Source organism: uncultured Reyranella sp., assembly GCF_945957355.1.
In the GTDB taxonomy this organism is placed as follows: Bacteria; Pseudomonadota; Alphaproteobacteria; order Reyranellales; family Reyranellaceae; genus Reyranella.
Genome location: NZ_CAMFKM010000014.1, coordinates 1 through 57,671 on the forward strand (window position 1 = coordinate 1; position 57,671 = coordinate 57,671).

The 57,671-nt window shown below is 65.9% G+C and carries 47 protein-coding genes and 1 riboswitch (1 of these 48 running past the window's edge); of the genes, 26 read left to right on the forward strand and 21 right to left on the reverse strand.

The genetic code is table 11. The annotated features are described in order from the left end of the window. The coding region (locus Q0Q48_RS20930; protein ID WP_295142060.1) for a ferritin-like domain-containing protein at positions 1–541 on the reverse strand (541 nt) is incomplete at its 3' end. A gap of 147 nt (positions 542–688) precedes the next feature. Between Q0Q48_RS20930 and Q0Q48_RS20935 the strand changes: the two genes are divergently transcribed. Next, on the forward strand, positions 689–1,711 hold the full coding sequence (locus Q0Q48_RS20935; RefSeq protein WP_295142064.1) for a ferredoxin--NADP reductase: 1,023 nt from the start codon (positions 689–691) through the stop codon (positions 1,709–1,711). A gap of 35 nt (positions 1,712–1,746) precedes the next feature. Continuing rightward, positions 1,747–2,328, forward strand: a complete 582-nt coding sequence (locus Q0Q48_RS20940) for a YoaK family protein (protein WP_295142468.1) — start codon at positions 1,747–1,749, stop codon at positions 2,326–2,328. A 6-nt stretch (positions 2,329–2,334) separates the two neighbouring features. Here the strand turns inward: Q0Q48_RS20940 and Q0Q48_RS20945 are convergent, their stop codons facing one another. Together Q0Q48_RS20945 and Q0Q48_RS20950 are read right to left on the reverse strand one after the other, a co-directional pair. After that, a complete protein-coding gene (locus tag Q0Q48_RS20945; RefSeq protein WP_295142066.1) occupies positions 2,335–3,402 on the reverse strand; it encodes a ferritin-like domain-containing protein in 1,068 nt (355 codons plus the stop codon). 84 nt (positions 3,403–3,486) lie between these two features. Further along, on the reverse strand, positions 3,487–4,185 hold the full coding sequence (locus Q0Q48_RS20950; protein WP_295142069.1) for a response regulator transcription factor: 699 nt from the start codon (positions 4,183–4,185) through the stop codon (positions 3,487–3,489). 106 nt (positions 4,186–4,291) lie between these two features. Between Q0Q48_RS20950 and ribA the strand changes: the two genes are divergently transcribed. From ribA to Q0Q48_RS21025, 15 genes are all read left to right on the forward strand, one after another. Beyond that, entirely contained in the window at positions 4,292–5,455 is a 1,164-nt protein-coding gene (gene ribA / locus Q0Q48_RS20955; RefSeq protein ID WP_295142073.1) for a GTP cyclohydrolase II, read from the forward strand. A gap of 22 nt (positions 5,456–5,477) precedes the next feature. Next, a complete protein-coding gene (locus tag Q0Q48_RS20960; protein ID WP_295142077.1) occupies positions 5,478–6,710 on the forward strand; it encodes an ABC transporter substrate-binding protein in 1,233 nt (410 codons plus the stop codon). 95 nt (positions 6,711–6,805) lie between these two features. Then, positions 6,806–8,272, forward strand: coding sequence for a GH1 family beta-glucosidase (locus Q0Q48_RS20965; RefSeq protein ID WP_295142079.1), 1,467 nt, complete (start codon positions 6,806–6,808; stop codon positions 8,270–8,272). A gap of 191 nt (positions 8,273–8,463) precedes the next feature. Continuing rightward, positions 8,464–9,306, forward strand: a complete 843-nt coding sequence (locus Q0Q48_RS20970; RefSeq protein ID WP_295142081.1) for a VOC family protein — start codon at positions 8,464–8,466, stop codon at positions 9,304–9,306. Positions 9,307–9,354: 48 nt separating this feature from the next. After that, entirely contained in the window at positions 9,355–10,446 is a 1,092-nt protein-coding gene (locus Q0Q48_RS20975; protein WP_295142084.1) for a M14 family metallopeptidase, read from the forward strand. Continuing rightward, complete coding sequence (locus Q0Q48_RS20980) at positions 10,440–11,939, forward strand: class I adenylate-forming enzyme family protein (RefSeq protein WP_295142087.1); 1,500 nt, start codon at positions 10,440–10,442, stop codon at positions 11,937–11,939. The genes Q0Q48_RS20975 and Q0Q48_RS20980 overlap by 7 nt, the downstream gene beginning before the upstream one ends. Before the next feature lie 2 nt (positions 11,940–11,941). Then, on the forward strand, positions 11,942–12,955 hold the full coding sequence (locus tag Q0Q48_RS20985; protein WP_295142092.1) for a zinc-binding dehydrogenase: 1,014 nt from the start codon (positions 11,942–11,944) through the stop codon (positions 12,953–12,955). After that, a complete protein-coding gene (locus Q0Q48_RS20990) occupies positions 12,952–13,380 on the forward strand; it encodes a PaaI family thioesterase (protein ID WP_295142095.1) in 429 nt (142 codons plus the stop codon). The genes Q0Q48_RS20985 and Q0Q48_RS20990 overlap by 4 nt, the downstream gene beginning before the upstream one ends. A 56-nt stretch (positions 13,381–13,436) precedes the next feature. Continuing rightward, positions 13,437–15,041 carry an ABC transporter substrate-binding protein gene (locus Q0Q48_RS20995; protein WP_295142098.1) on the forward strand — a complete coding sequence of 535 codons (1,605 nt, stop codon included), beginning with the start codon at positions 13,437–13,439 and terminating at the stop codon, positions 15,039–15,041. Next, a complete protein-coding gene (locus Q0Q48_RS21000; RefSeq protein ID WP_295142100.1) occupies positions 15,026–16,042 on the forward strand; it encodes an ABC transporter permease in 1,017 nt (338 codons plus the stop codon). The genes Q0Q48_RS20995 and Q0Q48_RS21000 overlap by 16 nt, the downstream gene beginning before the upstream one ends. After that, the gene (locus Q0Q48_RS21005) at positions 16,042–16,881 is read left to right on the forward strand and encodes an ABC transporter permease (RefSeq protein ID WP_295142103.1); all 840 of its coding nucleotides are present in this window, start codon (positions 16,042–16,044) and stop codon (positions 16,879–16,881) included. The genes Q0Q48_RS21000 and Q0Q48_RS21005 overlap by 1 nt, the downstream gene beginning before the upstream one ends. Beyond that, a complete protein-coding gene (locus Q0Q48_RS21010; protein WP_295142106.1) occupies positions 16,878–17,864 on the forward strand; it encodes an ABC transporter ATP-binding protein in 987 nt (328 codons plus the stop codon). Before Q0Q48_RS21005 ends, Q0Q48_RS21010 begins: the two co-directional genes overlap by 4 nt. 2 nt (positions 17,865–17,866) lie before the next feature. Then, positions 17,867–18,808 (forward strand): oligopeptide/dipeptide ABC transporter ATP-binding protein, encoded by a 942-nt coding sequence (locus tag Q0Q48_RS21015; RefSeq protein WP_295142109.1) that lies wholly within the window; start codon positions 17,867–17,869, stop codon positions 18,806–18,808. A 19-nt stretch (positions 18,809–18,827) separates the two neighbouring features. Then, positions 18,828–19,385, forward strand: a complete 558-nt coding sequence (locus Q0Q48_RS21020) for a hypothetical protein (protein ID WP_295142112.1) — start codon at positions 18,828–18,830, stop codon at positions 19,383–19,385. A gap of 60 nt (positions 19,386–19,445) precedes the next feature. Next, complete coding sequence (locus tag Q0Q48_RS21025) at positions 19,446–20,024, forward strand: hypothetical protein (RefSeq protein WP_295142115.1); 579 nt, start codon at positions 19,446–19,448, stop codon at positions 20,022–20,024. An 18-nt stretch (positions 20,025–20,042) separates the two neighbouring features. Here Q0Q48_RS21025 and Q0Q48_RS21030 read toward each other — a convergent pair whose 3' ends face one another. The 8 genes from Q0Q48_RS21030 to Q0Q48_RS21065 form a co-directional block, all read right to left on the reverse strand. Next, entirely contained in the window at positions 20,043–20,966 is a 924-nt protein-coding gene (locus Q0Q48_RS21030; RefSeq protein WP_295142117.1) for a serine/threonine dehydratase, read from the reverse strand. A 67-nt stretch (positions 20,967–21,033) separates the two neighbouring features. Beyond that, the gene (locus Q0Q48_RS21035) at positions 21,034–22,077 is read right to left on the reverse strand and encodes a G1 family glutamic endopeptidase (protein ID WP_295142119.1); all 1,044 of its coding nucleotides are present in this window, start codon (positions 22,075–22,077) and stop codon (positions 21,034–21,036) included. A gap of 20 nt (positions 22,078–22,097) precedes the next feature. Then, positions 22,098–23,135 carry a phosphatase PAP2 family protein gene (locus Q0Q48_RS21040; RefSeq protein ID WP_295142122.1) on the reverse strand — a complete coding sequence of 346 codons (1,038 nt, stop codon included), beginning with the start codon at positions 23,133–23,135 and terminating at the stop codon, positions 22,098–22,100. Between the two features lie 54 nt (positions 23,136–23,189). Next, positions 23,190–24,953, reverse strand: a complete 1,764-nt coding sequence (locus Q0Q48_RS21045) for an adenylate/guanylate cyclase domain-containing protein (RefSeq protein WP_295142124.1) — start codon at positions 24,951–24,953, stop codon at positions 23,190–23,192. Between the two features lie 224 nt (positions 24,954–25,177). Further along, the gene (locus Q0Q48_RS21050) at positions 25,178–25,726 is read right to left on the reverse strand and encodes an HD domain-containing protein (RefSeq protein ID WP_295142126.1); all 549 of its coding nucleotides are present in this window, start codon (positions 25,724–25,726) and stop codon (positions 25,178–25,180) included. Next, positions 25,723–26,784: an alpha/beta hydrolase gene (locus Q0Q48_RS21055; protein WP_295142129.1), complete on the reverse strand. Its 1,062-nt coding sequence runs from the start codon at positions 26,782–26,784 to the stop codon at positions 25,723–25,725. Before Q0Q48_RS21055 ends, Q0Q48_RS21050 begins: the two co-directional genes overlap by 4 nt. Further along, positions 26,781–29,465 carry a hypothetical protein gene (locus Q0Q48_RS21060; protein ID WP_295142132.1) on the reverse strand — a complete coding sequence of 895 codons (2,685 nt, stop codon included), beginning with the start codon at positions 29,463–29,465 and terminating at the stop codon, positions 26,781–26,783. The genes Q0Q48_RS21055 and Q0Q48_RS21060 overlap by 4 nt, the downstream gene beginning before the upstream one ends. 178 nt (positions 29,466–29,643) lie before the next feature. Next, the gene (locus tag Q0Q48_RS21065) at positions 29,644–30,513 is read right to left on the reverse strand and encodes a protein-L-isoaspartate O-methyltransferase (protein ID WP_295142135.1); all 870 of its coding nucleotides are present in this window, start codon (positions 30,511–30,513) and stop codon (positions 29,644–29,646) included. Positions 30,514–30,673: 160 nt separating this feature from the next. On the opposite strand from Q0Q48_RS21065, the gene Q0Q48_RS21070 reads away from it, so the two are divergent. Next, a complete protein-coding gene (locus tag Q0Q48_RS21070) occupies positions 30,674–31,678 on the forward strand; it encodes a tripartite tricarboxylate transporter substrate binding protein (protein ID WP_366915297.1) in 1,005 nt (334 codons plus the stop codon). A 40-nt stretch (positions 31,679–31,718) separates the two neighbouring features. On the opposite strand, the gene Q0Q48_RS21075 is transcribed toward Q0Q48_RS21070, so the two are convergent. Then, complete coding sequence (locus Q0Q48_RS21075) at positions 31,719–32,141, reverse strand: GNAT family N-acetyltransferase (RefSeq protein WP_295142140.1); 423 nt, start codon at positions 32,139–32,141, stop codon at positions 31,719–31,721. Between the two features lie 112 nt (positions 32,142–32,253). On the opposite strand from Q0Q48_RS21075, the gene Q0Q48_RS21080 reads away from it, so the two are divergent. Both Q0Q48_RS21080 and Q0Q48_RS21085 read left to right on the forward strand, forming a co-directional pair. Further along, on the forward strand, positions 32,254–32,730 hold the full coding sequence (locus Q0Q48_RS21080; RefSeq protein WP_295142144.1) for a carboxymuconolactone decarboxylase family protein: 477 nt from the start codon (positions 32,254–32,256) through the stop codon (positions 32,728–32,730). A gap of 43 nt (positions 32,731–32,773) precedes the next feature. Continuing rightward, positions 32,774–33,370, forward strand: a complete 597-nt coding sequence (locus Q0Q48_RS21085) for a nitroreductase (RefSeq protein ID WP_295142147.1) — start codon at positions 32,774–32,776, stop codon at positions 33,368–33,370. Between the two features lie 13 nt (positions 33,371–33,383). Here Q0Q48_RS21085 and Q0Q48_RS21090 read toward each other — a convergent pair whose 3' ends face one another. From Q0Q48_RS21090 to thiC, 6 genes are all read right to left on the reverse strand, one after another. Then, positions 33,384–34,679, reverse strand: a complete 1,296-nt coding sequence (locus tag Q0Q48_RS21090; protein ID WP_295142150.1) for a PLP-dependent transferase — start codon at positions 34,677–34,679, stop codon at positions 33,384–33,386. 133 nt (positions 34,680–34,812) lie between these two features. After that, positions 34,813–36,363: an efflux transporter outer membrane subunit gene (locus Q0Q48_RS21095; protein WP_295142153.1), complete on the reverse strand. Its 1,551-nt coding sequence runs from the start codon at positions 36,361–36,363 to the stop codon at positions 34,813–34,815. Continuing rightward, on the reverse strand, positions 36,360–39,656 hold the full coding sequence (locus Q0Q48_RS21100) for an efflux RND transporter permease subunit (RefSeq protein WP_295142155.1): 3,297 nt from the start codon (positions 39,654–39,656) through the stop codon (positions 36,360–36,362). The genes Q0Q48_RS21095 and Q0Q48_RS21100 overlap by 4 nt, the downstream gene beginning before the upstream one ends. Continuing rightward, positions 39,653–42,811 carry an MdtB/MuxB family multidrug efflux RND transporter permease subunit gene (locus Q0Q48_RS21105; RefSeq protein ID WP_295142158.1) on the reverse strand — a complete coding sequence of 1,053 codons (3,159 nt, stop codon included), beginning with the start codon at positions 42,809–42,811 and terminating at the stop codon, positions 39,653–39,655. Before Q0Q48_RS21105 ends, Q0Q48_RS21100 begins: the two co-directional genes overlap by 4 nt. Before the next feature lie 12 nt (positions 42,812–42,823). Continuing rightward, positions 42,824–44,119 carry an MdtA/MuxA family multidrug efflux RND transporter periplasmic adaptor subunit gene (locus tag Q0Q48_RS21110; protein ID WP_295142161.1) on the reverse strand — a complete coding sequence of 432 codons (1,296 nt, stop codon included), beginning with the start codon at positions 44,117–44,119 and terminating at the stop codon, positions 42,824–42,826. Positions 44,120–44,278: 159 nt separating this feature from the next. After that, positions 44,279–46,096: a phosphomethylpyrimidine synthase ThiC gene (gene thiC, locus Q0Q48_RS21115; RefSeq protein WP_295142164.1), complete on the reverse strand. Its 1,818-nt coding sequence runs from the start codon at positions 46,094–46,096 to the stop codon at positions 44,279–44,281. Between the two features lie 49 nt (positions 46,097–46,145). Next, a riboswitch (TPP riboswitch) is annotated at positions 46,146–46,275 on the reverse strand. A gap of 124 nt (positions 46,276–46,399) precedes the next feature. Here thiC and Q0Q48_RS21120 point away from each other — a divergent pair. Then, on the forward strand, positions 46,400–47,716 hold the full coding sequence (locus tag Q0Q48_RS21120) for an OprD family outer membrane porin (protein WP_295142167.1): 1,317 nt from the start codon (positions 46,400–46,402) through the stop codon (positions 47,714–47,716). Here the strand turns inward: Q0Q48_RS21120 and Q0Q48_RS21125 are convergent. Further along, positions 47,713–48,906, reverse strand: coding sequence for a CoA transferase (locus Q0Q48_RS21125; protein WP_295142170.1), 1,194 nt, complete (start codon positions 48,904–48,906; stop codon positions 47,713–47,715). The two genes, Q0Q48_RS21120 and Q0Q48_RS21125, sit on opposite strands and share 4 nt — an antisense overlap. Before the next feature lie 7 nt (positions 48,907–48,913). Then, entirely contained in the window at positions 48,914–49,840 is a 927-nt protein-coding gene (locus Q0Q48_RS21130; RefSeq protein ID WP_295142173.1) for a glycine/sarcosine/betaine reductase selenoprotein B family protein, read from the reverse strand. 189 nt (positions 49,841–50,029) lie between these two features. On the opposite strand from Q0Q48_RS21130, the gene Q0Q48_RS21135 reads away from it, so the two are divergent. From Q0Q48_RS21135 to Q0Q48_RS21155, 5 genes are read left to right on the forward strand one after another with little or no spacing between them, the layout of a single operon-like run. Beyond that, positions 50,030–51,883, forward strand: coding sequence for an extracellular solute-binding protein (locus Q0Q48_RS21135; protein ID WP_295142176.1), 1,854 nt, complete (start codon positions 50,030–50,032; stop codon positions 51,881–51,883). Between the two features lie 15 nt (positions 51,884–51,898). Next, positions 51,899–52,996: a microcin C ABC transporter permease YejB gene (yejB, locus tag Q0Q48_RS21140; RefSeq protein WP_295142179.1), complete on the forward strand. Its 1,098-nt coding sequence runs from the start codon at positions 51,899–51,901 to the stop codon at positions 52,994–52,996. Next, positions 52,996–54,015 carry an ABC transporter permease gene (locus Q0Q48_RS21145; protein WP_295142182.1) on the forward strand — a complete coding sequence of 340 codons (1,020 nt, stop codon included), beginning with the start codon at positions 52,996–52,998 and terminating at the stop codon, positions 54,013–54,015. The genes yejB and Q0Q48_RS21145 overlap by 1 nt, the downstream gene beginning before the upstream one ends. Next, on the forward strand, positions 54,012–55,649 hold the full coding sequence (locus Q0Q48_RS21150; protein ID WP_295142185.1) for an ABC transporter ATP-binding protein: 1,638 nt from the start codon (positions 54,012–54,014) through the stop codon (positions 55,647–55,649). Before Q0Q48_RS21145 ends, Q0Q48_RS21150 begins: the two co-directional genes overlap by 4 nt. A 58-nt stretch (positions 55,650–55,707) precedes the next feature. Next, entirely contained in the window at positions 55,708–56,643 is a 936-nt protein-coding gene (locus tag Q0Q48_RS21155; protein ID WP_295142188.1) for a glyoxylate/hydroxypyruvate reductase A, read from the forward strand. Positions 56,644–56,751: 108 nt separating this feature from the next. On the opposite strand, the gene Q0Q48_RS21160 is transcribed toward Q0Q48_RS21155, so the two are convergent. Then, on the reverse strand, positions 56,752–57,671 hold the 3' portion of the coding sequence (locus Q0Q48_RS21160) for a leucyl aminopeptidase family protein (protein ID WP_366915298.1). It continues 466 nt past the right edge of the window; the window shows 920 of its 1,386 coding nt (coding positions 467–1,386); its start codon lies beyond the right edge, outside the window; its stop codon occupies positions 56,752–56,754.

The following is a 57,671-nucleotide window of genomic DNA, read 5'->3' on the forward strand; positions in this document are numbered from 1 at the left end:
AGGTCATGTCCCAGCGGCGGTCGGTCAGCGTCTGCTCGAGCAGGTTCTTGAGCGAATCCGTGATCGGATAGGCTGCCTTGAACTTCTCGTGGATCAGACGCTTGTAGCTCTCGACGTGACGGGCCTCGTCCATCACCTGCGTCGCAGCATAGAACTTCGCGTTCATGTCCGGCACGGTGTTGACGATCTTGGCGGTGGCGATCAGGGCGCCCTGCTCACCGTGCATGAACTGGCAGATGGAATGGCACTGCAGGTTGAAACGCAGCCAGTCCTTCTCCTTGTCGGTCATCTTGTCCCAGAAGGGCGAGCCGTAGATCGGGATCGTCTCGTCGGCCATGCCCATCGGGTTGCCTTCGAACAGCTCCTGGGACCAGTCGATACGGGTGCTGGTGTCCCACTGCTGCTGCTTGCCCTTCTCGTAAAGGTTCAGCAGGTCGGCGGACCCATCCTCGTATTCCCAGTTGAAGGCGATCTCGGTCGCGCCATCGAACTTCCAGTTCGTGATCTCGACCGGCAGCTGATAAATTTTTTGCGTCGTCATCGGCTCTTGCCTCCTGGCGCTGAACCTTGTCCCATCCCTATGGAGCGCCTGAACAATGACGCTCCGCTCATTTTTCTCGGCGGACGCTAGCACAGTCTGCTAGGAGAGTCCGCCCGGAAATCGGGTATCTGAAGACGAGTTTTTTTGATGTCCTACAATCAACTGCGCATCGCCAAGATCATCCAGGAGACGCCGGACGCGCGCTCCTTCGTCCTCGATATCCCGCCCCAACTGGCCGAAAAGTACCGCTACCGCGCCGGCCAGTTCCTGACCTTCCGCGTCCCCCACGCCGACGGCGCCTTCAACCGCTGCTACTCCCTGTCCAGCGCCCCCGAGACCGATGCGTTGCCGAAGGTGACGATCAAGCGGGTCGCCGGCGGCAAGGGCTCCAACTGGTTCCACGACGGGGTGACGGAAGGCGGCACGCTGGACGTCCTGCCGCCGGCCGGCCGCTTCGTGCTGGGCGAGGGCGATGCCCCGCTCCTGCTGTTCGGCGGCGGCAGCGGCATCACGCCCATGATGTCGCTGATCAAGAGCGCCCTGAAGAAGGGCAAGCGGCAGATCAGGCTGTTCTATGCCAACCGAGACAGGCAATCCGTGATCTTCGACGCCGAGTTCGCGGCGCTGCTCGCGGCCCATCCCGGCCGGCTGGAGGTGATCCATCACCTCGATGCGACGCAGGGCATCATCAAGCCCGAGGAGATCGTGGCGGCGATGAAGGGCTTCGAGGCAGGCGACGTCTATCTCTGCGGCCCCGGCCCGTTCATGAAGCTGGTCGAGGAGACGCTGTTCGAGCACGGCATGCCGCACGACAAGGTGCGCATCGAGCGGTTCGAGGCCTCGGGCAACGACGCGGTGCCGGTCGAGCCCAGCGAGGAAGGCGACGTGATCCCGAGCGAGATCACGATCCATTTCGAGGGCAAGGTGCACAAGGTGCCCTACGCGAAGGGCCAGACGATCCTGGAGGCGGCGCGCGCCGGCGGCCTCAACCCGCTCTCTTCCTGCGAAGAAGGATTCTGTGCCTCCTGCGCGGCCAAGCGCATCAAGGGCAAGGTCATCCTGGCCAAGAACGACATCTATACGACCGAGGATCTCGCCAACGACTGGATCCTGACCTGCCAGGGCCACTGTTTCGGGGCCGAGGTCGAGATCACCTACGACGTGGTGTAGCGATCAGCGCCCGGCCCCTCGCCCAGGCGACCATCCTGACCCTGGTCGCCGGCATCGCCGACGCGGTGGGCTACGTCACCATGGGCGGCGTGTTCGCCGCCAACATGACCGGCAACACGGTGCTGGCCGGCATCGACATCGCCAAGGGCAATCATCTCGGCGCGTGGAACCATCTCACGCCGCTGGTCGCCTTCTTCCCCGGCGCCATGCTGGCCCGCGCGATGGTGCGCCTGTTCAAGGGACCCGTGGCCGGCATCCTGCTCGAAGCGGCGCTGCTCGCGGCCGTCGGCTTCCTTCCCGTCGGCAAAGAAAATGCGGTGATGATCGTCGCCTTCGCGATGGGACTGCAGGCCTCGACGATCACCAGCTTCGCCGGCCATTCGGTCAGCACCGTCGTCGTGACGAGCACCCTGGCCCGGACCGCCGACGCCGCCGTCGACCGGCTATGGCGCGGTGCGGCGATATCCCCGCCCTCGGCCCTCAATACCGGTCTTCTGGCCCTGACCTGGACGGGCTATCTGGTGGGCGCGGTGATCGGCGGGCTGCTGCTGCCCGCTCTCGCCTGGCCGCTGCTCGTGCCCGCTGCGCTGCTGGTCCTGATGCTGCCGCTGCTCTGAGCGCGTCTAAGCCGTCGCGATCGCCTTCTCGACGAACATCTTCCTGTCGAACTCCTCGGCCACCTTGCCGTCGTTGGCGAGAACCTCGGCGACATCGATCTTGGCGTAGTCCATCACACCCATATCGGCGAAGGCCTTCTGCACCCTGGGGCCCCACAGGCCGATGTCCTTCACCGTCGGCACGATGCGGCTGAACAGGCGGCCGCGGAAGGACTGCATCTGCTTGGAATTGTAGTGGATGTCGTCGAGCACCTTGGCCGGCAGGCCGAGCCGTTCCCAGACCTCGGACTGGTTGAAGCGGTCGCGCATGAAATAGAGCGCGTCGACCACGAACTCCTCGCGCTCGTCGCGCTCCGCATCCGACAGATGCGGATAGTGTTCACGCAGCGCCAGCCGGCCGAAGGAGACGTGGCGCGCCTCGTCCTGCATCACATAGGCATTCACGGCGCCAGCCAGCGTATTGCCGGCCTTGTCGCGGATCGACTGGAAGGCGGCGAGCGCCAGACCCTCGATCAGCACCTGCATGCCGAGATAGGTCATGTCCCAGCGGCGGTCGGTCAGCGTCTGCTCGAGCAGCGTCTGCAGCGCCTTGTTGATCGGATAGGCGACCTTGAACTTGTCGTGCAGCAGCCGCTTGTAGGCCTCGACGTGACGCGCCTCGTCCATCACCTGCGTGGCGCCGTAGAACTTGGCGTTCATGTCGGGAACGGTGCCGACGATCTTGGCGCTGGCGATCAGGGCGCCCTGCTCGCCATGCATGAACTGCGAGATCGAGTTGGCCTGGAGATGGAGCCTGAGCCAGCTCCGCTCCTTCTCCGTCATCTTGTTCCAGTGATCGGTGCCGTAGATCGAGATCGCCTCGTCCTTCAGCTCCATCGGATTGTCGGGATTGAGCTCCAGCGACCAGTCCAGCCGCGTGCTGGCATCCCACTGCTGCTGCTTGCCCTTCTCGTAGAGCTCGAGCAACGGCGCCGAGCCGTCGTCGTATTCCCAGTTGAACAGGAGGTCGGTCGCGCCATCGAACGTCCATTGCGTCACGTCGACGGGCAGGGCGTAGATCCGTTGCGTGGTCATGGCATCACCCTCCCAGGGTGGTTCTGGCTTTTGCTTGCGTGAAAGATGACGCCCCGTTCATCTATTGGCAAGTCCCCACACGACCTATGGCTGAAGGCGGTAGCCCCCCCGGTCGGTCACCAGGATCGAGGCGCTGGCCGGGTCCTTCTCGATCTTCTGGCGCAGCCGGTAGATATGGGTCTCCAGGGTGTGGGTCGTGACACCCGCGTTGTAGCCCCATACCTCGTTCAGCAGGACGTCCCGGCCCACCGGCCGGTCGCCGGCGCGAAACAGGTACTTCAGGATCGAGGCTTCCTTGTCGGTCAGGCGGACTTTCTTCTTTCCGCCCTTCTCCATCAGCAGCTTGCCCGCGGGATGGAATTCGTAGGGGCCGATCGACATGACGGCATCCTCGCTGCGCTCGTGCTGGCGCAGATGGGCGCGCAGGCGCGCGAGCAGGACGTTGATGCGAAACGGCTTGGTCACATAGTCGTTGGCGCCGGATTCCAGGCCAAGGATCGTGTCGGCGTCGCTGTCGGCGGCGGTCAGCATGATGATCGGGGCGCGCACCCCCTCGCGGCGCATCAGCTTGCACAGCTCGCGCCCGTCCATGTCGGGCAGGCCGATGTCGAGCAGGATGGCGTCGTAATGGGCGAGCTTGGCCTTCTCCAGCCCTTCGGCCGCGGTGCCGACCTGGATGGTGGTAAAACCATCGTAGAGATCGAGCTGCTCTGCGAGCACCGTGCGCAACGCCTGGTCGTCATCGACCAACAGGATTTTCTTGCCACGATTGTTCACGGACATGCGTTCGCTACCTGTCAGCCATCTCAAAATCTATTCTATCCGGTACGATCTGGGCACAAAAGTGGTTCACTTCGGCGAAATCCCGTGGCGTGATACCTTAAGAGTCATGAATTCCAATCCAGCCCACTCCCGCAGCGCGTCTGCAGTTGCCGCCGTCGAACGCGCCATGGCGGAGCTCCGTCGTGGAGGCATCGTCGTGCTGCGCGACGCGGAGGGCGCCGGCGGCCTCGTCATCGCCGCCGAATCCTGCGGTCCGCGTGCGCTGCAGCGTTTGCAGGGCCTCGCCCAGAGCGCCCCGGTGCTGGTCACCACGCGGCGCCGCGCCGAGGCGATCGGCATGGACATCCCCCCGCACATCGCGGGCGGCATGGGCGAGACCAACATGCCGATCACCATCGACCTGCCGGAGGGCGTCCCGGTCGACGTCATCCTGCGGCCACACGAGAGCGACAAGACCGGCCGTCACGTGGCCCTTCGCCATCTGTCCCGGCCGGTGGCCAGCCATGCCCCTGGCATCGCGCAGGCGTCGATCGAACTCGCCAAGCTCTCGCGCCTCCTGCCGGCGGTCGTCCTGGGACCGCTGACCCGCGATCCGGGCAACAAGCGGCGCGACTGGGCCCGCGAACAGGATCTCGTCTATGTCGACGCGGCCGACGTGTCGGCCTACGAGGAGACAGCTTCGCGGACGCTGCAACAGGTCGCGCAGGCGCATGTGCCGCTCGAGGGCGCCGAGAACGCCCGCATCCTGGCCTGGCGCCCCAGCGACGGCGGCAAGGAGCATCTCGCCATCGTCGTCGGCGAGATCGATCCGACCGAGCCCGTCCTGATCCGCCTCCATTCGGAATGCTTCACCGGCGACCTGCTGGGCTCGCTGCGCTGCGATTGCGGCGTGCAGCTGCGCAGCGCCATTGCGGAGATCGCGAGGCAGGGATCGGGGGTGCTGCTCTATCTCGCGCAGGAAGGCCGCGGCATCGGCCTCGTCAACAAGCTGCGCGCCTATGAGCTGCAGGACGACGGGTTCGACACGATCGACGCCAACGAGCAGCTCGGCTTCGACGCCGACGAACGCATCTATGCGCCGGCCGCCACCATGCTGTCGCGCATGGGCATCCAGCGCGTGCGGCTCATGACCAACAATCCGGAGAAGATCGCCCAGCTCGAGCGCTACGGCATCGAGGTCACGGCGAGGGTCCCGCATTCCTTCCCGTCCAACGGGCACAACGAGAACTATCTTCGCACCAAGGCGGAGCGAGCAGGCCACCTGCTCTAATAACGACGACTGGAGAGGAAACATGACCAAGATGCGTCGCCGCGTTTTCGCGGCCGGTAGTGCTGCGTTCGCGTTCTCGCCGTATATCGTGTCTGCCCAGAAGAAGTACGACACCGGCGCCACCGACAAGGAGATCAAGCTCGGGCACACCAATCCATACAGCGGACCGCTCTCGGCCTACGGCACCATCGGCAAGGCGATCGAAGCCTACTGGAAGATGGTGAACGACAAGGGCGGCATCAACGGCCGCAAGATCAACTTCATCACCTACGACGACGGCTTCGTGCCGCCCAAGACCGTCGAGATGGTCCGCAAGCTGGTCGAGGACGACAAGGTCTTCGCGATCTTCCAGCTGCTCGGCACGCCGACCAACACGGTCGTACAGAAGTATCTGAACCAGAAGAAGGTGCCGCAGCTCTTCGTGGCAACCGGCGCCTCGAAGTGGGGCATGCCCAAGGAGTTCCCGTGGACCATGGGGTGGCAGCCCGACTATCACACCGAGGCGGCGATCTACGCCAAGCACGTCCTGGCCAAGCACAAGGACAATCTCAAGGACCTGCGCATCGGCATAATCTACCAGAATGACGATTCCGGTAAGGATTACAGCGGCGGGTTCCTGGCGGGCCTCGGCAAGGAGAACGAAAAGTACGTTACCGCCAAGGTGAGCTACGAGGTCACCGACCCCACCGTCGACAGCCAGATCATCCAGATCAAGAGCTCCGGCGCCAACGTCTTCTTCAACGACTGCGCGCCCAAGGCCGCGGCGCAGGCCATCCGCAAGGTGGCCGACCTCGGCTGGAAGCCCGACCATTATCTCGCCAACGTCTCGGCCTCCGTGGCCGCGGTGCTGAAGCCGGCTGGCTTCGACAACAGCAAGGGCATCATCACCGCGTCCTATCTCAAGGACGCCACCGACACGCAGTGGGTCAACGACGCGGACTACAAGGAATGGGACGCGTGGATGAAGAAGTACCTGCCCGATGCCAATCCCGCCGATTCGGGCAACGTCTACGCCTATGCCGTCTCCTCCACGATGCGGCACTGCCTCGAGGCCTGCGGCGACAACCTGACACGCGAGAACCTGATGAAGCAGGCCGCCAGCATGAAGAAGCTGGTCGTGCCGATGCTGCTGCCCGGCATCACGATCAACACCAGTCCGACGGACTTCTATCCCATCCAGTCGGTTCGCCTCTCCGCCTTCGACGGCGAGACGTGGAAGCTGTTCGGCGACGTGCTGAGCAACGAAGGCGCCTAGAACCGTGACAGGCCGCCCCACCGCAGGCGCTTCGCGGTGGACTGGCATGGCGGATGCTTCGTGCGGTTTCAGACCGACCGGAGCCGCACCTGCCGATGCCCATCAAACTGACCCGCCGCCGCACTCTTCTCGCCGCGGCGGGCGCTTCCGCCCTGGCGGCAGCGACCTACGGATCGGCCCATACGGCTTCCAGAACCACCCCGAGCCCGCGCCGGTTGGCAGCGGGCTTTCCCGATGGCTTTAGCTGGGGCACGGCGACCTCGGCCTATCAGGTCGAGGGCGCCGCCTACGCGGACGGCCGCGGCCCGTCGATCTGGGACACCTTCACCCGGGAGCCGGGACGGATTCGCGACGGCTCGACCGGCGATGTCAGCGTCGACCACTATCATCGCTACAAGGAAGACGTGGCATTGATGAAGGCGATGGGGACCCGCACCTATCGCTTCTCGATCGCCTGGCCGCGCGTCTTCCCCGAGGGACGAGGCGCCGCCAACCCCAAGGGCCTCGATTTCTACGACCGGCTGGTCGATGAACTTCTCGCCGCCGGCATCGAACCCTACGCGACGCTCTATCACTGGGACCTGCCGCAGGCTCTGCAGGATCGCGGCGGCTGGGAAGCACGCGACACCGCCCAGGCCTTCGGGGACTACGCGGCCCACGTCGCGGGCCGCCTCACCGATCGCGTCCGCCACGTGTTCACGATCAACGAGATGCAGACCTTCATCGAGCAGGGCCACGAGACCGGGAACTTCGCCCCGGGCCTCAAGCTGCCGCGCGGACGATTGAACCAGGTCCGTCACCACGCGGTGCTGGCGCATGGGCTGGCCGTGCAGGCGGTGCGCGCCAGCGGCTGCCTCGGCACGAAGGTGGGCCCCGCCGAAAACATCGCCACGGCGCTGCCGGCCGTCGAGACGATCGAGAACATCAAGGCGGCGGAGCTGGCGACGCGCGAGCTGAACGCACCCTACCTCACGGTGATGATGGAGGGCCGCTACACCGACGCCTGGCTCGCAAAGGCTGGTCGCGACGCGCCACGCTTCACCGACGGAGAACTGAAGATCATCTCCAGCAAGGTCGATTTCGTCGGCCTGAACGTGTACGCGCCGAGCCAGTATGTGCTGGCGAGCGAGGCGGCACCGGGCTTCACCCCGGTGCCTTTCCCGTCCTCGCACCCGCACATGGCCTCGTCCTGGCTCCTGCTGGGACCGGAAGCGCTGTACTGGGCGCCGCGTCACGCCGCCCGGCTCTGGCCGGTGAAGGACATCTTCATCACTGAGAACGGTGCGTCGGCGGCGGACGAGCCGACGCTGGACGGTGCGGTCCATGACGTCGACCGCGTGATGTACCTGCGAAACTGCCTGATGCACCTGCAGCGCGCGACGGCAGAGGGCATTCCGGTCCGCGGCTACTTCCTGTGGAGCCTGCTCGACAATTTCGAATGGGCCGATGGTTACGCGACGCGGTTCGGTCTCGTGCATGTCGACTATGCCACGCAGAAGCGGACACCCAAGCTCAGCGCCGCCTTCTATCGCGAAGTCATTTCGCGCAACGCGTTGGCATGAGTGGACAGCAAATCGCAGGCCATAAAACAGGTTTGGTCGCGATGACCCGGAAATAGGATTCGTTTCTGCTTTGCCGTCGAAACTTGGAAACGGTTTTCGCGCATGTAAGCATCGCTACCTAATATAAGAATTCCTGACGTGCCCGCTGTGCCAAGATGGGCAACGCTGTGAACGGCGAGAGGGGGAATGAAATGAAGCTGCCCGTAGCGACGCTGGACCACGTGGTCATCAATGCCCGCGACGACATGGACCACGCGGCCGATGTCTATACGCGCCTGGGCTTTTCGCTCACCGAACGTGGCTATCATTCGCTGGGTTCGATGAACCATCTCGCGATGTTTGGCACCGACTATCTCGAGCTGATCGCCATTCCGAAGGATGCCAGTTCGGGACGCCTGGACCTGCTCACCTTCCCGTTCGGCCTCAACGGCCTCGTCTTCGGTGCGGAGGACTCGGCCATCACCTATGAGGCGCTCAGCAAGGCGGGCGTTCCGGTCGACCCGCCCGTCGAGTTCACGCGCCCTGTGAAGGTCGGTGCCGAGATGCGGGACGCGCGCTTCCGCACGGTGCGCATGAAGGCCGGCGTCGTACCGTACGGGCGCGTCTATTATTGTCATCACTTCACCCGCGACGTCGTATGGCGCGACGAGTGGCGCCATCATGCCAACGGCACGGTCGCCATCGTGCGCTTCCTGATCGTCGAGCCGGATCCCGCGGCGGCCTCGAAGCTCTACGCCGGCATGTTCGGCCCGGAAGCCGTGCGCGACATCAAGGGCGGCAAGTCCGTCGTGGTCGGCAATTCAAGGGTCGATATCGTGACCGAGGACGAGCTTAAGGCACAGTTCGGCGATGCCGCGCCGGATGCGGAGGGCCGCAAGGCCTATATGGCCGGCCTCACGTTTCGCACGCTGTCCGTCGCCAAGGCGGCACGTGCCTTGCAGGCCGGCAAAATCGAAGGGGTCGTCGAGGCGCCGGGCCGCGTGATCGTGCCGGCAAGCCAGGCGTTGAACGCGGTGTTGGAGTTCATCGAATAGGATCGGGCCGTCGTCAGGGCCGCTGGGGAGCGGCCGAGAAGGGACACAATGGAATACTACGATTGCTTCGCCGCAAGCTATGCCAACGCGCGCGCGAAGTTCCTGAAGGCTGCGACCGCGGCCCACGGTGAGGTGCGGTCGTTCCTGCACCCGGCGAAGAAGGCGCCGGACGGAGGGCCGCTGGCGATCGACGTCGCCTGCTTCGGCGACCGCAAGGCGCCGCGCCAGGGACTGTTCCTGAGCGGCACGCATGGCCAGGAGGGCTTTTCCGGCTCGGCCGTGCAGATCGGTTGGCTGAACTCGGGCGGTCCGGCGCGGTTGCCAACCGGTGTCGGCGTGGTGCTGGTGCACGGCCTCAATCCCTACGGCTTCGCGCACTTCACGCGCACGACCGAGAACAATGTCGACCTCAACCGCAACTTCATCGACCGCGATGCAGGACCGGCGCCGGCCAATCCGCATTACGAGACGCTTCATGCCGAGTTGCTGATCCGTGAATGGACCGACGCCGAGAACGATCGGGTCGCCGGCGTGCTCGACCGCTTTGCCGCGAGCAAGGGCCGCGACGTATTGTTCGACACCCTGGCGCGCGGCCAGTACGTCCACCCCGACGGGTTGATGTTCGGCGGCAAGGACCGCGAATGGTCCAACCGCACGCTCGAAACCATCGTCGCCGAAACCCTGGCCGGTGCCGAGCGCGTGGCCTTCATCGACTGGCACACCGGTATCGGCGAGTACGGCAAGCCGTTCTTCCTCTGCTTCAACAATCCCGCGGGCCCGCTGTTCGCCCGTGCCTGCGCGTGGTGGGGCAAGGACAATGTCGACGGCGTGCGGCCTCACGGCATGGAGCGGCCCAACTACACCGGCCTCGTCTTCCACGGCGTGCAGCGCTTCCTCGGCAATCGCGAGATGTGCGGCGCGGTGATCGAGTTCGGCACGCGCGGCGTCAACATGCGCCGCGTCCTGCGGCTGGACCAGTGGCTGCGCCGCCAGCACGGGCTCGACCCCGACGTGCGCGCCACCCTGCAGGCCGACATGATGGACGCCTTCTGCCCGTTCGACGGCCAGTGGCGCAAGGACACGCTCGACTACGGGCTGAAGCTCACCGACCAGGCACTCTCGGGGCTCTCTTCATGGTGACGATCAAGTACGACAACCAGGGCGATGCGATTTCGCGCGACGTACCGGCCGACAGCGTGGCGCTGATCGACGCTGGCGGCAATGGGACCGAACGCACCTATACCTACGCCGACATTGTCCGCCTCAGCGGCGCGGTGGCGCGCGGACTCCTGAAGCGCGGCCTGCAGCGCGGCGACAGGGTCGCGATCCTCTCGGCCAATCGCGCCGAGTTCCTGCTGACCTTCCTCGGCACGATGCAGGCGGGCCTGGTCTCCGTTCCGGTGAACTACAAGCTGCCGGCCGAGACGGTTGCCTATGTCGTGGGCGACTGCGATGCCAAGCTGGTGATCGGCGACGATGCGCGGCTGCCACTGGCGCCCGACGACGTGCCGAAACTCTCCTTCGACAGGGACTTCGAGAGCCTGCTGGACGAAGGCCCGTTCACGCCGTTGCCGATGAAGCCGGAGGAGCCGGCGATGTTCCTCTACACGTCGGGATCGACGGGCCGGCCCAAGGGCGTGGTGCTGTCGCACTACTCCCATCTCTGGGCGATCAGCCAGAGGATGCGCCGGCCGGCGCCGATCGGCCAGCGCGCCCTCGTGGCCGCGCCGCTCTATCACATGAACGGGCTGGCCATGTGCCAGACCACCTTCTCGCACGGCGACACCGTGGTGCTGCTGCCGCAGTTCACGACCCGCGGCTACATCGAGGCGGCCGCCAGGCATCGCGTCGCGTTCCTGACGTCGGTGCCGACCATGATCGCGATGATGCTGCGCGAACGCGAGCTGCTGGCGAACAACGACCTTTCGGCGGTCGAAGCGGTCCGCATGGGTTCCGCGCCGATCACCCAGTCGCTGATCGACCAGGTGCGAGAGGTGTTCCCCAAGGCCGCCATCAGCAACGGCTACGGCACGACCGAGGCCGGTCCCGTCGTGTTCGGCCCGCATCCCGAGGGACTGCCCCAGCCTGAACTCTCGACCGGCTATCCGCATCCGGCCGTACAGCTTCGCCTCGTGCGCGATGGCAGGGAAGTGCAGGACGAAGGCGCGCTCGAGATGAAGTGCGGCGCGCTGATGACGCACTATCACAAGCTGCCCGCCAAGACCGCCGAGGTCATGACGCCGGACGGCTATTACCGGACCAGCGACGTCTTCCGGCGCGACGAGAACGGCTTCTTCTATTTCGTGGGCCGGGTCGACGACATGTTCGTCTGTGGCGGCGAGAACATCTATCCCGGCGAGGTCGAGAAGATGCTCGAGCGGCATCCCGGCATCCACCAGGCTGCAGTGATTCCCGTTCCCGACGAGCTCAAGGGCCACAAGCCGATCGCCTTCGTCGTCCGGGCGGCGGGCGCCGACCTCGACGAGCAGGCGGTGAAGACCTACGCGCTGGCCAATGCGCCGGCCTACCAGCATCCGCGACGCGTGCTGTTCGTCGACGAGATGCCGCTCGCTGGCACCAACAAGATCGACAAGCGCGTGCTCGCCAAGCAAATCCCAACTGGAGAAGTATAAAAATGAAAGCTGCCGTCGTCCGTGAACATGGTGGACCGGACCGCCTCGTCTTCGAAACCAACTTCCCCGACCCGACGCCGGGCGAAGGCGACGTCATCGTCGCGGTGAAGGCCTCTTCGCTGAACTATCACGACGTCTTCACCCGCCGCGGCATGCCCGGCATCAAGGTGCCGATGCCCGCGATCATGGGCCTCGACGTAGCGGGCGAGATCGCCGAGGTCGGCCCGGGCGTCACCGGCTGGAAGAAGGGCGATCGTGTCCTGGTCGATCCGATCAACCGGGTCGAAGGCGGCCTGATGGGCGAGACGGTGCATGGCGGCCTGGCCGAACTCTGCAAGGCGCGCGCCCACCAGCTGGTCAGGATTCCCGACGGCGTGAGCTATGCCGATGCCGCGGCCCTTCCCGTCGCCTACGGCACGGCGCTGCGCATGATGGTCACCAACGGCCATGTCGCGAAGGGTGAGAAGGTGCTGATCCTCGGCGCCTCGGGCGGCGTGGGCGTGTGCTGCCTGCAGCTCGCCAAGCTGGCCGGCTGCGAGGTCATCGCCTGCGCCGGCACCGACGCCAAGGCCCAGCGCCTGGCCGAGCTAGGTGCCGACAAGACGATCAACTACGTCGAGAAGGATTTCATGAAGGAAGCCTGGGCGATGTACGGCAAGCCGACGCGCCGCGGCTCGCTCAGCCATCAGGGCATCGATGTCGTCGTGAACTATACCGGCGGCGACACCTGGGTGCCGTCGTTGAAGACGCTGAAGGTCGGCGGACGCTTGCTGACCTGCGGCGCCACCGCCGGATATGCCCCGACCGAGGACATCCGCTTCATCTGGACCTTCGAACTCAAGATCCTGGGTTCCAACGGCTGGATGCGCACTGACATCGAGAAGCTGCTCGAGCTGGTGCAGAGCGGCAAGCTCAAGGTGCTGGTCGACAAGGTCTTCCCGCTCGCCGAGGCGCGCGAGGCGCTGCGCGTGATCGAGGACCGCGAAGTGTTCGGCAAGATCGTGGTGGCGCCATGAGCGAGAAGCTCCAGCCGCTGACTCCGGAGGAGATGCAGGCGCAGCTCGACCGCTCGCCCTTCATCGCCTTTCTCGGCCTGAAGGTGATCGCGGCCGATCCTGCGAAGGAGGAGGTCACCATGAGCTGCGCCATGCGGCCGGAATTCGAGCGCGGCGCCGGCACGGGCCAGTGGCACGGCGGACCGCTCGCGGCGATCATCGACACGGTCGGCGACTATGCACTGATCATGGCGCTGCGCCGTCCCCTGCCGACCATCAACTTCCGCGTCGACTATCTCCGGCCCGCGATCAAGACATCGCTCGTCACGACGGCGCGCGTGCGCCGCGCCGGCAAGAGCGTCGGCGTCGTCGATGTCGACGTGTTCAACGAACAGAAGGCTCTCCTCGCCGTGGGCCGTGCGACCTACTCGACGCTGCAGACCTAGACCACACGGTATGAAGTTTGCTTCGTCCGGCTCGGGAATTGGGAACGGAGGGTGTCATGACGATCAAGGTTTCACGCCGCGTTTTTGGCGCGGGTATCCTGGCCACCGGTGTGGCCGGCACATCCCGGGGATCGTTCGCCCAGGGCACGCCCAAGCGGGGCGGCACCCTGGTGGCCACCTGGGGCGGCGGCGAGCCGCAGGCCTGCTACGTACCCGCTGGCGGCGGTTCGAGCCCGACCTTCTCTTCGTCCAAGCTCTTCGAGCGACTGGCTAAGCGCAACATGGACGGCACGTTCGAGGGCGTGCTGGCCGAATCGTGGAAGCCGGCGGCCGACTTCAAGTCCTACGTGGTGAAGATCCGCAAGGGCGTGAAGTTCCATGACGGCAAGGACATGACGGTCGACGACGTCGTCTATTCCGTAAGCGAGATATGGAAGAAGTATGCGGTCGCGTCGGCGCTCACCGACTTCGTCGGCATCGAGTCGCCGGACGCCGACACGGTCGTCTTCAAGTACAACAACCCGACGCCTGAGTTCTTCTTCGCCTCGACGCTCTGCTCGCCGGTCGCCTACATCGTGCCCAAGCATGTCTATGCCGGCAGCGATCCGGTCACCAATCCGGCAAACAATGCACCGATCGCGACCGGTCCCTGGAAGTTCAAGGAGTGGGTGCGCGGCAGTCACTTCGAGTACGTGAAGAACGAGAACTACTGGAAGAAGGACGAGCCCTATCTCGACCGCCTGATCATCCGCTACGTGCGCGATCCGGCGGGCCGCGCCGCGGCAATGGAAGCGGGCGACATCCATATCGGCGTGTTCAACCCGGTGGCACCGCCGGACATCAAGCGCCTGACCGGCACCGGCAAGTTCGTCGCCACGCCCAAGGGCTACGAGGAAGCGGTCTGGTCGACGACACTCGAGTGCAACATGCGCAATCCGGTGTTCGCCAAGCGCGAAGTCCGGCAGGCGATGTTCCACGCCGTCAATCGCGAGTTCATCGCCAAGACGGTCTATTATGGCTACGCGCGGCCGGGCACGAGCCCGATCTACTCCCCCAACAAGGAGTTCTACACCGCCGACACGTTCAAGACCGGCTTCGATCCCAAAAAGGCGGCGGCCCTGCTCGACGCGGCCGGCTTCCCGAAGAAGGCCGACGGCAAGCGCTTCACCCTGAACCTGCTCTCGGCGGGCTGGTTCCAGGAGAACGGCAAGGTCGGCGCCTATGTGAAGCAGGCGCTGGAGGATGTCGGCGTCGGCATCAACCTCACGGTTCCGGATCGCCCAACCTCGCTCAAGCGCATCTACACCGACTACGACTACGACCTGGCGATCTCCAACCAGGCCAATCCGTCGGAGCCGGTGCCGTCGACCACGCAGTACTTCACGACCGACGGCATCCTGAAGGGCGTACCGTTCCGCAACGCCTCGGGCTACTCCAATCCCGACGTCGACAAGCTGGTCGCCAGCATCAAGGTCGAGACCGACCCGGCCAAGCGCAAGGCGCTGGTCGTCGAGTTCCAGAAGATCATCGCGCAGGAAGCGCCGCTCCTGCCGCTGGTCGAGCTGGAATCGATCACGCTGGCCAGCACCAAGGTGCAGAACCACTCCACCGATCCGAACTTCCTTGCGGCGAGCTGGGGAGACCTATGGCTGGCGAGCTAGCCTCGCCGACGCCCGCCCTTCGCGGCTCCGCGCGCCGCACGGCGGCGCTGCGGCTCCTGCGGCGACGGCTGATCCAGGCCGTCCCGCTCATGCTGGGCGTAGTGGTGATCAACTTCTGCCTGATCCAGATGGCGCCGGGCAGTTTCCTCGAGCTGATGACGGCCGAGAACCAGGTGAGCGATCCGGCGACGGTCGAGCTGCTGCGCAAGACCTACGGGCTGGAAGATCCCGTCTGGATGCAGCTGCTGAAATACATCTGGGCGCTGCTGCACTTCGATTTCGGCTTCTCCTACCGGCAGAACATGCCGGTCATCCAGGCGATCTGGATCCACCTGCCGGCGACGATCCTGCTCATGGTGTCGAGCATCACGCTCGCGGTCACGATCGGCGTGGCGGCGGGTGTCGTGGCCTCGATGAAGGTGCGTACCTTCTGGGACAGCCTGGTCTCGATCGCCGCCATGTTCTTCTATGCCGCGCCCAGCTTCTGGCTCGGCATCATGATGATCGTGCTGTTCTCGGTGAAGCTCGGCTGGCTGCCGGTCGGCGGCATGATGAAGATCGGTGGCAGCGGCGGCGTGCTGGACATACTGCACCACCTGATCCTACCGACCCTGGCATTGGGCCTGTTCTATGCCGCGATCTACACCCGCGTGATGCGCTCCTCGATGCTGGAGGTCGCGCAGCTCGACTTCGTACGCACGGCGCGCGCCAAGGGCCTCAGCCGCAACCAGGTCACGATCCACCATGTGCTGCGCAACGCGCTGCTGCCGGTGGTCACGATCCTCGGCGTGCAGATGGGCACCGTGCTGGCCGGCAGCGTCGTGATCGAGAGCGTGTTCAGCTGGCCGGGCGTCGGGTCGCTGCTGTTCGACAGCGTGAGCTCCCGCAACTATCCCGTCGTGCTCGGCATCATGGTGCTGGGCTCGCTGGTCGTCATCGCCGCCAACATCGCGGTCGACCTCGTCTACATGTGGCTCGACCCGCGCATCGAGATCCGCTGATGCAACGCTTCGAGTTTCTGGGCCGCTTCGCCCGCAACCGCGGCGCCCTGGTCGGCGCCTGCCTGATCCTGGTCGTCGCCCTGATGGCGGTGTTCGCCTCAGTGTTCTTCCCGACCGATCCGCTGCGCATCGTCGGCCTGCCCGAACTGTGGCCCGGCGAGGATCCCGAGTTCCCCCTGGGGACCGATTCGCTGGGCCGCGACATCCTCTCGATGATCGTGCACGGTGCGCGGGCGACCCTGCTGATCGGCCTGTTCGCCTCGGCGGTCGCCACGATCATCGGTGTGGGTGTCGGCGCCGTCGCCGGCTATTTCGGCGGCTGGGTCGACGAGGTCGCCATGCGCGCGGCCGAGCTGTTCCAGACCATCCCGAACCTGATCTTCGTGCTCACCATCGTCGTCATCCTGGGCTCGACGCTGACCAACATCGTGATCGCCATTGGCATCGTGAGCTGGACGCCGATCGCGCGCATGACGCGGGCGGAGTTCCTGTCGCTCAGGGACCGCGAATTCGTGCAGGCCTGCCGATCGATGGGCATGAGCGACTTCCGGATCATCGTGTCGGAGATCCTGCCGAACGCCCTGCCGCCGGTGATCGTGCTGTCGTCGCTGGTCGTGGCCGGCGCGATCCTGTTCGAATCGGCCGTCTCCTTCCTCGGCCTGGGCGATCCCAACGTCGCGAGCTGGGGCCGGCTGGTCGGCGACGGGCGGCAGCTCATTCGCAGCTCCTGGTACATCTGCGCCATCCCGGGCATCGCGATCATGATCACCGTGCTCTGCCTCAACCTCGTGGGCGACGGGCTGAACGACGCGCTCAATCCGAAGCTGAGGGACCGGTGATGAACGGCTCGGTCCTTCCCCTCGAAATCACCGACCTCCGCACCACGCTCTTCACCCGCCGCGGCGAGATGAAGGCGGTCGATGGGCTGAGCCTCACCGTCGGCGCCGGCGAGACTGTGGCGCTGGTGGGCGAGTCCGGCTGCGGGAAGTCGCTGTCGGCGCTCTCGATCATGCGGCTTCTGCCCGATCCACCGGCGCGCATCGTAGGCGGCCAGGTGAAGCTCAACGGACGGGACATCGTGCCCCTGGCCGAGGAGACCATGCTCGGCATCCGGGGCAAGGAGATCGGCATGATCTTCCAGGACCCGCTCAGCTCGCTGAACCCGGTCGCCACGGTCGAGAAACAGATCGTCGAAGTGCTGATGACCCATACCGAGCTTGGCCGCGGCCAGGCGAGGGTGCGCGCCCACGAGCTGCTGGAGCTGGTCGGCATGCCTGACGCGGCCCGCCGCCTCGACGCCTACCCGCACCAGCTCTCCGGCGGCATGTGCCAGAGGGTGATCATCGCCATGGCGATCGCCTGCAGCCCATCGGTGCTGATCGCCGACGAACCGACCACGGCGCTCGACGTCACGGTGCAGGCCCAGGTGCTGGCGCTCCTGAAGAAGCTGCAGGCCGATGCCGGCATGGCGATGATCTTCATCACCCACGATCTCGGCGTGGTGGCCGAGACGGCCGACAGGGTCGTCGTCATGTATGCCGGCCGCAAGGTCGAGGAGGCGTCAGTCGACGACCTGTTCGAGAACCCGCTGCATCCCTATACGGTAGGCCTGATCGGCGCGACGCCGACGCCGGGCGCGGAGCGCGCCGAGCGGCTGGCCGACATTCCCGGCATGGTACCGCCGCTCAACGCCCTGCCGCAGGGCTGCGCCTTCGCGCCGCGCTGCAAGCGGGTGATGGACCGCTGCCTCACCGAGAAGCCCGCGCTCATGGCTCCCGGTCCCGGCCGCCTCGTCGCCTGCTTCGCGGCCGAGAGGGCCTGACCATGTCGTTGCTGTCCCTGCGAGACGTGCGCGTCCAGTTCAACACCGCGGGCGGCGTCGTGCGCGCCGTCAATGGCGTCAGCCTCGACCTCGCGGTGGGCGAGACCCTGGGCCTGGTGGGCGAATCCGGCTGCGGCAAGTCCACCCTGGGCAAGGCGATCATGAAGCTGGTGCCCGTCACCGGCGGTGAGATCCTGGTCGAGGGCGTCGATATCGCCCCGCTCGATCGCGACCAGCTCACCGACATGCGCCGCAAGGTGCAGATGATCTTCCAGGATCCCTACGGCTCGCTGAACCCGCGCTCGACCGTGGGCCGCTCAGTCGCCCAGCCGCTGGTGCTGGCCGGCTGGAAGGCCGACGCCACCGCCGAGCGGGTCGAGACTCTGCTGCGCTGGGTCGGACTGCCGAGCGACGCCAAGCAGCGCTACCCGCACGAATTCTCCGGCGGCCAGCGCCAGCGCATCGGCATCGCCCGCGCCCTCGCGCTCAGCCCCAGGCTGATCATCTGCGACGAGCCGGTCTCGGCGCTCGACGTCTCGGTGCGCGCCCAGGTCATCAACCTGCTCGAGGACCTGAAGAGCCAGTTCGGCGTCTCCTATCTCTTCATCAGCCACGATCTCAGCGTGGTCGAGCACATCGCCGACCGGGTGGCGGTGATGTATCTCGGCATGCTGTTCGAGGTCGGCGGCCGCGATCAGATCTGGAAGAGCCCGCAGCACCCCTACACCAGGGCCCTGCTGGCGGCCGCGCCGATCGCCAACCCCAGGCTCGCCCGCGCGCGCCAGCGCGCGGTGCTGCAGGGCGAGCTGCCCAGCCCGCTCGACCCGCCGCCGGGCTGCCCGTTCAATTCGCGCTGCCCCATGGCCCAGGATCGTTGCCGGGTCGAGAAGCCCGTCTTACGCCCGGTCGCCAACGGCGCGCAGGCGGCGTGCCATTTCGTCTGATTTGGCTATGATCCGGGCCATGAGACTGCCCGCCCTCGTCGCTGCCCTGCTTGCCACCGGTACCTTCGCCGGCGCTGCTTCCGCCCAGACCATGGAGTTCGCCTGCCCCGCCCCGGGCACGACCTTCACCTACGACAGTGGCGTCAAGGTCGTGGCGCGCGGTCACGATGGCATGGACTGCACCATGGAGCGCGTCGGCGGGAAGCCCTTCAAGCTTCGCGCCCTGCTGTTCGACAATCCCTCGGCCGACGGTGCCGACCTGACCGCCTTCCTCGCGGCGCTGCGGCCTGAGCGCCTGTGGCCGCTCGAGGTCGGCAAGAAGATCGAGGCGAGCTACAGGGTCGGCAACGGCACCTGGGCCTACACGCTCGCCGTGGCGCGGTACGAGCGGCGCACCGGACCGGGCGACAAGATGATCGATGCCTTCCTGGTCGAGATGAACGAGACCGGCGACAAGGGCCAGCGCACGATCTCGCGCTGGTGGATCTCGCCCGCCGACAGGTTCGCCATCCGCTACGATTTCAGCGACGGCGCCGGCAAGGCCAACCGTGCGGTGGTGACCGAGGTCTCGCGGTAGCCCGGTTTGACTTGAAGCCTTCCGACGCGCCTAGTCGCCTGCCCCCGGAGGATCAAGCCCATGAAGTCGGTTGCTCTCATAGCCCTGTTCGCCGCCCTTGGCGCAGGCAGCGTCTGTGCGCAGACCGCCTCCTTCCAGTGCCCGGCCAGCGGCACCCAATTCAGCTACAAGGGCGACGGGCTGGAAAAGGTGAACACCGCCTCCGGGCAAGATGGCACTGTCTGCCTGTACGACAGCCTCTCGAACGGCAAGACCGAGACGCTGCGCATGCACGGCGGCCTCGTCGGCTCCGTCGACGCACAGGGCGAGTCCTTCGCAAAAGGACTGGACCTCAAGGCACTGTGGCCGCTCACGGTCGGAAACAAGATCACGAATGCGGTCACTGTCGTGGGACGCGACGGCAAGAGCTACACTTCCACCGTGACAACGACCGTCGCGGCGTACGAGAAGATCACCGTGCCGGCCGGCACCTTCGACGCCTTCCGGGTCGAGGGAAGCAAGGCCGAGTCGAACCGCCGCGACATCCATTGGTGGGCGCCGGCCGTGTCCGCCTCGGTCAGGGAAAGCTTTCCCGACTGGCGCACGCCCGGCAAGACGATCACCCTCGATCTGGTATCGCTGAAGCCGGCCGCCAAATAGCGCCGCCGATGCTTTTGGCTACGCTACCGAGCCTGGGTCGGTGTTGGCGCCGCAGATCAGCGTAGCGACGCGTTCGCCCGGTGCGGGACGATACGCGCCCGCACGCAGCGCAGCGAGGCCGGTCGCACCGGCCGGTTCGGCGACGGTGCGCAATTCGTCCCACAGCGCGCGCTGCGTCTCGCGCACGGCCTCGTCGGTGACCAGCACGGAGTCGCGGACCAGCGTGCGGGCGACCTCGAAGTTGGGCGTGCCGATCCGGCTGGCGCCCAGCGCATCGGCTGCGATGCCGGAGATCGCGACGTCGACCAGCTTCCCGGCCTTCAGCGCCTCGTGCAGGGTCGGCGTGCCCTCGGTCTCGACGGCGACGATCTTCTTCGACGAGCCGATCGCGGCGGCGCAACCGGCGATCAGGCCGCCGCCGCCGACGGCGATCAGCAGCGTGTCGAATTCCGCCTGCTCGGCAAATTCCAGTGCGACGCTGCCGGCGCCGGCGAATACGACCTCGTCCTCATAGGCCGGCACGATCAGCGCGCCCGTCTCCGCCGCCCGCTTCTCGGACGCAGCACGCGCCTCGGCATAAACGGCACCGATCTGATGCACGACCGCGCCGTAGCTGCGCAGCCGCGCGACCTTGGCGGGCGCGGCGATGGTCGGCACGAAGATCTCGGCCTTGTGGCCCAGGGCGCGCGCGGCATAGGCCGCGGCGGCGCCGTGATTGCCACCCGAGGCCGCGACGATGCCCGCGGCCGGCACCTTCGAGGCGAGGAGCTTATGGAATGCGCCGCGTCCCTTGAACGAGCCGCTGACCTGCAACGATTCGAGCTTCAGCGCCAGCGGTGCCGTCACGCCGAGCGATCCGGCAGCTAGTTCGATGACCGGGGTGCGACGCACATGCGGCCGGATCAGGCCCCAAGCGGCCTCGACGTTGGAACGGGAGATCATGGCAACGACTTGTGCCGCTTATGTCCCCACGCTGCAACGCCAGGCGGCCGCTTTCCGGAGCAATTTCTCAATTGCCGAGATATGTCAGTTCCAGCCGCTGGGGAGACGCGAGTACCTTCTTCGCGGAAGAGATGGTTCGAATGCTACGTGGCGACTGCACGATCTCGTACATGCGGATCAGGCGTGCCAGTTCAAGGTCGATCGGCGTCGCCGTCGTGTCAGCCGATGCTCTGGCTTCCGCGATGCAGCCGGTGAAGGAAAACGGCTGATAGGCCGGTAGCTCATAAGGGGCCCATCCATCCATTCCCAGCGGACTCGGCCGTTCCATGATCCACTCGGCCGTACCACCCGACACCGTATATCCCGGGGGCGCACCGACATCGAACGCCTGGAGGATCAACCCGAGGGAAACGTTCTTGATGTTGAAGCGAACAGTCGAGGAGTCGAGCGCCGTTATGATGGCGCTGATCTCGTCGCCCGGCCTTACCGGCAGGTTGAGCGGTACAGGCGGCACATGCTGGCCGCGCGCCCACCATTGGTACCAGCTCCCGTATGTCGCCGCCCCCGTCGCGGCGACCCAGAACTGAGACGTGCCGATCTGAGGCAGCGTGGAATCCTTGTAGGACCTTTGCCCGTCGAGTCCTATCCACGTCGAGTTCCTGTACTCGGTTGCCACGCCTCCTGTGGGTGCGGTCACCGCTGGCACGACCCAGTTGGCCATGACCGACACGATGCTGCGCCCGCTACGGGGAGCAACATAGGCGCCCGACCAGTTGCTGCTTTTCTGGGAAGGCCACGAATGCGGCGTCGTTGGTGCCGTATGGGTCGTCAACAGTCGGCTCCCCGCAAGCGCCGGCGGGATCGCCTTCACAAACCGGATCGGAGCGCCCGACGCAGGTCGAGCGAGGAAGTTCCACCGGAATTGATAGCTTTGCGTGCCCGGCGTCCAGCTATCCAATGTTGGCAAGCCAAATCGCAGCCTGATGGCATCGTCGACACCCGAGCCGAGAGGATCAAACGACTCGGGCGGGCATTCCGCAAAATGAGTTCTGTCATACAGGCAGTTCAATGCCGCGGCCACGAGCGGCGGGACGCCTTCGAGATTGAGCATCTTGAATACTCCCTGGCCTTCTAGGGTCGCCACTCCTCAACCGCAGCATCCAAGGCAACATCAAATGTCGCGAACGGGCCGTATGCAGTTGCCGCTTCATCCGAGGCACTAAGAGTCCTGAGGCGATCCAGCACATGGCTGGCAATATGCTCACCGGCATCGGAGTCGCTCGGATAGTGCAGACCCGCAATTTCACGGTTGCGCGCCACCCTCCGCGCGAGAGCGTTCAGCGTCTCCCTCAGTGCGGTTTTATGGGCAAGCACTGGGATCGCCAGATCGAATACCAATCCCATGCACTTTGCCATCAGATGTGCTTGCGTCGCGTGCCCGCTTGGGAAGGATGAGTGTCCCGGAACCGGTATAGGCGGCATCAGAGCAGGCAGTTCCCAGGACGGTCTCGGCCTGTCAAACACATGCTTGTAGTGAAGCGCTGCAAACGACCCGATCAGACTCGCGATGTGCAGCATGCGGAAAGTGCGATAGTGCGAGCCCGGCGTGATGGCGAGTGCCTCCATGAATGCCGTTATGAACTCCACGTCCTGAGTCAGGATCTCACCCAATGCCGAGGCCCGTTCGTCGCGCGCCATCGCAAGCAATGTTTCCCATTCGATTTCCTGGATGGTCGAACCTTGACCAACAGGGGCATAGACATCGAGTAGCTTCTGGGCGAGAGCATCGTTGAGCGCCCGGGTATTCCACGTCTTTCCCGCCCAGCGGGCTGCCGTGAATTCCCTCAGTACACGCCATGCATACCAGCGCCCCGTCCAGTTGCGATCATGGAACCGGGCGACGTTGCCATTGGGGTAAGGTAAAGTGCGAAACTCAACTGTCTTACGCTGGCCACCTATGGTTGTGTCCCGAATATAGACACGCCGGTGCAAGTCCGATATCCGCCCCGGCGGATTTCCAGGAATTGGATAAGTCTCCATAACAAATGGGAAGTCTGCGCGGTCCGGCAGAATCCAGCCGCCACCGACATCGCCATTGATGCCCGCGTTGCCCGTATTGCCGGTGTTGCCCGTATTTCCAGTGTTGCCGGTGTTGCCCGTGTTGCTCATTGCAGCCTCTCCTCCCAATGTCTGCTCGAGAAACTCACAAGGACTATGCACTCCTCATTCCGGCAGGCCCGCGGCCCGCAGCTGTCCAATCCAGTTTCCAAGGATGGGCTCGACGAACGGGCAGCGCTGAGCGTAGGCGCCCAATCGAAAGTCGGGTTGCACCTGGATCAGGCGCCGGGCGGCAGCCTCGGCCTCCGCCTGACGCCCTCCGGCCACGAGGCTCGCGATCAGGGTTCGCAAGGTGAATCGAATGGACCGGTTCTGCGCGACGGCGCTGCGCGCCCACGTCACCGCCTGCCCGTAGTCGCCGCTTACGTAGTAGGCTTGGGCCAGAATTCCCTCGTGCCAGAACGTATAGGGATCCGCCGGTGCCAGCCGCTGGCCGCGCTCTGCGTGCGCCACCGCCAGGGCGCCATCGCCGACGAAGCCGCGAGTCGCACTGCTCATGGTCCAGGCCATGGCGACGCTTGGCCCCGCCTCGATCGCCCGGTCGAGGAAGCGAAGGGCCGTTCCGGTGTCATGCAGGAGAAACGCCTGGACGTGGCCATAGATAGCCAAAGCCAGGGCATCGTTGCCGTCACGTTCTATGGCGGCGGACGCCCGGTCGGCTGCCGCGCGCGCATCCGCGTCCGGGTCTGGCGAGCCGATCTCGCCGACGCGAAACACGTGCCACAAGGCCGCGTAGGTATAGGGAGGCGCGTAGCCCGGATCGAGGGCAATGGCCTGTTGCAGCAGTCCGCGGGCCTCCCGGAAGCTGTCGGCATCCATCCGGTAGAGGAGATCCAGGGCCTGGAGCAACAGATCGTAGGCCGTCATGCTGCTCGAATGCTTGCGCAGGGAGCGCTTCAGTTCACGCTCGCGCACGTTCGGCGCGATGGTCTTCACCAGCTTGAGTGCGATGCGGTCCTGCAAATCGAACAACTCGGCCGACGAGCCATCGTGGTTGTCGTTGGAAACGATCGTTCCATTGAGGGTGTCGGTAAGCTCGGTGTTGATCCGCAGACGATCTCCCGCATGGAGCACGCCACCCGCGAGAATGTACCGGACACCCAGCTTCCGCCCCACGGCGATGGGGTCGGCCCGACGGCGACCATAGGCCAGGGTCGATCCGCGGGAGATGACGAACAGTTCCTTGAGACCAGACAGTCCGTGGACGATCGCATCGACGACGCCGAGGGCAACATAGTCGGCCGCTCCTTCGGGATGGTTCGTGCGGAACGGCAGCACCGCGATCGAAGGTCTCGCTTCCTCCCCGACGGCCGCTTCGCCCAAGCGCTGCGGCGAGCTGGCATTCGGTTCGGGCCGAAGCGCGAAGACGCGCACCGGCTGCCGGTGGTTGCGCAACTGCAACTCGCCCAGATCGACTGCCGTCCGGCGTATTGCCGGTTCGAGCTCGTCGACAACGGATTGCGAGACGATCACGTCGCCGGGTTCGGCGTAAGCTTGCAGGCGAGCCGCGATGTTCACGCCATCGCCGAACACGTCATCCTTCTCGGTGATGACGGTCGAGAAATTGACGCCCATCCGGAACGTCAGCCTCAGACTGGGCGGCTGGCCGGCCGTCGCAACCGCGATCGCCTTCTGAAGTGCCAGGGCGCAACTGGTCGCCGCGCCGGCATCCTGGAAGATCGCCAAGAAGCCATCTCCAGTGTTCTTCACGATTTTGCCCTGATGCCCGAGGATCGCCGGCCCGATGACCTCGTCCAGCAGTCGCATCAACTCACGGTGGGTTTCTTCCTCCGCCGCTTCAATCAGGCGCGTGTAGCCAACCACATCCGCGACCAGGATGGCAGCTACCCGTCGTTGCACCTGTGTCATGGCGACTCGCGAAGCAGGCTAATTGGCGCGAGGCTAACCTATCCGCACGGTAAATGAAACTGATGTTCGGACACACAGGCGTTACCGCTGCACTGACCGCGCCCGTTCAATTTCACATACAAAATGCCGTATTCAAGGGCGCGCGAAGAACATCGCCAGGTGTGCGGCAACCGGGAACCGGTCGCCCCAGGAGTCATCAAGCGGCAATTTCCCTCGGCCGGGAATCACTTCCGGCAGGCCGGGACGTGACGCAGGTAATGGTCGAAGTCCGGCGTGCTGGCGCGCGGGTCCTTGGCTTCTTCGTCGTAGCGCCTGAGCCGTACCGCTTCGGCGTGATACGGATTGGCGCGGAAGGCTTCGACCTCGTCCGGCGACATCAGGCCGCCCTGCAGTTCGAGGCTGCGTACCGAGTCGGCCGCCAGCTTGCCGAAATAGTCGGACTCGACGGTGCAGAGATAACGCTTGGCCGTCACATGCAGGCGGACCGGCTCGCTGACGGCAGGCTCGAATCGCTCGGCCAGCCATTGCGCGCCCAGCTCCTCATGCACGTCATCGACGCCCTGCGAGGCCGGGTCTTCGCCCAGCCCGTGGATCATGTGTCCGACATCGTGCAGCAGCGAGGCCAGTACGGTCGCCGCCGGTGCGCCATCCGCTTCTGCCAGCGCCGCCGACTGCAGCGCATGCTGGAGCTGGTTGATGTCGGAGAGGCCGTAGCGCCGCGTGGCGCGGCCGGCGAAGATTTCCAGGAGTTCCTGGCGCAGTGTATCGCTCATGCGCTCTTTTTACCATGAACCGGGACGAAGCCGGGAATCATGGAAAGCGCCTGCTTCAAAGGGTCCACCTGCCACGCGCGCGTAACAAAATCGCCATGCATGTCGAGTCCGCCCGTCGGCCCCAGGAAGCAGGCGGTGCCCGGCGTCAGCGCTTTCGGGACAGTGCGGGTGAAAGGAATACGCCGCTTGGTCAAGAGCGCCTGCAGCATCGCGTTCTCGTCCTTGGTCGAATCGGTGAAGGCGCTCAGCAGGAAGGCCTGCCGGCGGCGGGCCGCGAACCAGGCGGCGAACTTGGCCTCCTCGCCATAGAGCGCATCCAGCAGGATCAGCCCGTTCACGCGATGGTTGGCGCCGCCGCGCTCCAGCGCATAGGCGGCCGACAGGTAGCCGCCGCTATAGGCCGCGATGGTCACCGGCGCGAGGTTGAAGCCACGGCCGGCGCTGCGGTTGCCGTAGAGGCGCATCAGCCGTTCCGCCGCCTCGTCGAGATATCTGGCGAAATGTCCGCCGCGCCAGAAATTGCCGGCGCTCGAATCCAGGGCGTCGTAGGCGAGCTGCGGCGCCACCAGGGCGATGTTCATCCCCGACTCGTCGACCTGTCGCGACACGGCCTGGCGCAGTACGACGTCGCGCTCCAGGGTGGCGCCCTGACCGTGGAGGAACAGCACGATCAGCACCGGCCGCGCCGGATCGAAGCCCTGCGGCAGGTAAAGCAGCGAGCGGCGATCGCTGTAGGTCGTTTCCTCCCAATAGACGTCGCCGCGCCCCGTCGTATGGCCGCGCCGCTTGCCGTCACGCGCGTCGAGGAAGGGCTTGGTCGTCTCCGGGATGAAGCCGCGATAGGGAAAGGGCGAGGCGTCGAAGGCCGCGAGCTGCGTCTTCGCCTCTTTCAGGCCTGGCGGCGGCGCGGCCGGGGCGGGCTTCGCAGCCTGCACCGGCGCGGCCTTCGCGGCAGGCTTGGCAGCCTGCCGCTTGCTGGGCTTCTTGGGTTTCTTGGGCTGGGCGTGCGCGGCGGTCGGCATCAGGAGAGCCCCCAGCAGCAGCGCCCGCCGCTTCACGCGACGGCGGACCGCGCTCCCCCCGTCGCCCGGGGCTGGAGCGGCATGATGACGGAGAAGAAGGCCGGCAGCGCGATCAGGTAGGCAAAGGCGCCGACCAGCACCACGGCCGGCAGGCCGAAGCTGGTCGCCACGATCGGCACCAGCGCGGCGCCGATCACCGAGAAGCAGCCGTTGATGCCCCAGGCCCACAGGAACATGTGGTCCTTGCCGAGGCGGCCCAGCATCGTCATCGCGGTCGGCATGGGGAAGCCCATGAGGAAGGCCGGCGGGAACACGATCAGCAGGCAGAGCAGGATGCGCAGCGCGTAGGGCAGCGTGCCGATCCAGTCGAGCGCGTAGTCAATGGTGAAGGCATAGGTCGCCAGGATCGCGAAGATCGCCAGGAAGACCTTGGGCATGAAGCTGCGGGCCCGGTCGAGGAAGCGCTCGGAGAAGAAGCTGCCCATGCCGGAGAAGACCAGCATGCCGGTGATCAGCACCGATGCCGAGACCGTGGCGTTGGAGAGGGCCAGGATGAAGTGGGAGATCATGCCCACCTCGACGATGATGTAGCCCAGGCCGAGGCACAGGAAGTACAGCATCGTGCCGGCCTTGCCGGGGTAGCGACTGAAGATGGTGCGCCAGCCGAACACGACCGGGAACAGCACCAGGGTCAACGCGAAGACCGTGGCGATGCCGAGCGTCGCCCACAGCAGCAGGTAGCCCCACTCGTCCTGCACCAGCTCGAGCCGGTCGGTGAACTTCAGCAGGTCCGGCACCTTGATGTAGGCGGCGAAGTACGGCTGGTGGTTGGTCAGGATGCGGGTATCGAAGACGTATTCGTCAGCGACCTTCTGCCAGCCGCCGTCGATCAGATAGTGCCAGGCGAGGCGGCCCAGCACGGTGGCCGGAACCTTGGGCGTCGGCGGCGCGGCGTCGGTCGGCGTGGCGTCGGTCGGCGTGGCGCCCGGCGCGGCTTCGGTCGTCATGCCGGGAGGCGGCTTGTCGTTGGGTTCCGACTCTGCGGGCGCGGTCGGATCGACCGCCTGGCCGGCGAAGAAGAACTGGTCGTGATAGTCCTGCAGGATCTGCTTCAGGTCGGCCGTGTCGACCTTCAGGCCGGGATAGTAGATCTCGTCGAACGACATCGCCTTGGTGTGGGCGTTGAGCAGCTCGATCTCCGCCGGCGTGAAGCCGTCGCGCTTGTAGAGGACGGTGGCGGTCGAGAGGTAGGACGAGACGACGTAGAATTTCTGGGCGATGTCCTTGCCGCCATCGACGTCGCGGGCCGCGGCAGCCATCGTCGCATAGAGCTTCAGCACCGACTTCGGCGGCTCTTCCTTGTTCCACAAGGTCACCGACAGGATTCCGCCTGGCGTCAGGGCGCGCATGTAGGCGCTCATCGCCTCGCGGCTGTACGAATACTTCTCGACGATCGAGAAGCCGCCGGGGCTCGACAGGCCGGCCGAATCGGCCAGCGACAGGTCGATCACGTCGTAGCGGTTCTTCGTATGGGCGACGTAGAGGCGGCCGTCATAGTCGACGACTTTGACCTTGGGGTTGTTCAGGATGTCGCCGGTGAAGTCGCGCAGGAACTTGTCTTCGCGGAAGGCGGTAAGCAGCGCGGGATTGCCCTCGGCCACCGTGACCTGGCTGGACCCCGACTTCAGCGCCACCGCCGTCGAGATGCCGCCGCCGAACTGGACCACGAAGGTCTTCGGGTCCTTCTCCAGCAGGTACGGGTAGTACATCGGCAGGTACTTGAAGTACGCCGTCTCGTCGGCCGGCAGGTCCTTAATGATGCCGGCCGGGCCTTCGGAATCGATGTAGAGGCCGAGATAGGCGTTGGACGGCATCTTCTTCAGGTTGAAGGCCGCATTGTCGGACTGGCCCGGCGCGAAATGCAGGTAGGAGCTGGAATAGACCTCGATGTAGCCGAACGGCGAGGCCCGCTCGTAGACGCGCACGGCATCGGGGAACTTGCGGGCGTAGGAGACGCCCTTGTAGTCGGACACGGCGAGCTTGGGGATGCCCAGCACCTGCGGCGCCAGATGGTGCACGGCCGCCGACAGGATGGCGACGATGACAATGGCCGCCATGCCCTTGCGATCGCCCAGCGCCACGAACCACAGGATTCCACCGGCCAGCCAGAGCAGCAGCGGCGCCATGATCAGATCGTCGGGCCGCCAGGCATACATGGCCAGCAGCACGGTGAGGCCGCACAGGCCCGAGCCGACGAGATCGGCGAAGTAGACACGGTTGAAGGTCTTCTGCGCCTTCAGGAAGATGACACCGAGATACAGCGCACCCGCGAGGAAGGGCAGGAAGTAGAGCACGAAGTTGGCGAACAGGCGCCACTTCTGCATCGGGTCGGAGATCAGGAAGATCGCATTGAACGGCACCTGCTGGGCGGCGAGGTTGCACACCACCATCAGCGGCCCGAAGGCCAGCAGGGCACCCTTCACGGAGCCGACCCAGTGACGCTCGAACCAGCTCTTGCCGACGCACATCACGGCACTGGTGAGACCGAAGCCGAACATGGCGAGGCTCACCACCAGCGAGCCGAAATGGGCCCAGCTGCCGACGGAGAACACGCGCATGATGCCGATCTGCAGCGCGATGATGCTGCCGGCAACCAGGCCTACGGACAGATAGAATGCGAGCGGCGGGCGATGATCGAGATCGACCGTGATGGACAAGGGGGATCTCCGTTGTTCTTGTTGGATCGCTTTGTGCGATCTCTAGAGGGGAAGGCTTTCAGCCGTTCCGATCTTGACTGTCATCCCGAGGCCGCAGGCCGAGGGACCCTTGCTGGTCGCGAAAGGTCCCTCGCTTCGCTCGGGATGACACCGGTACCGTGACGACAGCCTACAACCTTTAGCGGTTGTGCGTGCCGACGATCTTGTCGCCTTCGAGCTTGGTGAAGGGCACGAACGGCACGATCTTGCCGCCGTAGATGTCCTCGCGGCTCGTGGTGATGGAGCCGTCGGCGGCCTGCGTCTTGGTCACCTTGAGCACGCGCTGCGCGCCCGGCGGGCCGACCGGGATCACCATCAGGCCACCGGACTTGAGCTGCTGGAGCAGCGGCGGCGGCACGTGGTCGATGCCGCAGGTCACGATGATCTTGTCGAACGGGGCGGCTTCTTCCCAACCGTAGAAGCCGTCGGCGTTCTTGGTCTTGATGTGCTTGAACTCGGTGTAGCCCTTGTCGATCAGCTTGTCGTAGAGGCCCCGCGTCCGCTGGGCGAGCGGCGCGATGATCTCGATCGTGTAGGCGTTCTCGGTGAGGTTGGCGATGTAGGCCGACTGCACGCCCGAACCGGTGCCGATCTCGAGCACCTTCTCGCCGCGCTTGACGTCGATGACGTTGGTCATGCGGCCCTGGACGTGCGGGCCGGACATGGTCACGCCATAGCCGATGTCGAGGAAGGCATGCTCATAGGCGCGCTTGGCGATCGCCGGGCTGATCGCGGAGAATTCTTCGCGCGGGGTGAGCAGGAAGGCGCGCATGGTCGCCTGGCCCCAGATGTCCTTGTTCTTGATCAGGGCCTGGAAGCGGTCCCAGCGCTGGCCGAGGAACACGGGGTCCTCACCGCGGGCCTTGCCCCAGGCGATGAAGTTCTCACGCGAGTCCATCGGCGGGTTGAGGTCCCAGCTGTAGGGCTTGATCGTGGCAGCGATGGCCGGGGCGGCCAGAGCACCGGCGGCGAGCGCAACCGAGCCGGAGACGAAAGTACGTCTCTTCAAGATATTCCTCCTTGGCGCGGACACATTGAGAGGGAAAAACACCGGAAAAGCCCGGCGATTCGAGGCGGCCGCACGTCGAATAGATACGGGAATTGTGGCGGATTTGCCAGCGCGGCCATGCTAGGGGATCGGTAACAAATACGAATCAAGGGAGGACATGATGACCCGCAATCTGACCCGGCGCACCGCCCTGGGGGCCGCCGCCGCCCTGCCCGCCGCCGCTCTCCTGCCCCGTGGCCTGCAGGCCCAGGCCCCCTGGAAGCCGACCCAGAACGTGCGCATGGTCGTCCCGGCCGCACCGGGCGGCACCACCGACATCGCCGCCCGCCTGCTGGCGTCCTATCTGACGGAAGCCTGGGGCCAGTCCTGCGTCGTCGACAACAAGTCGGGCGCCGGCGGCGTCATCGGCTCGACCGAGGTCGTCAAATCAGCGCCGGACGGCAACACGATCCTGATGGGCAATATCGGCCCGCAGTCGATTGCCTATTCGCTCTACCGCAACATGCCCTACACGCCGGCCAGCCTGATCCCGGTGTCCAACGCCATCACCGCCCCCAACGTCCTGGTCGTCCACCCGTCGGTACCGGCCAAGACGGTGCCCGAGTTCGTGGCCTGGCTGAAGGCCCAGAACGGCAAGGCCTCCTACGCCTCGTCCGGCACCGGCCAGTCGCCCCATCTATGCGGCGCGTGGTTCCTGCAGCTCACGGGCACAAAGGCCGAGCACATTCCCTATCGCGGCGCCGCACCGGCGCTCACCGACCTGACCGCCGGCGTCACCCAGTTCTTCTTCGACAATCTCACGACCGCGATCGAGTTCGTGCGGGCGGGCAAGCTGCGGGCTCTCGGCCTCACCTCGGCGCAGCGCAACCCGCTCACCCCCGACCTGGTCCCGATCTGCGAGACCATGCCGGAGCTGAAGCCGTTCGACGTCTCGACCTGGTTCGGCGTGTTCCTGCCGGCCAACACACCCAAGCCCATCGTCGATTCGCTCAACGCCCAGATGAAGGCGAGGCTCGCCGACCCGAAGACCCTGGAGCGGATCAAGACCATGGCGGGCTTCCCCGCCTACGGCACGCCGGCGCAGTTCAACGACTTCGTGAACGCGCAGATCGCGCAATGGAAAGGCGTCATCGACAAGGAAGGCCTGAAGCTCGACGTGAACTGATTGCCGGGGGCGCCCTGACTTCCCGCACGACCATAATTCGCTAGGGCCGCCCCATGAGGTGGGACGTTCCCTTCAGGCGATAGCCAAGACGCTCGTAGAAGGCCCGCGACCGGTCGCGATCGATACGGGTGTAGAGAGCGGTCGAGGGCAGGCTTCGGCCGGCACCCCACGCTTCGGCCTCGCGCATCAGCGCCTCGCCGACGCCGGCGCTGCGCCGCTCGGCTTCGACGACGAGCGCCTGCACGACGACTTCACAGGGCTTCTCCAAGGCCGGTCGCACGAAGGCATGCAGCACGCCAGCGACACGGCCATCTTCTTCGGCAACGAAAATCCGATGATCCGAAGTCGCCGCGACCCGCTCGAAGCGCATCTGGAATTCCCGCGGATCGACGGGGTAGCCCAACTGCCCGATCAGGAGATGGACTGCCGCAAGGTCGTCCTTGCCGGCGTCACGAACGATCATGGTTGTGGCCTCATGTGTGGGCGCGAGTGTCGATGCACGGTAGGCGGCGCTCCCGGCCTTGCCAAGCGGCGACCCGGGCCTACTATCAGTATTCTGATATTAGGAGCCAGCGATGTCCCAGCCCCGTCTCACCTACGATGCCTTCGCGAAGATCGCGCCCGTCGCCCAGCGGTCGCTGATCGCGATGGGCAAGCAGGCCGACGATTCGGGGATCGACAAGCAGATCATCGAACTGGTGAAACTGCGCGTCTCGCAGCTCAACAACTGCGCCTTCTGCCTTCAGATCCACCTCAACGTCTCGCGCAAGCTCGGCCTACCGCAGGAGAAGCTGGACCTGGTCGCCACGTGGGAAGAGGCCGGCATCTTCTCAGAGCGGGAATGCGCGGCGCTGGCCTGGGCAGAGACGCTGACGCGCCTGGTGGGCCACAGCGTGCCGGACCAAGCCTACGAGGCGGTCCGCCTGCACTTCAGCGAAGAAGAGGTCACCTTCCTGTCGGTCTCGATCGCCACGATCAATGCCTGGAACCGGCTGGGTGCGGCCTTCCGCTTCGCCCCGCCGATCCAGAGGACAGCGCGGGCAGCTGCCTAATACGCAAATGACAATCGTTTGCAATTAGGCTAGAGATGCTGTCATGCCTGACGTCACCCATGCGCGCGAGCCTCGCCTCCTCGCCCTCGACCAATTGCTGTCCCGCCGTTCGGCGGGCACCTTGCAGGAGCCCGCGCCCGAGGGAGCCGACCTCGACCTCATCCTGGATGCCGGCCTCCGCGCACCCGATCACGGGCGGCTGAAGCCCTGGCGCTTCGTCATCATCCGCGGCGACGCCCGCCTGGCCTACGCCGAAAAGCTGGCCGAGGCCGCCACCGTGCGTGATCCGGCGAATGCCGCGACGCTCGCCGAACGCTATCGCGCCTGGGTTCGGCGCACGCCGATGCTCATCGCCGTCGGCGCCATCATGAAGCCGGGCAACATTCCCGAGATCGAACAGCTGCTGGCCGCCGGTGCCGCGGCCATGAACATGCTCAACGCGCTGCACATGCTGGGCTATGGTGGCATGTGGGTCACAGGCCCCAACGTGTACGATGCGAACGTGAACAGGCTGCTGGGCTTCGAGGCGCCGTCGCGCCTCGTCGGCCACCTCGCCGTCGGCACACCCGCGCCTTCGACGGCCCCGGTGCCGGCGCGGCCCGACCGGGCCGCGCACGTTGCTGAATGGACGCCCGGCTGAGCCGGACTTCGCCCTACTTGCCGGCCGCGTCGAGCGCCTGGGCGAGATCGGCGAGGATGTCGTCGATATGCTCGAGGCCGATCGACAGCCGCACATAGCCGTCCGAGACGCCGGTCGCGAGCTGCTCCTCGGCCGAGAGCTGGGAGTGCGTGGTCGAGGCCGGATGGATCGCGAGGCTGCGCGCGTCTCCGATATTGGCGACGTGATAGAGGAGCTTCAGCGAATCGATAAAGCGCCGTCCCGCTTCACGGCCCGCCGCCAGCTCGAAGCCGACCAGCCCGCCATAGCCGCCCTTGAGATAGGTATCTGCGCGCCGACGCGTCTCGCCGATCTGCTGCGACGGGTGGATGACCTTCGTGACCTCGGGCCGCTTGGCGAGGAAGTCGGCGACCGCCTGCGCGTTCCTCACATGGCGCTCCATGCGCAGGGTCACCGTCTCGATCCCCTGCAGGATCAGGAAGGCGTTGAACGGCGACAGCGCCGATCCCAGGTCGCGCAGCAAAGTGGTGCGCGCCTTGATGATGTAGGCCACGGGGCCGATCGGCTTCACGGCCTCGACCCAGACGGCGCCGTGATAGCTGGGATCCGGCGTGTTCAGCGCGGGCTGGCGCTTGGGATGCGCGCCCCAGTCGAAGTTTCCGCCATCGACGATCAGGCCTGCGATCGAATTGCCGTGGCCCCCGAGATACTTGGTGCCGGAATAGACGACGACCGCGGCGCCATGATCGAACGGCCGCGCCAGGATCGGCGCCGCCGTGTTGTCGACGATCAGCGGGATGCCGAGCGGCCGGCCGATTTCGGCCACTTCCCGGATAGGGAAGACCGCCAGCTTCGGATTGGGAAGTGTCTCGGCGTAGTAGGCACGGGTGCGGTCGTCGGTGGCGCGCGCGAACGCCTGCGGATCGGACGGGTCGACGAAGCGGACCTCGATGCCCTGGTCCTTGAGCGTGTGGGCGAACAGGTTCCACGTGCCGCCGTACAGGTCGGTCGAGCTCACGACATTGTCGCCGGCCTTGGCGAGGTTCTGGATCGCGAAGGCGGAGGCCGCCTGCCCCGAACTCACGGCCAGCGCAGCCGCACCGCCTTCGAGCGCGGCGATGCGCTGCTCCAGCACGTCGAGCGTGGGGTTGCCGATGCGCGTGTAGATGTTGCCGAGTTCCTTCAGCGCGAACAGGTTCGACGCGTGCTCGGTGTCGCGGAACTGGTACGAGGTGGTCTGGTGGATCGGCACGGCGACCGAACCGGTGGTGGCGTCGGCGCGCCAGCCGGCGTGCAGCGACAGGGTCTCGGGATGGCGGGAACTGGTCATGATGGCCTCGCTTTGCGACGAGCGGCCAAACTCGTGGCAAGCGGCGGCGCAGTCAAAGGGAATGGCTGCCGACGTCCGACAGGCGGACGATGGAGTCAGCCTCCCCGGACCGACCGTCGCAGCAAAATTTTCTCTACTGCCGGGGCGAAGAAACCGTCTGCGCGGCAGGCGGCGGTAAGGCCGGCGGCGCCGGATTGGGCTGGTTGAGCCCGCCAATCGGCACCGGCGGCGGCAGGTCTTCCTGGCGCCAGCCGCCGCCCAGCGCCTTCACCAGATTGGCGCTGGCCGTGAGCCGGTTGAGGCGGATGGTGAGCAGGGTCTGCTCGGCGGCGAGAGCGGCGGTCTGGGTCTGCACCACGGTCGTGTAGGGAACGGTGCCGACCCGGTACTGGTTGAGCGAAAGGCGCTCGGCCTCGCGGGCCGCGGCGACCGCGGCGCGCTGCACCTGCTCCTGTTGCACCAGGATACGCTGTTGCGCGAGCGCGTCCTCCACCTGCTGGAAGGCGGTCAGGATGGTCTGGCGATAGGTCGCGACCGTGGCGTCGTAGCTCGCGCGCGCCCCCTGGACCTGCGCCGCGAGGGCACCACCGTCGACCATAGTGCCGGCAATCTGCGGCCCTACGGACCAGGCCGCCGTGCCGAGCTGCAGCAGCGAGCCCAGGCCGCCGCTCAGGAAGCCGATCGTCGCGCCGAGCGAGATCTGCGGATAGTAGGCGCCCTTGGCGACGCCGACCTGCGCATTGGCCGCCGCCATCTTCCGCTCGGCCGAGGCGATGTCGGGCCGCCGTTCCAGCAGGGTCGAGGGAACGCCCGAGTCAACCGTCGGCACCGTGAGCCGCGTCGGCGCCGGTGCGATGCTCACTTCCGACGGCGCCTTGCCGACCAGAAGAGCGATCGCATGCTCCAGCAGGGCGCGGTTGATGGCCTCGTTCACGAGCTGCGCGCGGGTCTGTTCGTACTGGGTCTGGGCCTGCACCAGGTCGACCTTGGAGACGATGCCGGCATCGACCTGGTTCTGCGCGATCTGCATCGACCGCTGATAGGCCGCGACGGTCGCCTCGTAGAGCCGCTTGCGGTCGTCGGAGATTCGCAGCGCCGCGTAGTTCGTGACGAGATCGGTCTGTGCCGACAGGCGCGCATTGGCGAGATCGGCGTCGCTGGCCTGCGCCGCCGCCGAATCGCTCTCGACCTGGCGGCGGATCGTGCCCCAGAGGTCGAGCTCCCAGGTGAGGGTGAAGCCGGTCGAGTACTGGCCGATCGTGGAATCGTAGCGGGTGATCGTCGACGTGCCGCCGGCGGCCGTGGTACCGCGCAGACCGCCGGTGCCGGTCTGCTGCGCCGACCCGGTGCCGGAGATGCTGGGATAGAGGGCCGACTGATCCTGGCGGATCAGCGCCCGTGCCCGCCGGTAGTTGGCCTCGAAGATCTTCAGGTTCTGGTTCGAGACGTCGATCTGCGCCGCGAGACCGTCGAGCGTCGGATCGCCATAGACCTGCCACCACGTCCCGCGATCCGCACCGTCGCGTGGCTGGGCCGGGCGGAAGAGCGACGCCGCGCCAGGCGGCAATTCCGCTTCCTTGAATTGGGGTGCCACGGGACTGGCAGGCGGCGGACGTTCATAGTCCGGCCCGACGAGGCAGCCTGAGACGAGCAGCAGAGGAAGAAGCGCCGCGCTGCGCCTCATGCCGGCACTCCGCCGCTGCCCATCGCACGCGCGACGCGGCTCGCCTGGTCGCGGTCGCGGCGGCGGAAGCGGTCGAGATAAAGGTAGATCACGGGTGTGGTGTACAGGGTCAGGATCTGACTCACGATGAGGCCGCCGATAATCGAGATGCCGAGGGGTCGGCGCAACTCCGCGCCGTCGCCATAGCCGATGGCCAGCGGCAGGGCGCCGAGGATCGCGGCCATGGTCGTCATGAGGATAGGCCGGAAACGCAGAAGCGCCGCCTGATGGATTGCGACAGAGGGCTCGAGCCCCTCGCCGCGCTCGCGCTCCAGCGCCACGTCGATCATCATGATGGCGTTCTTCTTCACGATGCCGATCAGCAGCAGCACCCCGATCATGGCGATGATGCTGAATTCGACGCCCGAGAACTGCAGCGCCAGCAGCGCGCCGATGCCGGCCGACGGCAGGGTCGACAGGATCGTGATGGGATGGATGTAGCTCTCGTAGAGGATGCCGAGCACGATATAGACGGCGGCCAGCGCCGCCAGCACCAGCAGGAGCTGGTTGTTCAGCGATTGCTGGAAGGCCCGCGCCGTCCCCTGGAACGACCCGTGCAGGGTGGTCGGCACGCCGATCTCGCGCATCGTGTCGTTCACGTATTGCACGGCATCGCTCAGGGTCTTGCCCGGCGCGAGATTGAACGAGACGGTGCTGGCCACGAACATGCTCTGATGGTTCACCGCCAGCGGCGTCGTTCCGTATTCCCAGCGCGTCACCGAAGACAGCGGCACCAGCGTCTCGGGCGTGGTGCTGACCGCCGCACCCGTCGAGGCCGAGCCGCGGCCGCTGACGGCGATCTGGTTGGTGCGCAGGTTGCGTACCGCCTGGGCCGGATCGATGGTCAGGGCACCGGCCGCGCCCGTCGAGGCGGAACTCGTGCTGGAAGAGGTAATGCCGCCCGTCGACTGCGTGCCGCTCAGGGCCCCGCCGGATTTGCTGACATAGATGTCCTTCAGCGATTCGGGGCTCTCCCACCATTGCGGCGCCACTTCCATGACCACGTGATACTGGTTGAGGGCGTTGTAGATGGTGGAGACTTGGCGCTGGCCGAAAGCGTCGTAGAGCGTCGCGGAGATGTTGCGGGTCGAGATGCCGAGGCGGCTGGCCGCGTCGCGGTCGATGGTCAGGTTCAGCTGCAGCCCGCGCTGCTGCTGGTCGGAATCGACGTCGGTGATCACAGACGTATCGGCCTGCAGGGCCTGGGTGAGCCGCGGCCCCCAGGTGTAGAGGTCGGGCAGCGAATCGGCCTGCAGGGTGAACTGGTACTGGGCGTTGCCCTGGCGTCCACCCACGCGAATGTCCTGCACGGCCTGCAGGAACAGCATGGCGCCGGGAACCTGGCCGAGCTTTGGCCTGAGCCGCGCGATCACCTGGTCGGCCGTGACGTCACGTTCGCTGAGTGGCTTCAGGGTCGCGAACAGGAAGCCTGAATTCGTCTGCCCGCCGCCGGTGAAGCCGGCGACGCTCTCGACCGCCGGATCGGACCGCACGATCTCGACGAACTGGCGGAACTTCCGGCGCATCGCCTGGAACGAAATGCTCTGGTCGGCGCGGATGCCGCCCATGATGCGGCCCGTGTCCTGCTGCGGAAAGAAGCCCTTGGGAATCGTCACGTAGAGATGGATGTTGAGGATCACCGTCGCCAGGAACACGAACATGGTGAGCAGCCGATGGCGCAGCACCAGCCCGAGACTGCGACCATACAGGTGCTGCAGACCACCCAGGCCGCGCTCGCTCAATCGTGCGAAGAAGCCGGGCTCGCGATGGGCGCCCGGCGGCCGCAGCACGTAGGCGCACATCATGGGCGTGGTCGTGAGCGACACGACCATGGAGATCAGGATCGCCATCGACAGGGTCACGGCGAACTCGCGGAACAGGCGGCCGACGATCCCGCTCATGAGCAGGATCGGGATGAAGACCGCGATCAGCGAGATGCTCATCGACACGACGGTGAAGCCGACCTCGCGGGCGCCCTTCAGGGCCGCCTCGATCCGCGACATGCCGGCCTCGAGATGGCGGGTCACGTTCTCCAGCACGATGATCGCGTCGTCGACCACGAAGCCCGCCGCGATGGTGAGCGCCATCAGCGACAGGTTGTTCAAGCTGTAGCCCAGCAGGTACATGCAGCCGAACGTGGCGACCAGCGACACCGGCACCGTGACCGCCGCGATGAAGCCGGCCCGGGCCGAGCGCAGGAAGGCGAAGGTCACCAGCACCACCAGCACGACGCCGATGACCAGCGATTGCTCGACTTCCCTGAGGGCCGCGCGGATCGTCGTCGTGCGATCACTCACCACCTCCAGCTCGACGTCGTTCGGCATCGAGGCCTGCAGCTCGGGCAGCAGCGCCTTGATCTCGTCGACGGTCGCGATGATGTTCGCGTTGGGCTGCTTGTAGATGATGACCAGCACCGACCGCTTGCCGTTGGCCTGGCCTTCGTTGCGGATGTTCTCCGTCGAATCGATCACCTCCGCCACGTCCGAGAGCCTGACCGGGGCGCCGTTGCGCCAGGCGATGATCAGCGACCGGTATTCGTCCGCGACGGCGGCCTGGTCGTTGGAATAGATCTGGAAGCGCTGGTCGCCGACCTCGAGCGCGCCCTTGGGCGAATTGGCGTTTGCGGCCGCGAGCGCCGCCCGCACGCTCTCGAGGCCGATACCGTATTTGTTCAGCGCCGTCGGGTTCAGCTCCACCCTCACCGCCGGCAGCGAACTGCCGCCCAGCTGGACCTGGCCGACGCCGCTCACCTGGCTCAGCTTCTGCTGCAGGATGTTGGAGCCGGCATCGAACAGGCGGCCCTGGCCCAGCGTGTTCGACGTGAGCGCGATCACCATCACCGGCGCGTCGGCTGGGTTGATCTTGCGATACTGCGGATTGCTGCGCAGGTCGGCGGGCATGTCGGCCCGCGCGGCGCTGATCGCCGCCTGGACGTCGCGGGCCGCGCCGTCGATGTCGCGCGACAGGTCGAACTGCAGCGTGATGCGCGAATTGCCCACCGTGCTGGACGAGGTGATCTCGCTGACGCCGGCGATCGCGCCCAGCCGCCGTTCGAGCGGGGTCGTCACGCTGGTTGCCACGGTCTCCGGCGAGGCGCCGGGCAGGGTCGCCGTCACCTGGATGGTCGGGAAGTCGATCTTGGGCAGCGGCGATACCGGCAGGCCGAAGAAGGCCACCAGGCCGGCCAGCGCCAGGCCGATCGTCAGCAGCGTCGTGGCGACGGGGCGCGCGATGAAGGGCGCCGACAGGTTCACGGCGTGCTTTCTCCCGCCCCGCCCCGCGCCGGGTGCAGCGGCGTATCGAGCGGCACACCGCGCAGGCGGCGACCGAGCCGGTCGAAGGCGAGATAGATGACGGGCGTCGTGAACAGCGTCAGCAGCTGGCTGACGATCAGGCCGCCGACGATGGTGAGCCCGAGTGGCTGGCGCAGCTCGGACCCCGTGCCGGTACCAAGCATCAGCGGCAGCGCGCCGACCAGGGCCGCGACCGTGGTCATCAGGATCGGCCGGAAGCGCAGCAGGCAGGCCTGGTGGATCGCCTCGCGCGGTGCCTTGCCCTCATTGCGCTCGGCATCGAGGGCGAAGTCGATCATCATGATCGCGTTCTTCTTCACGATGCCGATCAGCAGCACGATGCCGATGATGGCCACGATGCTGAGGTCGGTGCCGGCCAGCATCAGGGCGAGCAGTGCGCCGATGCCGGCCGAGGGCAGGGTCGAGAGGATTGTGATCGGGTGGATGTAGCTCTCGTAGAGCACCCCGAGCACGATATAGACGGTGACGATGGCGGCCAGGATCAGCAGGAGCTGGCTGTCGAGCGACCTCTGAAAGGCCAGCGCCGCGCCCTGGAAGTGCGTCGTGATCGAGCGCGGCATGCCGATCTCGCGCTGCGCGGCGACGATGGCGTCGACCGCCTGCCCCAGCGCGAAGCCCGGGGCGAGATTGAAGGAGATGGTGGTGGCCGGGAACTGGCCGAACCGGTCGAGCCGCAGTGGAGCCGTGCGCTCCTCGAACGTCGCGATCGCCGACAGCGGCACCTGCTTGCCGGCCGTCGAGCTCGGCAGATACAGGTCGTTGAGCGAGGCGAGCGAGCGCGACAGCTCGGGTTCGACCTCGTAGATGACCCGATACTGGTTGGACTGCGTGTAGACGGTCGAAACGATGCGCTGGCCGAACACGTCGTAGAGCACGTTGTCGACCGTTGCGGCCGTAATACCGAACCGCGCCGCGGCATCCCTGTCGATCCTGATGAACATCGACAGTCCCTTGTTCTGCAGGTCGCTGGTCACGTCGACGAGTTCCGGCTGCTTTGCCAGCCGGTCCATCAGGCGCGGCACCCAGGTATCGAACTCGGCGGCATTGGCCGATTCCAGGACGAACTGGTACTGCGTGCGGCTCACCGTCGAATCGATGGTGAGATCCTGCGCCGGCTGCATGAAGAGGGAGATGCCCTGGACTCCCGAGGTCTCGCGCTGCAATCGGCGGATCACCTGGGCCGCCGTCAGCGAACGCTCGCTGCGGGGCTTGAGGTTGATCAGCATGCGACCGGAATTGAGCGTGGGGTTGGTGCCGTCGACGCCCACGAAGGACGTGAGGCTTTCGACGTCGGGATCCTCGAGGATCGCCTCTGCGAGGGCGCGCTGGCGCTGGCTCATCGCGGCGAAGGAGACGCTCTGCGGTCCCTCGGTCACGGCCTGGATCAGCCCGGTGTCCTGCACCGGGAAGAAGCCCTTGGGAATGACGATGTAGAGCACCACCGTGAGCACCACCGTACCGACCGCGACCAGCAGCGTCAGCGCCTGGTGCCGGAACACCACGACCAGGCAGCGGTCGTAGAAGCGGATGACACGGGAGAACCAGCCCGTGCCCATCGTTTCCGACTCGACGGCGGCGGGCGCCTTTTCGTGCGTCACGGCCGCCGCCTCATGCGGCCGCTGACGCAGGAACTGAGCGCACAGCATCGGCACGAGGGTCAGCGATACGACGGCGGAGATCAGGATGGTGACGGACAGGGTGACGGCGAACTCGCTGAACAGCCGGCCGACCACGTCGCTCATGAACAGCAGCGGGATCAGCACCGCGATCAGCGAAACGGTGAGCGACACGACCGTGAAGGCGATCTGTTTCGAGCCCTTGAGCGCCGCCGTCTTCGGATCGTCGCCGCGCTCGATGTAGCGCGCGATGTTCTCGATCATGACGATCGCGTCGTCGACCACGAAACCCGTGGCGATGGTGAGCGCCATGATCGACAGGTTGTTGAGGCTGAAATCGGCGAGGTACATCGCCGCCAGCGTGCCGACGAGCGACAGCGGCACCGACAGGCTCGGGATGACCGTCGCCCGCGCATCGCCCAGGAAGGCGAAGATCACGGCCACGACCAGGACGACCGCGAAACCCAGTTCGATCTGCACGTCGCGGACAGAGGCGCGGATGGTCAGGGTGCGGTCGGTGAGGACGGTGATGTCCAGCGAGTTGGGCAATGTCTCGCGCAGGGTCGGCAGCAGGGCCTTGATGCGATCCACGACCTCGATGACGTTGGCGCCGGGCTGCCGCTGGACGTTCACGATCACGGCCTGGGTGTTATTCGCCCAGGCGGCGATCCGGGTGTTCTCCTGCCCCTCCTCCACCGTCGCCACGTCGCGAACGCGCACCGGCGCGCCGTTGCGATAGGCCACGACGATGTCGCGGAAGGTATCGGGATCGGTGATCTGATCGTTGGCGTTGATGGTGAGTGCGCGCGCCGGCCCGTCGAAATTCCCCTTGGGCGTGTTGACGTTGGCGTTGGAGATCGTGGTGCGCAGGTCGTCGATGTTGAGGCCGTAGGCGGCGAGCGCGGTCGGGTTGGCGCGGATGCGCACGCCGGGCTTCTGACCACCCTCGAGATTCACCAGACCGACTCCGGGAAGCTGCGAGATCTTCTGCGCCAGCCGGGTGTCCACGAGGTCGTGGACCCTGGTGAGCGGCTCGGTCTTCGAGGTGACGGCAAGCGTCAGCACCGGCGCATCGGCCGGATTGAACTTGGCATAGATCGGCGGCGACGGCAGGTCGCCCGGCAGCAGGTTGCCGGCGGCGTTGATCGCCGCCTGGACCTGCTGCTCGGCGACGTCGAGGCCGAGCTTGAGGTCGAACTGCAGGGTGATCGACGAGGCGCCGGCCGAGCTGGTCGACGTCATCTGGTTGAGCCCCGGCATCTGGCCGAACTGGCGTTCAAGCGGTGCGGTGACCGAGGTCGTCATCACCTCCGGGCTGGCGCCCGGATAGATCGTGAGGACCCGGATCGTCGGATAGTCGACCTGCGGCAGGGCCGACAGTGGCAGGAAGCGATACGCTATGATGCCGACCAGCATGATCGCGACCATGAAAAGCGAGGTCGCGACGGGCCGTTCGATGAAGATCCGCGACGGATTCATGTCGCGGCCGCTCTACTGGTTGGTCTGCGTGGCGGGGCGCCCGACGCCGCTTCCGGGGACAGCTCCAGTACCACCGTTGACCTGCTGGCGCCGGCGCTGCCCCTCTGCCGGCGGCTGGGCGTCGGGCGGCGCGTTGGCGACCGGCGGTCCCGCCGAGGCACGCGGCGCCGGCACGGGCTTGCGGATCTTGGCGCCGTCACGCAGGCGGTCGACACCGTCGATCACGACCTGATCGCCGACCTTCAGGCCCTTGAGGATTGCCACCTTATCCCCATCGGTCGCGCCGAGCTCCACGACCCGGATCTCCACCGTATCGTCGGCCTTCGCGAGATAGACGAACGTTCCGGGTTGGCCGCGCTGGACGGCCGCAACGGGGACCACGACGGCATCCTTCACCGTGTCGGCCAGCAGGCGGACGTTCACGAACTGGTTGGGGAACAGGGATTCGTCGGCATTGTCGAAGATCGCCCGCAGCTTCACGGTGCCGGTCGTGATGTCGATCACGTTGTCCGTGGTGTCGAGGCGACCGACGGCCAGCTCGTTCTTCTGCGCGCGATCGAGCACGCGCACTTCGAGGTTTTCACCGGTCTTCAACCGTTGCCGCACCAGCGGCAGGGAATCTTCGGGGATCGTGAACAGGACCGAGATCGGCTGCACCTGAATGATCACGCAGATGCTGCTGGCGTCACCCATCGTGACGTAGTTGCCCTTGTCGACCATGCGCAGGCCGATCTTGCCGGTGAGCGGGGCGACGATCCGCGTGTAGGTGACGTTGAGCTTGGCCGCATCGACCTGCGCCTGGTCGATGACCAGTGCCGCCTCGTACTGGCGGACCAGCGCGACCTGCGTGTCGTATTGCTGCCGCGCGATCGAGTCCTGCTGGACGAGCTTGCGGTAGCGTTCGAGATCCATCTGCGCATTCTTGAGCAGCGCCTCGTCGCGCTGCTGCTGGCCCAGGGCCTGCTGCAGGGCGACGTCGTAGGGCCGCGAATCGACCAAGGCCAGCAGGTCGCCCTGCTTCACCATCTGGCCTTCCTTGAAATAGACGTCGACGAGCTGGCCGGTGATCTGGGTCTTCACGTTGACGGTCTGGAGCGGCGTCACCGTACCCAGCGCGCGCAGCACGATGGGAATGTCGCCCTTGGCCGCCGTCGCCAGTCCCACAGGGACGGCCGCCCCGGCGGCGAAGCGCCCACCGGGTCCCTGGCGTGCAGGCGGCGCAGAGCCGGACTGCGAAATGTACCAGCCCGCGCCAGCCACGATGGCCAGCCCGAAACCGATCCCGAGGAGGGTTCGCAGCCGCTTCATTCGTCCCATGCACTCCAGAAAACCCAGCCCGTTTCATGTACGAGCTGAAGCTGCGGAGTCTCCCCCACGTAAATGGCGGACGCAAGGCGACAGGCGCGGACCGGAGAATGCAACGCCCAAGAGGCCGGAAAGACCCCTCGGACGCTACGGGCAGTTCGCTCAATCCACGCGCTTTTCCTCGACGTAGAGGCTGCCGCCGCCGGCCCGGAACCGGGCGCTCATCTCGTCCATGCCCTTCTTGGCATAGTCCCGGATGTCCTGGGTGATGCGCATGGAGCAGAACTTCGGACCACACATCGAGCAGAAATGCGCGGTCTTGTGGGCTTCCTTGGGCATCGTCTCGTCGTGGAACTTCTCGGCGGTGGCGGGATCGAGCGAGAGGTTGAACTGGTCGCGCCAGCGGAAGTCGAAGCGCGCCCGCGACAGCGCATCGTCGCGCAGGCGGGCTGCGGGATGGCCCTTGGCCAGGTCGGCGGCATGGGCCGCGATCTTGTAGGTGATCACCCCGACCTTCACATCGTCGCGATCGGGCAGGCCGAGATGCTCCTTGGGCGTCACGTAACAGAGCATCGCCGTGCCGAACCAGCCGATCATGGCGGCGCCGATGCCAGAGGTGATGTGATCGTAGCCCGGCGCGATATCGGTCACGAGCGGCCCCAGCGTGTAGAACGGCGCCTCGCCGCATTCGCGCAGCTGCTTGTCCATGTTGGCCTTGATCTTGTGCATGGGCACATGGCCCGGCCCCTCGATCATGACCTGGCAGCCCTTGTCCCAGGCGACTTTCGTCAGTTCACCGAGCGTCTCCAGCTCGGCGAATTGCGCGGCGTCGTTGGCGTCGGCGTTGCAGCCCGGCCGCAGCCCGTCGCCCAACGAGAAGGAGACGTCGTACTTGCGCATGATGTCGCAGATATCGCCGAAATGCTCGTAGAGGAAGCTCTCGCGATGCTCGGTGAGGCACCATTGCGCCATCATCGATCCGCCGCGGCTCACGATGCCGGTGACCCGGCTGGCGGTCAGCGGCACGTGCGCCAGGCGCACGCCGGCATGGATGGTGAAATAATCGACACCCTGCTCGGCCTGCTCGATCAGCGTGTCGCGGAACACTTCCCACGACAGCTTCGTCGGGTCGCCGCCGACTTTCTCCAGCGCCTGGTAGATCGGCACGGTGCCGATCGGCACTGGCGCGTTGCGCACGATCCATTCGCGCGTGTCGTGGATGTTGCGGCCGGTCGACAGATCCATGACGGTGTCGGCGCCCCAGCGGATCGCCCACACCATCTTCTCCACTTCCTCTTCCATTGAGGAGGAAACGGCCGAGTTGCCGATGTTGGCGTTGATCTTCACCAGGAAATTCCGGCCGATGATCATCGGCTCCAGCTCGGTGTGATTGATGTTGGCGGGGATGATGGCGCGGCCCGCGGCCACTTCCTGGCGCACGAACTCCGGCGTGATGAATGCGGGCAATGCCGCACCAAAGCTCTCGCCATCCGCCAGCCGGGCCTCCGCCTCGTCGAGCACCTTCCTGCGACCGAGATTCTCGCGGGCCGCGACGTAGATCATCTCCTTGGTGATCACGCCCGCACGCGCCCATTCGAACTGCGTGATCGGCTTGCCGTCGAGGCCGCGCAGCGGCCGCGGCGTATGGGGAAAGGGCCGCAGCACCGATTCCTTCACGTTGCCGTTGTCGATCGGCTGGATCGCGCGGCCGGCATAGTCCTCGACGCCGCCGCGTTCGAGGATCCAGGCGCGCCGCGTCTGGGCGAGGCCCTTGCGCACGTCGATCGCAACATCGGTGTCGGTGTAGGGACCGGTCGTGTCATAGACGCACACCGGCGGCTCCAGAGGCGATGACAGTTCGATCTCGCGCAGGGGAACGCGCAGGTCGGGTGCGGCCTCGGGCGTCGCGTAGACCTTGCGGGACGCGGGCAGCGGCCCTGTCGTGACGGTCGGGGCGGTGGTGGTGACGATGGTGTCCATGATGGATCTCCCGTGGCTGGTTGGCAGACGGAGATCCGGTGTTTTGTCGTGCAAAGGATGTATCCAGTCCCTTCGCCGGCATGACCCGGATCAGGTTCAAAGGGTCACCGCGCCGACGCCAGCTGGACTGGCGACCATCGGTATCTCAGCCCCTTGACGGGACCCCCCTTGGACACGTGAACCCTAGAGCGGTCGCGGGCCGACGACAAGCGGCCTCACAGGCGTTCGTAAACTGTCCCTCAACCTGCGCAAATCCTTAACCGCCGCCCTCTAGCTTCGGCACCGCAAGGGCGGGGGTCACCGATGTCGCGCGCTACACTGTTCGCCACGGCGGCTGGCTGGCTCCTCGGGGTCCTGCTGCTGCTGCCCGCGACGGTGTTTGCCCAGGCGTCAGCGGATGGGCTCACGGGGGAACTGAAACGCTTCCTGCACGATGAAGCGACGCTCGTCGTGCACAGCCGCAGCTACCTGTTCGACCGCCAGAATCTGGCGCCGCCCAACACGGCGGCAGCCGTGACCGGCGGGTGGATCGGCCTGCAGACCGGATGGTTCTACGACACGCTGCAACTCGGCGCGGTGGGATACACGACGCAACCGCTCTGGGCGCCGCAGGGCAACGGCACCACTTCCAACGGCACGTTGCTTCTCAAGCCGGGAGGATACGGCTTCTTCACCCTCGGCCAGGCCTATGCCTCGGCGCGCTGGCAGAAGCAGACCGTCACCGTGTTCCGGCAGTATCTCGATGAGCTCGAGGTGAATCCGCGCGACGACTGCCAGCTTCCCCAGACCTTCGAGGCCTACGCGCTGCGCGGCGTCCTCGGACCGGTCACCTATTTCGCGGGCTACGTCGCCGCCATGAAACCGCGCGACTATTCGGCCTTCATCAACATGGGCGAAGCGGCCGGCGCGCCGAACGTGAACAAGGGCATGGGCCTCTTCAGCGCGAAGTACGGCAGCATGAATGAGCTGCAGGTCCGCGCCTCGACCTATTATGTCCCGGATATCCTCTGGTCGAGCTACGGCGATGTCGGCGGCACGATCAGGGTGAACGATGATCTGCGCGTCCAGCTCGCAGCGCAGTTCGCCGTGCAGGGCAGCAACGGCATGAACCTCCTCACCGGCCAGCCCTTCAGCACCTTCTGGGGCGGCCTCCGCGCCGACACCTTCTGGGGACCGATGGCTTTCCGCCTGTCCTACACGCAGGTCGGCTCGGCGGCGAGCTGGCGTAACCCCTACGGTATCTTCATCGGCTACAACAAGATGCAGTCGCTGGACTTCAACCGCGCCGGGGAAATGGCGGTGACGGCCGGCGCCAGCTACGACTTCAAGGGCGCCGGTCTTCCTGGCGTGGTCTTCCTGGCGACGGCGACCTATGGCGGCAACGCGGTCAACCCTGCCACCGGGGCCGGCCTGTCGACCAACTGGGAATACGATCTCGAACTCGCGATCAGAGGCGACGCCATGGACAACGCCCCCGACTGGCTGAAGCCGTTCAACCTGCGCAACCGGGTCGCCTTCGTCGATCAGTTCCAGGGCGACCGGACGCTCAGCTCCTCCTTCACGGAGTACCGCATCCAGTTGAACTACGAGCTGACCTGGAAGGGTCCGCGCCTGCGTTAGACGACCTGGCCGGCGCGCATCTCGGCGATGTCGGTGTCGGAGTAGCCCGCTTCCTTCAGCACCTCGTCGGTGTGCTGGCCGAGCGTCGCCGGTGGGCGGTCGATCGAGCCGCCGCCATGCTCGAGGCGGAAGCCCGAGCCCACGACCTTGATCGGCCCGTGCTCGGTCTCGACGGTCTGCAGCACCGTGCGATGCTTGAACAGATCGAGTTGCGCCGTCTCCGGGATCGAGTGGACGCGGCCGGCCGGGACGTCGGCCTTGGCGAAGCGCTCGATCCAGGTGCCCGAATCCTCGGTCATCATCGCCCCTTCGACGATTTCGTGCAGGGCGGTGTTGTTGGCGATGCGTGTCGCCCAGTCGACGAAGCGCGGATCGTCCAGCACCTCCTCGCGGCCCAGCACCTTCATCAGGCGCTTGAACTGCGGATCGGTCATCACCGCCAGCACGATCCAGCCGTCGCGGGTCTTGAAGAGATTGCCCGTGGGCTTGCGCGTCACCGACAGGTTGGCGGCCTGGCCGTGCACGCGGCCGGTCATCATGTGCTCGGTGAACTGCTGAGCGAGATAGCCCATCACGGCGTCGATCATGGCCACGTCGACGAGTTGGCCCTTGCCGGTGTGCGTGCGCTGGTACAGCGCCGAGGCGATGCCCAGCGCCGCGGTCGCGCCCGACATCACGTCGGCGCCGGCAAAGCCCACCCTCGTCGGACCGTTGTTCTCGAAGCCGGTGATCGACATCAGGCCCGACATGGCCTGGATCATGCCGTCGAAGGCAGCGGTCTTGGACTCAGGGCCGACCTGGCCGAAGCCCGACACGGCGCAGTAGATCAGCCGGGGATTGATCTTCTTCAGCGTCTCGTAGCCGATGCCGAGCTTGTCCATCACGCCGGGACGGAAATTCTCGACCACGACGTCGGCCGTCTCGACCAGGCGTTTCACGACCTCGATCGCCTTGGGCTGCTTGAGGTCGAGGGTGATCGACCGCTTGTTGCCGTTCACCGCGACCCAGGGCGCCGCGAGGCCGCGCTTCTCCCAGTCATTGGACCGGGTACCGAAGCGCATGTCGTCGCCTTCGCGCGACTCGATCTTGACGACGTCGGCCCCAAGCAGGGCAAGCTGGTAGGAACTGTAGGGTCCCGCCAGTACACGCGTGAAATCGACGACCTTTACGCCCGTGAACGGCTTGCTCATGTCACTCCTACGCCACGCCCGCCTGCTTGCGCTGGTTGAGCGCCACCTGCTTGACCTTGTCGAACTCGGCCCGCCGCTTGGCGACCTCTTCGGGCGGCATGCGCTCGATGTTGTTGTAGTCGTTCTTCCAGTCCCCGTCGTCGGTCCAGCGCAACGGCGACTGTACCGTCGTGCGCGGGCCGATGGCGCTTTCCAGCACCTTCAGCGCCAGATCGAGCGTGAAGCGCTGGGTATCGGGCTCGTGCGGCTTGCCGCACGAATTGCCGAGCGGGAAATCGCTGAACAGGAAGCGGGGCACGCCCACCCATTCGACGATGTCCTTCGCCGCCCCCATCACCACGGTGGGGATGCCGTTCCGTTCGAGATATCGTGCGACCAGACTCACGGTCTGGTGACAGACGGGTCATGTAGGGACAAGCAGCGCGGCGTCGACCTGGTCCTGGCGGCAGCGCGCCAGGATTTCCGGTGCGTCGGTCTCCAGCGTGACGCGCTGGCTGCGATTGGTCGGCGCGCCGTGGAAGCGAGCCGCCAGCTTGAAGCGACCCTGATTGGCGAACTCGCGTATCAGCGGCAGCGGGAACCAGGTGTTGCTGTCCGTCGCCGTCGTATGCTTGCGGTCGTAGCCGATGTGGGAGATGCGGGTGTCGTGGTCCTGGGCGGTATCGCCCGAATAGACCGAATAGAACTTGGCCGAGGCGTTGTAGAGCGCGCCCGGACCCTGGTCGCCCTTGTCCGGTTGATAGGGAGCCGCCGTCGAGATCAGCGCCAGCGTGCTGTCCTTCAACGGCTTTTTCAGGGGCGTGAACGGGGCATCGGTGTAGTGCGCCCAGCGATAGGGATTGTCGTAGCCCAGGGCGAGGTAATACTCGCGAGTCCGGCGCATGTATTCGAGCGGCGCGTCGTAATCCGGCGCGAAATCTGTCGTATCGACCATGGTCGAAAATTGAGCGCTGGGGCGTGCGAAGTCAAACGAGCAGACGCTGGTGTTCGCATGACGATATGACGGGCAAGGGTGTTCCAGGCGCTGGAAAGCTGACCCCGATGTAACCCCCCGGCCATAGTGCCGCCCAACTCCATCGCGCTATATATGAAACGAGACCGGACAGGCTGGGGAGCGCATCGCATGGCGATCAGACGGCGCAGCGTATTGGCGGGCAGCGCAGCCCTTTGGGTCGCCGCGCCAGCGATCCTGCGGGCCCAGACTCCGGCTCCGGCAGGCAAGATCCATGTCAGCCACGGTTTCGCCATGCACGGCGAGCCTAAGTACCAGGCCGATGCCGGTCCGCCCGACTACGTGAACCCAAACGCGCCCAAGGGCGGCAGCGTCCGGCTCGGCGCCCGCGGAACCTTCGATTCGCTGCATCCCTTCATCATCAAGAGCGTCCCGGCGGCCGGCATCAGCCAGCTCTGGGATACGCTGTGCTTCAATTCGCGGGACGAGGCCTCGACCGAATACGGGCTGATCGCCGAGACGATCGAATGGCCGGAGGACCGGTCGTGGGCGGCCTTCACGCTCCGGCCGCAGGCGCGCTGGCACGACGGCAGCCCGATCACGGTCGAGGACGTGATCTTCTCGCTCGACATCCTGAAGTCGAAGGGACTGCCGAACTACGCCTTCTACTACAACGACGTGCTCAAGGCCGAGAAGGTCGGCGACCGCAAGGTGAAGTTCACCTTCCGCGACGACACCAACAAGGAGCTTCCGCTGATCATCGGCCAGCTCCCCATCCTGCCGTCCAAATGGTGGGCCGGCCGCGACTTCGAGAAGGTGTCGCTCGAACCCGCGCTCGGCAGCGGCCCCTACAAGGTCGATTCGTTCGATGTCGGCCGCTCCATCGCCTATCGCCGGGTCGACGACTGGTGGGCGAAGGACCTCTGGATGAACCGCGGGCGAAACAATTTCGACGTGATCCGCTACGAGTACTATCGCGACGTCACCGTCCAGTTCGAGGCCTTCAAGGCCGGCGACCTCGACCTGCGCCAGGAGAACATCGCGCGTAACTGGGCGACCGCCTACGACATCCCGGCGGTGCGCGACGGCCGCATCCAGCGCGCCGAGATCCCGCACGAACTGCCGACCGGCATGCAGTGCTTCGCCTTCAACACGCGCCGCGACTATTTCAAGGACAAGCGCGTGCGCGAGGCCATCGCCACGATGTTCGACTTCGCCTGGGCGAACAAGAACCTGTTCTACGGCATGTACAAGCGGAACATCTCGTTCTTCGGCAATTCCGAGCTCGCCTCGTCGGGCCTGCCCACACCTGCCGAGCTGAAATACCTCGAGCCGCTGCGCGGCAAGATTCCCGAGGAGGTTTTCACCAAGGAATTCAAGCTGCCGGAGACCGACGGCACCGGCAACGTCCGCGACCTGGCGCGCCGCGCGCTTGCCCTTCTCAAGGAGGCCGGCTGGGAGATCAAGGACGGCAAGATGACGGAGACGAAGACGGGCCGGAAGCTCGCCTTCGAGATGCTCCTGGGTGACGCCAGCTTCGAGCGGGTCGTGCTGCCCTACAAGCAGAACCTGGAGCGCATCGGCGTCGACATGACCGTACGCACGGTCGACACCGCGCAATTCAAGCGCCGCGAGGACGAGTTCGATTTCGACATGATGGTCGACGGGTTCGGCCAGTCGCTGTCGCCGGGCAACGAGCAGCGCGACTTCTGGGGTTCGAAGGCCGCCGACAGCAAGGGCAGCCGCAACACGATCGGCATCAAGGATGCGGCGATCGACTCCCTCATCGAGACCCTGATCGGTGCGCCCGACCGCGAGAGCCTGATCAACGTCACGCGCGCCCTCGACCGCGTTCTGCTGTGGAGCAGCTTCGTGGTACCCAACTGGCACAGCAACACCGCCTACGTCGCCTACTGGAACCGGTTCGGCCGGCCGGCCAAGAGCGCGAAATACTCTCCGGTCGCCTTCGACACCTGGTGGATCGACGAGGCCAAGGACCGCGCCCTGCAGCGCGACAGGAAGTAGGCGCCCGGCCGCTCCATGATCGCCTATATCCTGCGCCGTCTCATGCTGGTGGTGCCGACCCTGTTCGGCATCATGGTGATCAACTTCTTCATCATCCAGGCCGCCCCCGGCGGCCCGGTCGAGCAGATGCTGTCCCAGATCCAGGGCACCGCGGTCGATGCCACGGAGCGCTTCTCCGGCAGTTCGAGCGGCGGCGAGACGCTGCGCAAGGGAGGCCAGGACTCGGGCAGCGGCACCTATCGCGGCGCCCGCGGCCTGCCGAAGGAGCTGATCGAACGCATCGAGAAGATGTACGGCTTCGACAAGCCGATCGGCGAGCGCTTCCTGCTGATGATGAAGAACTATCTCGTCTTCGATTTCGGCGAGAGCTTCTTCCGCAACAAGCGGGTCGTCGACCTCATCATCGACAAGATGCCGGTGTCGATCTCGCTCGGCCTCTGGACCACCTTGCTCATCTACTTCGTGTCGATCCCGCTCGGCATCGCCAAGGCCGTGCGTGACGGCTCGCGCTTCGACGTGTCGACCTCGACCACCCTGATCGTGCTGAACGCCATCCCGGGTTTCCTGTTCGCGCTGCTGCTGGTCGTGCTTTTCGCCGGCGGCGGCTACTTCAAGTGGTTCCCCCTGCGCGGCCTCGTCTCCGACGACTGGAGCTCGCTCGGGCTCGTCGACAAGGTGCTCGACTATTTCTGGCACATGGCCCTGCCGATCGGCGCCATGGTGATCGGCGGCTTCGCCACGCTCACCTTCCTGACGAAGAATTCCTTCCTGGAGGAAATCCACAAGCAGTATGTGCTGACCGCCCGCGCCAAGGGCCTGGTCGAGCGACGCGTGCTCTACGGGCACGTCTTCCGCAACGCCATGCTGATCGTGATCGCGGGCTTTCCCGCCGCCTTCGTCGGCGTGCTGTTCACCGGCTCGCTGCTGATCGAGGTGATCTTCTCGCTCGACGGCATCGGCCTGCTCGGTTTCGAGGCGGCCCTGAACCGCGATTACCCGATCATGTTCGGCACACTCTACTTCTTCGGCCTGATCGGCCTCGTCATGGGTATCCTGGGCGACATCATGTACACGGTGGTCGATCCCCGGATCGATTTCGAGGCGCGCGGCTGATGAACCCGATGAACCGGCGCCGCCTCGCGGCCTTCCGTTCCAGCAAGCGAGGGATGATCTCGCTCGCGATCTTCGGCCTGTTGTTCTTCCTCTCGTTGTTCGCCGAGCTGCTGGCCAACGACAAGCCGATCCTGATCCGCTACGATGGCGCCTTCTATTCGCCGCTGGTAAAGGACTATCCCGAGACGACCTTCGGCGGCGACTTCCCAACCAACACGGTCTATTCCGACCCTGAAGTGCAGAAGCTGATCGAGGAGAAGGGCTGGATCCTCTGGCCGCCCATCCCCTACAGCTACGACACGGTGCTGAAGGGTGAAGGCCGAACTACCCTGCAGCCCCCCTCGCGGCAGCACTGGCTGGGCACCGATGACAGCGGCCGCGACGTGATGGCCCGCCTGATCTACGGTTTCCGCATCTCCGTCCTGTTCGGGCTTGCGCTGACGGTGGCCAGCACGGTGATCGGCATCGCCGCCGGCGCGGTGCAGGGCTATTTCGGCGGCGTGGTCGACCTGCTGATGCAGCGCTTCCTCGAGATCTGGTCGAGCATGCCGACGCTCTATCTCCTGATCATCCTGGCGAGCTTCATCCAGCCGGGCTTCTGGGTGCTGCTGGGCATCATGCTGCTGTTCAGCTGGATGGCGCTGGTCGGGCTGGTGCGCGCCGAATTCCTGCGCGGCCGCAACTTCGACTATGTCCGCGCCGCCCGGGCGCTGGGTATGATGGATGCGCGCATCATGTACCGGCACATCCTCCCCAACGCGATGACGGCCAGCCTCACCTTCCTGCCCTTCATCCTGGCGGGCTCGGTGACGACGCTCACCTCGCTCGACTTCCTGGGCTTCGGCCTGCCGGTAGGCTCGCCCTCGCTCGGCGAGCTGCTGCTGCAGGGCAAGAACAATCTCAACGCCCCGTGGCTCGCCTTCACCGGCTTCTTCGTAATTGCCCTTATGCTGTCGCTGCTGGTGTTCATCGGCGAGGCAGTGCGCGACGCCTTCAACCCGCGCAAGGTGCTGGCGTGAGCGACGATCCCATCCTGCTCGAGGTCAAGGACCTCTCCGTCAACTTCGGCACCGGCGACAAGGCGGTACGCGCGGTGCGCGGCGTCAGCTTCGACATCAAACGCGGCGAGACTGTCGCACTGGTGGGCGAATCGGGCTCCGGCAAGTCGGTGACGGCTTTGTCGGTCCTGCAGCTGCTTGCCTATCCGGCCGCCAGCCACCCCACGGGGAGCATCCGCTTCCAGGGCAAGGAACTGGTCGGCGCCTCCACGCGCGAGCTCTTGTCGGTGCGCGGCAACCGGATCTCGATGATCTTCCAGGAGCCGATGACCTCGCTCAACCCGCTGCACACGATCGAGCGGCAGGTGAACGAGGTGCTGATCCTGCATAAGGGCCTGTCGCGCGAGGCGGCGCGCAAGCGCACGCTCGAACTGCTCGAACAGGTCGGCATTCCCGACGCCGCCAACCGGCTCGACGCCTATCCGCACCAGCTCTCGGGCGGCCAGCGCCAGCGCGTGATGATCGCCATGGCGCTGGCCAACGAGCCTGACCTGCTGATCGCCGACGAACCCACGACGGCGCTCGACGTCACCATCCAGGCGCAGATCCTGAAGCTGCTCAAGTCGCTGCAGGCGCGCTACGGCATGGCGCTGCTGTTCATCACCCACGACCTCGGCATCGTGCGAAAGATGGCCGACCGGGTGTGCGTGATGACCCAGGGCCGAATCGTCGAGCAGGGCCCGGTCGCCGAGGTCTTCGACCGGCCGCAGCACAGCTACACCCAGCATCTTCTCTCGGCGGAACCCAAGGGACGGCCGGCGGCGGTCGATCCGGCGGCGCCCGAGATCCTGCGCCTCGACGACCTCAAGGTGCACTTCCCGATTCGCCGAGGCGTGATGCGCCGCACGGTCGGCCATGTGAAGGCGGTCGACGGCGTCAGCCTCGCCTTGCGCGAGGGCCATACGATCGGGCTGGTCGGTGAATCGGGATCGGGCAAGACGACCCTGGGCCTCGCTTTGCTGCGACTGGAGCGTAGCGAGGGCGGCATCCGGTTCGACGGCCGCGAGCTGCAGGGGCTGGGCCAACGCGAGCTGCGGCCGATGCGTCGCGAGATGCAGATCGTCTTCCAGGATCCGTTCAGCTCGCTCAGCCCGCGCATGTCGGTCGGCGAGATCGTGGGCGAAGGACTGGAAGTCCATCGCATCGGCACGAAGCAGGAGCGCGACGTCCTGATCGACCAAGTGCTGCGCGAGGTCGGGCTCGATCCGTCGAGCCGCGAACGCTACCCGCACGAATTCTCCGGCGGCCAGCGCCAGCGCATCTCGATCGCCCGCGCGCTGGTCCTGAAACCGCGCCTGATCGTGCTCGACGAGCCGACCTCGGCCCTCGACATGAGCGTGCAGGCCCAGATCGTCGATCTGCTGCGCGACCTCCAGCAGCGTCACAAGCTTGCCTATCTTTTCATCAGCCACGACCTCAAGGTCGTGCGCGCGCTGGCCGACGAGGTCGTCGTGTTGCGTCATGGCAAGGTGGTCGAGCGCGGTGCGGCGAGCCAGATCTTCGAAGCGCCCCAGACCCCTTACACCCAGGCGCTCATTGCCGCGGCCTTTAACCTCGAAGCGATCGGTGGCGATAACCGGGTCGTCGCCACCTGATCGGCAGGAATGAGCGAACAGGGCTCGACCCGGCGAGTCCGCCCCAGTAAAAGACCGCATGACCGGCGCTATTGCCTATATCAGCCGCGATACCGACGGCATCCTCTGGAAGAAGGTCCTCGAAGCGGGCCTTGGTCCCATCGATTTCCGCACCCGGGACAATCTCGGCAACAAGGACGAGATCGAGATCGCCCTGGCCTGGAAACCGGACCGCGGGCTGATCGCCTCCTTCCCCAACGTGAAGCTGATCGTGTCGCTGGGCATGGGGGTCGACCACCTGCTGGCCGACGACAAGCTGCCCGCCGGCGTGCCGATCACGCGCATCATGGACGACGGGCTGGTCGGCCAGATGAGCGAATACGCCATCTACTTCGCGCTGCGTCACCACCGCGACATCGACAAGTATGCCGAAAGCCAGCGGGCGAAGCGGTGGAAGCCCGAGGATTTCGTCGACACCATCCATCGCCGCATCGGCATCACCGGCCTCGGCACGATCGGTCAGGACGCGGCGAAGAAATTCGCGGCACTCGGCTTTCCGACGGCGGGCTGGAGCCGCACGCAGAAGAGCCTGCCCGGCGTCGAGACGTTCCATGGCCCCGACGGCCTCGCGGCCTTCCTTGCCCGCACCGACATCCTGGTGAACGTGCTGCCGCTCACGCGCGACACCAAGGGCCTGCTCGACGCAAAGCTGTTCGCAGCCCTGCCCAAGGGCGCCTATCTGATCAACATGGGCCGCGGTGGCCATGTGGTCGACGACGACCTGCTGGCCGCGATCGATTCCGGCCACCTCTCCGGCGCCGCGCTCGACGTGTTCAACACCGAGCCGCTGCCCGAGAGCCATCCCTACTGGACGCATCCCAAGGTCAAGGTGACCCCGCATATCGCCGGCGCCACCAACCCGCGCACCGCCTCGCCCGGCGTGATCGAGAACATCAAGCGCCTGCGGGCCGGTCAACCGCTGATCAACACGGTCGACCCGGTTACGGGGTATTAAAGCAAAGCCGTCGTCTCGACCAAAGCCTCGCGGAGCGAGGTGTAGTGGAGAGAAGATCTCTCCACTCCGCACCTTCGGTGCTGCGGTCGAGATGACGGGTTCTTTCTTCTACTTCCCGAATTTATCGGCGATCGTGCGATAGATCGCGCGGGCGACCTGCGCTTCGCCGCCTTCGGGCCGGCCCGGCCGGCTGGTATTGTTCCAGGCCATCATGTCGAAATGCGCCCACGGCACCTCGTCGGGCACGAACTCCTTGAGATAGAGCGCGGCGGTGATCGCGCCGCCGAAGGCGCCGGCCGAGACGTTGTTGATGTCGGCCACCTTGCTGTCGAGCATGCGGCGATAGGCCGGGAAGAGCGGCATCCGCCACATCGGATCCGTCACCGCCTCGCCGGCGGCGACCAGGGAATGGGCGAGCTTGTCATCGTTGCAGAACAGCGCCGGCAGGTCCGGTCCCAGCGCCACGCGGGCCGCACCGGTCAGGGTCGCGCAATCGATCATCATCGCGGGCCTCTCCGAGGCGCCTTCATGCAGGGCGTCGCACAGGATCAGGCGGCCCTCGGCGTCGGTGTTGCCGATCTCGACAGTGATGCCCTTGCGCGTCTTGATCACATCCATCGGCCGGAAGGCGTTGCCCGACACGGAATTCTCGACCGCCGGCACCAGCACGCGCAGCCGCACCGGCAGGCCGGTCGCCATGATCATCGACGCCACCGCGAGCACGGTCGCGGCGCCGCCCATGTCCTTCTTCATCATGAGCATGCCGGTCGCGGGCTTGAGGTCGAGGCCGCCGGTGTCGAAACACACGCCCTTGCCGACCAGAGTTACCTTCGGGTGGCTCGCCTTGCCCCAAGTGAGATCGATCAATCGCGGCGGGCGCGCCGACGCCCGGCCGACCGCATGGATCGTCGGATAGTTGTTCTTCAGGAGATCGTCGCCCACGATCACCTTCACCTTGGCCTTGTGCGCCTTGGCGAGGGCCTGCGCCGCTGCGGCCAGCTCGCCAGGGCCCATGTCGGAGGACGGCG

Excerpts from the sequence above, each read along its gene's own strand:
- Q0Q48_RS20935 (WP_295142064.1), top strand. The coding sequence starts at position 689 with ATGTCCTACAATCAACTGCGCATCGCCAAGATCATCCAGGAGACGCCG.
- Q0Q48_RS20945 (WP_295142066.1), bottom strand. The coding sequence starts at position 3,402 with ATGACCACGCAACGGATCTACGCCCTGCCCGTCGACGTGACGCAATGG.
- Q0Q48_RS20950 (WP_295142069.1), bottom strand. The coding sequence starts at position 4,185 with ATGTCCGTGAACAATCGTGGCAAGAAAATCCTGTTGGTCGATGACGAC.
- ribA (WP_295142073.1), top strand. The coding sequence starts at position 4,292 with ATGAATTCCAATCCAGCCCACTCCCGCAGCGCGTCTGCAGTTGCCGCC.
- Q0Q48_RS20960 (WP_295142077.1), top strand. The coding sequence starts at position 5,478 with ATGACCAAGATGCGTCGCCGCGTTTTCGCGGCCGGTAGTGCTGCGTTC.
- Q0Q48_RS20965 (WP_295142079.1), top strand. The coding sequence starts at position 6,806 with ATGCCCATCAAACTGACCCGCCGCCGCACTCTTCTCGCCGCGGCGGGC.
- Q0Q48_RS20970 (WP_295142081.1), top strand. The coding sequence starts at position 8,464 with ATGAAGCTGCCCGTAGCGACGCTGGACCACGTGGTCATCAATGCCCGC.
- Q0Q48_RS20975 (WP_295142084.1), top strand. The coding sequence starts at position 9,355 with ATGGAATACTACGATTGCTTCGCCGCAAGCTATGCCAACGCGCGCGCG.
- Q0Q48_RS20980 (WP_295142087.1), top strand. The coding sequence starts at position 10,440 with ATGGTGACGATCAAGTACGACAACCAGGGCGATGCGATTTCGCGCGAC.
- Q0Q48_RS20985 (WP_295142092.1), top strand. The coding sequence starts at position 11,942 with ATGAAAGCTGCCGTCGTCCGTGAACATGGTGGACCGGACCGCCTCGTC.
- Q0Q48_RS20990 (WP_295142095.1), top strand. The coding sequence starts at position 12,952 with ATGAGCGAGAAGCTCCAGCCGCTGACTCCGGAGGAGATGCAGGCGCAG.
- Q0Q48_RS20995 (WP_295142098.1), top strand. The coding sequence starts at position 13,437 with ATGACGATCAAGGTTTCACGCCGCGTTTTTGGCGCGGGTATCCTGGCC.
- Q0Q48_RS21000 (WP_295142100.1), top strand. The coding sequence starts at position 15,026 with ATGGCTGGCGAGCTAGCCTCGCCGACGCCCGCCCTTCGCGGCTCCGCG.
- Q0Q48_RS21005 (WP_295142103.1), top strand. The coding sequence starts at position 16,042 with ATGCAACGCTTCGAGTTTCTGGGCCGCTTCGCCCGCAACCGCGGCGCC.
- Q0Q48_RS21015 (WP_295142109.1), top strand. The coding sequence starts at position 17,867 with ATGTCGTTGCTGTCCCTGCGAGACGTGCGCGTCCAGTTCAACACCGCG.
- Q0Q48_RS21020 (WP_295142112.1), top strand. The coding sequence starts at position 18,828 with ATGAGACTGCCCGCCCTCGTCGCTGCCCTGCTTGCCACCGGTACCTTC.
- Q0Q48_RS21025 (WP_295142115.1), top strand. The coding sequence starts at position 19,446 with ATGAAGTCGGTTGCTCTCATAGCCCTGTTCGCCGCCCTTGGCGCAGGC.
- Q0Q48_RS21030 (WP_295142117.1), bottom strand. The coding sequence starts at position 20,966 with ATGATCTCCCGTTCCAACGTCGAGGCCGCTTGGGGCCTGATCCGGCCG.
- Q0Q48_RS21035 (WP_295142119.1), bottom strand. The coding sequence starts at position 22,077 with ATGCTCAATCTCGAAGGCGTCCCGCCGCTCGTGGCCGCGGCATTGAAC.
- Q0Q48_RS21040 (WP_295142122.1), bottom strand. The coding sequence starts at position 23,135 with ATGAGCAACACGGGCAACACCGGCAACACTGGAAATACGGGCAACACC.
- Q0Q48_RS21045 (WP_295142124.1), bottom strand. The coding sequence starts at position 24,953 with ATGACACAGGTGCAACGACGGGTAGCTGCCATCCTGGTCGCGGATGTG.
- Q0Q48_RS21050 (WP_295142126.1), bottom strand. The coding sequence starts at position 25,726 with ATGAGCGATACACTGCGCCAGGAACTCCTGGAAATCTTCGCCGGCCGC.
- Q0Q48_RS21070 (WP_366915297.1), top strand. The coding sequence starts at position 30,674 with ATGACCCGCAATCTGACCCGGCGCACCGCCCTGGGGGCCGCCGCCGCC.
- Q0Q48_RS21075 (WP_295142140.1), bottom strand. The coding sequence starts at position 32,141 with ATGATCGTTCGTGACGCCGGCAAGGACGACCTTGCGGCAGTCCATCTC.
- Q0Q48_RS21080 (WP_295142144.1), top strand. The coding sequence starts at position 32,254 with ATGTCCCAGCCCCGTCTCACCTACGATGCCTTCGCGAAGATCGCGCCC.
- Q0Q48_RS21085 (WP_295142147.1), top strand. The coding sequence starts at position 32,774 with ATGCCTGACGTCACCCATGCGCGCGAGCCTCGCCTCCTCGCCCTCGAC.
- Q0Q48_RS21090 (WP_295142150.1), bottom strand. The coding sequence starts at position 34,679 with ATGACCAGTTCCCGCCATCCCGAGACCCTGTCGCTGCACGCCGGCTGG.
- Q0Q48_RS21095 (WP_295142153.1), bottom strand. The coding sequence starts at position 36,363 with ATGAGGCGCAGCGCGGCGCTTCTTCCTCTGCTGCTCGTCTCAGGCTGC.
- Q0Q48_RS21105 (WP_295142158.1), bottom strand. The coding sequence starts at position 42,811 with ATGAATCCGTCGCGGATCTTCATCGAACGGCCCGTCGCGACCTCGCTT.
- Q0Q48_RS21110 (WP_295142161.1), bottom strand. The coding sequence starts at position 44,119 with ATGAAGCGGCTGCGAACCCTCCTCGGGATCGGTTTCGGGCTGGCCATC.
- thiC (WP_295142164.1), bottom strand. The coding sequence starts at position 46,096 with ATGGACACCATCGTCACCACCACCGCCCCGACCGTCACGACAGGGCCG.
- Q0Q48_RS21120 (WP_295142167.1), top strand. The coding sequence starts at position 46,400 with ATGTCGCGCGCTACACTGTTCGCCACGGCGGCTGGCTGGCTCCTCGGG.
- Q0Q48_RS21125 (WP_295142170.1), bottom strand. The coding sequence starts at position 48,906 with ATGAGCAAGCCGTTCACGGGCGTAAAGGTCGTCGATTTCACGCGTGTA.
- Q0Q48_RS21135 (WP_295142176.1), top strand. The coding sequence starts at position 50,030 with ATGGCGATCAGACGGCGCAGCGTATTGGCGGGCAGCGCAGCCCTTTGG.
- yejB (WP_295142179.1), top strand. The coding sequence starts at position 51,899 with ATGATCGCCTATATCCTGCGCCGTCTCATGCTGGTGGTGCCGACCCTG.
- Q0Q48_RS21145 (WP_295142182.1), top strand. The coding sequence starts at position 52,996 with ATGAACCCGATGAACCGGCGCCGCCTCGCGGCCTTCCGTTCCAGCAAG.
- Q0Q48_RS21155 (WP_295142188.1), top strand. The coding sequence starts at position 55,708 with ATGACCGGCGCTATTGCCTATATCAGCCGCGATACCGACGGCATCCTC.